The organism is Variovorax sp. 05L425, assembly GCF_056397705.1.
In genome coordinates this window covers 113,143-166,624 of the sequence record NZ_JBFTNY010000002.1, presented here as the reverse complement: position 1 = coordinate 166,624, position 53,482 = coordinate 113,143, and the positions used below count along the sequence as shown (strand labels likewise).

The 53,482-nt window shown below is 63.7% G+C and carries 60 protein-coding genes, 1 tRNA gene, 1 pseudogene and 1 riboswitch (2 of these 63 running past the window's edge); of the genes and pseudogenes, 28 read left to right on the top strand and 34 right to left on the bottom strand.

Going from position 1 to position 53,482, the window contains the following annotated elements; translation table 11 throughout:
* The 3 genes from AC1DN9_RS02935 to AC1DN9_RS02925 all read right to left on the bottom strand — a co-directional run.
* On the bottom strand, positions 1-879 hold the 5' portion of the coding sequence (locus AC1DN9_RS02935) for a PhoH family protein (RefSeq protein ID WP_478097123.1). Its footprint begins 864 nt before the window's first position; the window shows 879 of its 1,743 coding nt (coding positions 1-879); its start codon is at positions 877-879; its stop codon lies off the left edge, out of view.
* A gap of 191 nt (positions 880-1,070) precedes the next feature.
* Positions 1,071-1,547: a peroxiredoxin gene (locus tag AC1DN9_RS02930; RefSeq protein WP_021006537.1), complete on the bottom strand. Its 477-nt coding sequence runs from the start codon at positions 1,545-1,547 to the stop codon at positions 1,071-1,073.
* Between the two features lie 129 nt (positions 1,548-1,676).
* Positions 1,677-2,063 carry an Mth938-like domain-containing protein gene (locus AC1DN9_RS02925; RefSeq protein WP_478097121.1) on the bottom strand — a complete coding sequence of 129 codons (387 nt, stop codon included), beginning with the start codon at positions 2,061-2,063 and terminating at the stop codon, positions 1,677-1,679.
* A gap of 66 nt (positions 2,064-2,129) precedes the next feature.
* Between AC1DN9_RS02925 and AC1DN9_RS02920 the strand changes: the two genes are divergently transcribed.
* Genes AC1DN9_RS02920 through moaD form a run of 6 tightly spaced genes read left to right on the top strand, consistent with a single transcriptional unit; the run spans position 2,130 to position 8,195 of the window.
* Positions 2,130-3,353, top strand: a complete 1,224-nt coding sequence (locus AC1DN9_RS02920; protein ID WP_478097119.1) for a pyridoxal phosphate-dependent aminotransferase — start codon at positions 2,130-2,132, stop codon at positions 3,351-3,353.
* 51 nt (positions 3,354-3,404) lie between these two features.
* Positions 3,405-4,727: a homoserine dehydrogenase gene (locus AC1DN9_RS02915; RefSeq protein ID WP_478097117.1), complete on the top strand. Its 1,323-nt coding sequence runs from the start codon at positions 3,405-3,407 to the stop codon at positions 4,725-4,727.
* Positions 4,727-6,142, top strand: a complete 1,416-nt coding sequence (thrC, locus tag AC1DN9_RS02910) for a threonine synthase (RefSeq protein ID WP_478097115.1) — start codon at positions 4,727-4,729, stop codon at positions 6,140-6,142. Before AC1DN9_RS02915 ends, thrC begins: the two co-directional genes overlap by 1 nt.
* A gap of 13 nt (positions 6,143-6,155) precedes the next feature.
* On the top strand, positions 6,156-6,701 hold the full coding sequence (mobB, locus tag AC1DN9_RS02905; RefSeq protein WP_478097113.1) for a molybdopterin-guanine dinucleotide biosynthesis protein B: 546 nt from the start codon (positions 6,156-6,158) through the stop codon (positions 6,699-6,701).
* The gene (locus tag AC1DN9_RS02900) at positions 6,694-7,941 is read left to right on the top strand and encodes a molybdopterin molybdotransferase MoeA (RefSeq protein ID WP_478097111.1); all 1,248 of its coding nucleotides are present in this window, start codon (positions 6,694-6,696) and stop codon (positions 7,939-7,941) included. Before mobB ends, AC1DN9_RS02900 begins: the two co-directional genes overlap by 8 nt.
* Before the next feature lie 2 nt (positions 7,942-7,943).
* A complete protein-coding gene (gene moaD, locus AC1DN9_RS02895) occupies positions 7,944-8,195 on the top strand; it encodes a molybdopterin converting factor subunit 1 (RefSeq protein ID WP_478097109.1) in 252 nt (83 codons plus the stop codon).
* Here the strand turns inward: moaD and dapA are convergent.
* A complete protein-coding gene (gene dapA, locus AC1DN9_RS02890) occupies positions 8,182-9,069 on the bottom strand; it encodes a 4-hydroxy-tetrahydrodipicolinate synthase (protein ID WP_478097107.1) in 888 nt (295 codons plus the stop codon). The genes moaD and dapA overlap by 14 nt on opposite strands.
* A 251-nt stretch (positions 9,070-9,320) precedes the next feature.
* On the opposite strand from dapA, the gene AC1DN9_RS02885 reads away from it, so the two are divergent.
* Positions 9,321-9,797 (top strand): molybdenum cofactor biosynthesis protein MoaE, encoded by a 477-nt coding sequence (locus tag AC1DN9_RS02885; protein ID WP_478097105.1) that lies wholly within the window; start codon positions 9,321-9,323, stop codon positions 9,795-9,797.
* Between the two features lie 5 nt (positions 9,798-9,802).
* Here AC1DN9_RS02885 and AC1DN9_RS02880 read toward each other — a convergent pair whose 3' ends face one another.
* The gene (locus AC1DN9_RS02880) at positions 9,803-10,795 is read right to left on the bottom strand and encodes a Bug family tripartite tricarboxylate transporter substrate binding protein (protein ID WP_478097103.1); all 993 of its coding nucleotides are present in this window, start codon (positions 10,793-10,795) and stop codon (positions 9,803-9,805) included.
* A 91-nt stretch (positions 10,796-10,886) separates the two neighbouring features.
* Here AC1DN9_RS02880 and clpB point away from each other — a divergent pair, with 91 nt between their 5' ends.
* From clpB to arfB, 3 genes are read left to right on the top strand one after another with little or no spacing between them, the layout of a single operon-like run.
* Positions 10,887-13,508, top strand: a complete 2,622-nt coding sequence (clpB, locus tag AC1DN9_RS02875) for an ATP-dependent chaperone ClpB (protein WP_478097101.1) — start codon at positions 10,887-10,889, stop codon at positions 13,506-13,508.
* A gap of 5 nt (positions 13,509-13,513) precedes the next feature.
* Complete coding sequence (locus AC1DN9_RS02870; protein ID WP_478097099.1) at positions 13,514-13,843, top strand: hypothetical protein; 330 nt, start codon at positions 13,514-13,516, stop codon at positions 13,841-13,843.
* 8 nt (positions 13,844-13,851) lie between these two features.
* Positions 13,852-14,259 carry an alternative ribosome rescue aminoacyl-tRNA hydrolase ArfB gene (gene arfB / locus AC1DN9_RS02865; RefSeq protein ID WP_478097528.1) on the top strand — a complete coding sequence of 136 codons (408 nt, stop codon included), beginning with the start codon at positions 13,852-13,854 and terminating at the stop codon, positions 14,257-14,259.
* Here arfB and AC1DN9_RS02860 read toward each other — a convergent pair.
* A complete protein-coding gene (locus tag AC1DN9_RS02860; RefSeq protein ID WP_478097097.1) occupies positions 14,228-15,949 on the bottom strand; it encodes a SulP family inorganic anion transporter in 1,722 nt (573 codons plus the stop codon). The two genes, arfB and AC1DN9_RS02860, sit on opposite strands and share 32 nt — an antisense overlap.
* Positions 15,950-16,022: 73 nt before the next feature.
* Positions 16,023-16,901, bottom strand: coding sequence for an AraC family transcriptional regulator (locus AC1DN9_RS02855; protein WP_478097095.1), 879 nt, complete (start codon positions 16,899-16,901; stop codon positions 16,023-16,025).
* Positions 16,902-16,990: 89 nt separating this feature from the next.
* On the opposite strand from AC1DN9_RS02855, the gene AC1DN9_RS02850 reads away from it, so the two are divergent.
* Entirely contained in the window at positions 16,991-18,232 is a 1,242-nt protein-coding gene (locus AC1DN9_RS02850; protein ID WP_478097093.1) for an MFS transporter, read from the top strand.
* A gap of 33 nt (positions 18,233-18,265) precedes the next feature.
* Here AC1DN9_RS02850 and arsC read toward each other — a convergent pair.
* The 3 genes and pseudogenes from arsC to AC1DN9_RS02835 all read right to left on the bottom strand — a co-directional run.
* Positions 18,266-18,631 (bottom strand): annotated as a pseudogene (arsC, locus tag AC1DN9_RS02845) (arsenate reductase (glutaredoxin)); the annotation flags it as partial.
* A 34-nt stretch (positions 18,632-18,665) separates the two neighbouring features.
* Entirely contained in the window at positions 18,666-19,178 is a 513-nt protein-coding gene (locus AC1DN9_RS02840) for a 6,7-dimethyl-8-ribityllumazine synthase (RefSeq protein ID WP_478097091.1), read from the bottom strand.
* A gap of 86 nt (positions 19,179-19,264) precedes the next feature.
* Positions 19,265-19,422, bottom strand: a riboswitch (FMN riboswitch).
* 57 nt (positions 19,423-19,479) lie between these two features.
* The gene (locus tag AC1DN9_RS02835; protein ID WP_478097089.1) at positions 19,480-20,610 is read right to left on the bottom strand and encodes a DNA glycosylase AlkZ-like family protein; all 1,131 of its coding nucleotides are present in this window, start codon (positions 20,608-20,610) and stop codon (positions 19,480-19,482) included.
* Positions 20,611-20,725: 115 nt separating this feature from the next.
* On the opposite strand from AC1DN9_RS02835, the gene AC1DN9_RS02830 reads away from it, so the two are divergent.
* Positions 20,726-21,193, top strand: a complete 468-nt coding sequence (locus tag AC1DN9_RS02830; RefSeq protein ID WP_478097087.1) for a C40 family peptidase — start codon at positions 20,726-20,728, stop codon at positions 21,191-21,193.
* A gap of 18 nt (positions 21,194-21,211) precedes the next feature.
* Here the strand turns inward: AC1DN9_RS02830 and AC1DN9_RS02825 are convergent, their stop codons facing one another.
* The 8 genes from AC1DN9_RS02825 to AC1DN9_RS02790 form a co-directional block, all read right to left on the bottom strand.
* Positions 21,212-22,090, bottom strand: a complete 879-nt coding sequence (locus AC1DN9_RS02825; protein ID WP_478097085.1) for a sugar phosphate isomerase/epimerase family protein — start codon at positions 22,088-22,090, stop codon at positions 21,212-21,214.
* 6 nt (positions 22,091-22,096) lie between these two features.
* Entirely contained in the window at positions 22,097-23,284 is a 1,188-nt protein-coding gene (locus tag AC1DN9_RS02820; protein ID WP_478097083.1) for a dihydrodipicolinate synthase family protein, read from the bottom strand.
* Between the two features lie 8 nt (positions 23,285-23,292).
* On the bottom strand, positions 23,293-24,456 hold the full coding sequence (locus AC1DN9_RS02815; protein ID WP_478097081.1) for a Gfo/Idh/MocA family protein: 1,164 nt from the start codon (positions 24,454-24,456) through the stop codon (positions 23,293-23,295).
* A gap of 38 nt (positions 24,457-24,494) precedes the next feature.
* Positions 24,495-25,934: an enolase C-terminal domain-like protein gene (locus AC1DN9_RS02810; protein WP_478097079.1), complete on the bottom strand. Its 1,440-nt coding sequence runs from the start codon at positions 25,932-25,934 to the stop codon at positions 24,495-24,497.
* A 9-nt stretch (positions 25,935-25,943) separates the two neighbouring features.
* Entirely contained in the window at positions 25,944-26,726 is a 783-nt protein-coding gene (locus AC1DN9_RS02805) for an ABC transporter ATP-binding protein (RefSeq protein WP_478097077.1), read from the bottom strand.
* Positions 26,727-26,791: 65 nt separating this feature from the next.
* The gene (locus AC1DN9_RS02800) at positions 26,792-27,793 is read right to left on the bottom strand and encodes an ABC transporter substrate-binding protein (protein ID WP_478097075.1); all 1,002 of its coding nucleotides are present in this window, start codon (positions 27,791-27,793) and stop codon (positions 26,792-26,794) included.
* A 34-nt stretch (positions 27,794-27,827) separates the two neighbouring features.
* A complete protein-coding gene (locus AC1DN9_RS02795) occupies positions 27,828-28,601 on the bottom strand; it encodes an ABC transporter permease (RefSeq protein ID WP_478097073.1) in 774 nt (257 codons plus the stop codon).
* A 139-nt stretch (positions 28,602-28,740) separates the two neighbouring features.
* Complete coding sequence (locus tag AC1DN9_RS02790; protein WP_478097071.1) at positions 28,741-29,394, bottom strand: TetR/AcrR family transcriptional regulator; 654 nt, start codon at positions 29,392-29,394, stop codon at positions 28,741-28,743.
* Positions 29,395-29,490: 96 nt separating this feature from the next.
* Here AC1DN9_RS02790 and AC1DN9_RS02785 point away from each other — a divergent pair, with 96 nt between their 5' ends.
* The gene (locus AC1DN9_RS02785) at positions 29,491-31,209 is read left to right on the top strand and encodes a thiamine pyrophosphate-binding protein (protein WP_478097069.1); all 1,719 of its coding nucleotides are present in this window, start codon (positions 29,491-29,493) and stop codon (positions 31,207-31,209) included.
* Between the two features lie 79 nt (positions 31,210-31,288).
* Here AC1DN9_RS02785 and AC1DN9_RS02780 read toward each other — a convergent pair whose 3' ends face one another.
* On the bottom strand, positions 31,289-31,708 hold the full coding sequence (locus AC1DN9_RS02780; protein WP_478097067.1) for an SWIB/MDM2 domain-containing protein: 420 nt from the start codon (positions 31,706-31,708) through the stop codon (positions 31,289-31,291).
* Positions 31,709-31,743: 35 nt separating this feature from the next.
* Here AC1DN9_RS02780 and AC1DN9_RS02775 point away from each other — a divergent pair, with 35 nt between their 5' ends.
* The gene (locus AC1DN9_RS02775) at positions 31,744-31,872 is read left to right on the top strand and encodes a hypothetical protein (RefSeq protein WP_478097066.1); all 129 of its coding nucleotides are present in this window, start codon (positions 31,744-31,746) and stop codon (positions 31,870-31,872) included.
* A 19-nt stretch (positions 31,873-31,891) separates the two neighbouring features.
* On the opposite strand, the gene AC1DN9_RS02770 is transcribed toward AC1DN9_RS02775, so the two are convergent.
* On the bottom strand, positions 31,892-32,818 hold the full coding sequence (locus AC1DN9_RS02770) for a DMT family transporter (RefSeq protein WP_478097064.1): 927 nt from the start codon (positions 32,816-32,818) through the stop codon (positions 31,892-31,894).
* Positions 32,819-32,849: 31 nt separating this feature from the next.
* On the opposite strand from AC1DN9_RS02770, the gene AC1DN9_RS02765 reads away from it, so the two are divergent.
* Together AC1DN9_RS02765 and aceA are read left to right on the top strand one after the other, a co-directional pair.
* Positions 32,850-33,245, top strand: coding sequence for a gamma-glutamylcyclotransferase family protein (locus AC1DN9_RS02765; protein WP_478097062.1), 396 nt, complete (start codon positions 32,850-32,852; stop codon positions 33,243-33,245).
* A 244-nt stretch (positions 33,246-33,489) separates the two neighbouring features.
* Complete coding sequence (aceA, locus tag AC1DN9_RS02760; RefSeq protein WP_478097061.1) at positions 33,490-34,821, top strand: isocitrate lyase; 1,332 nt, start codon at positions 33,490-33,492, stop codon at positions 34,819-34,821.
* 68 nt (positions 34,822-34,889) lie between these two features.
* Here the strand turns inward: aceA and AC1DN9_RS02755 are convergent, their stop codons facing one another.
* Positions 34,890-35,852, bottom strand: coding sequence for a GlxA family transcriptional regulator (locus AC1DN9_RS02755; protein WP_478097059.1), 963 nt, complete (start codon positions 35,850-35,852; stop codon positions 34,890-34,892).
* A gap of 116 nt (positions 35,853-35,968) precedes the next feature.
* Here AC1DN9_RS02755 and AC1DN9_RS02750 point away from each other — a divergent pair, with 116 nt between their 5' ends.
* The 11 genes from AC1DN9_RS02750 (at position 35,969) to AC1DN9_RS02700 (ending at position 44,807) form a co-directional block, all read left to right on the top strand.
* Entirely contained in the window at positions 35,969-36,280 is a 312-nt protein-coding gene (locus AC1DN9_RS02750; RefSeq protein ID WP_478097057.1) for a putative quinol monooxygenase, read from the top strand.
* A gap of 213 nt (positions 36,281-36,493) precedes the next feature.
* Positions 36,494-38,401: a threonine--tRNA ligase gene (gene thrS, locus AC1DN9_RS02745; RefSeq protein WP_478097055.1), complete on the top strand. Its 1,908-nt coding sequence runs from the start codon at positions 36,494-36,496 to the stop codon at positions 38,399-38,401.
* Positions 38,402-38,497: 96 nt separating this feature from the next.
* The gene (gene infC / locus AC1DN9_RS02740) at positions 38,498-39,109 is read left to right on the top strand and encodes a translation initiation factor IF-3 (protein ID WP_478097526.1); all 612 of its coding nucleotides are present in this window, start codon (positions 38,498-38,500) and stop codon (positions 39,107-39,109) included.
* Positions 39,110-39,263: 154 nt separating this feature from the next.
* Entirely contained in the window at positions 39,264-39,467 is a 204-nt protein-coding gene (gene rpmI, locus AC1DN9_RS02735) for a 50S ribosomal protein L35 (protein ID WP_028253491.1), read from the top strand.
* 24 nt (positions 39,468-39,491) lie between these two features.
* The gene (gene rplT / locus AC1DN9_RS02730) at positions 39,492-39,851 is read left to right on the top strand and encodes a 50S ribosomal protein L20 (RefSeq protein ID WP_028253492.1); all 360 of its coding nucleotides are present in this window, start codon (positions 39,492-39,494) and stop codon (positions 39,849-39,851) included.
* A 130-nt stretch (positions 39,852-39,981) separates the two neighbouring features.
* On the top strand, positions 39,982-41,058 hold the full coding sequence (pheS, locus tag AC1DN9_RS02725) for a phenylalanine--tRNA ligase subunit alpha (RefSeq protein ID WP_478097052.1): 1,077 nt from the start codon (positions 39,982-39,984) through the stop codon (positions 41,056-41,058).
* A gap of 19 nt (positions 41,059-41,077) precedes the next feature.
* Positions 41,078-43,513 (top strand): phenylalanine--tRNA ligase subunit beta, encoded by a 2,436-nt coding sequence (gene pheT, locus AC1DN9_RS02720; RefSeq protein WP_478097050.1) that lies wholly within the window; start codon positions 41,078-41,080, stop codon positions 43,511-43,513.
* On the top strand, positions 43,510-43,881 hold the full coding sequence (locus AC1DN9_RS02715; protein WP_478097048.1) for an integration host factor subunit alpha: 372 nt from the start codon (positions 43,510-43,512) through the stop codon (positions 43,879-43,881). Before pheT ends, AC1DN9_RS02715 begins: the two co-directional genes overlap by 4 nt.
* Positions 43,882-43,946: 65 nt before the next feature.
* Positions 43,947-44,420: a MerR family transcriptional regulator gene (locus tag AC1DN9_RS02710; protein ID WP_478097524.1), complete on the top strand. Its 474-nt coding sequence runs from the start codon at positions 43,947-43,949 to the stop codon at positions 44,418-44,420.
* Positions 44,421-44,446: 26 nt separating this feature from the next.
* Positions 44,447-44,523: transfer RNA gene (locus AC1DN9_RS02705), tRNA-Pro, on the top strand.
* A gap of 98 nt (positions 44,524-44,621) precedes the next feature.
* On the top strand, positions 44,622-44,807 hold the full coding sequence (locus AC1DN9_RS02700) for a hypothetical protein (RefSeq protein WP_478097046.1): 186 nt from the start codon (positions 44,622-44,624) through the stop codon (positions 44,805-44,807).
* Positions 44,808-44,842: 35 nt separating this feature from the next.
* Here AC1DN9_RS02700 and AC1DN9_RS02695 read toward each other — a convergent pair whose 3' ends face one another.
* The 11 genes from AC1DN9_RS02695 to AC1DN9_RS02645 form a co-directional block, all read right to left on the bottom strand.
* Complete coding sequence (locus AC1DN9_RS02695; protein WP_478097045.1) at positions 44,843-45,202, bottom strand: hypothetical protein; 360 nt, start codon at positions 45,200-45,202, stop codon at positions 44,843-44,845.
* 839 nt (positions 45,203-46,041) lie between these two features.
* Entirely contained in the window at positions 46,042-46,314 is a 273-nt protein-coding gene (locus AC1DN9_RS02690; RefSeq protein ID WP_478097043.1) for a helix-turn-helix transcriptional regulator, read from the bottom strand.
* A 62-nt stretch (positions 46,315-46,376) separates the two neighbouring features.
* A complete protein-coding gene (locus AC1DN9_RS02685) occupies positions 46,377-49,430 on the bottom strand; it encodes a tape measure protein (protein WP_478097042.1) in 3,054 nt (1,017 codons plus the stop codon).
* A gap of 4 nt (positions 49,431-49,434) precedes the next feature.
* Positions 49,435-49,632, bottom strand: coding sequence for a hypothetical protein (locus tag AC1DN9_RS02680; RefSeq protein WP_478097040.1), 198 nt, complete (start codon positions 49,630-49,632; stop codon positions 49,435-49,437).
* Positions 49,625-49,828, bottom strand: coding sequence for a hypothetical protein (locus AC1DN9_RS02675; protein ID WP_478097038.1), 204 nt, complete (start codon positions 49,826-49,828; stop codon positions 49,625-49,627). Before AC1DN9_RS02675 ends, AC1DN9_RS02680 begins: the two co-directional genes overlap by 8 nt.
* A 133-nt stretch (positions 49,829-49,961) precedes the next feature.
* On the bottom strand, positions 49,962-50,210 hold the full coding sequence (locus AC1DN9_RS02670; protein WP_478097036.1) for a hypothetical protein: 249 nt from the start codon (positions 50,208-50,210) through the stop codon (positions 49,962-49,964).
* Positions 50,203-50,769: a hypothetical protein gene (locus tag AC1DN9_RS02665; RefSeq protein ID WP_478097034.1), complete on the bottom strand. Its 567-nt coding sequence runs from the start codon at positions 50,767-50,769 to the stop codon at positions 50,203-50,205. The genes AC1DN9_RS02670 and AC1DN9_RS02665 overlap by 8 nt, the downstream gene beginning before the upstream one ends.
* Entirely contained in the window at positions 50,766-51,023 is a 258-nt protein-coding gene (locus tag AC1DN9_RS02660) for a hypothetical protein (protein ID WP_478097032.1), read from the bottom strand. The genes AC1DN9_RS02665 and AC1DN9_RS02660 overlap by 4 nt, the downstream gene beginning before the upstream one ends.
* A complete protein-coding gene (locus AC1DN9_RS02655) occupies positions 51,020-51,808 on the bottom strand; it encodes a head maturation protease, ClpP-related (protein ID WP_478097030.1) in 789 nt (262 codons plus the stop codon). Before AC1DN9_RS02655 ends, AC1DN9_RS02660 begins: the two co-directional genes overlap by 4 nt.
* Positions 51,805-51,942 (bottom strand): hypothetical protein, encoded by a 138-nt coding sequence (locus AC1DN9_RS02650; RefSeq protein WP_478097028.1) that lies wholly within the window; start codon positions 51,940-51,942, stop codon positions 51,805-51,807. The genes AC1DN9_RS02655 and AC1DN9_RS02650 overlap by 4 nt, the downstream gene beginning before the upstream one ends.
* 7 nt (positions 51,943-51,949) lie before the next feature.
* Positions 51,950-52,183 (bottom strand): hypothetical protein, encoded by a 234-nt coding sequence (locus AC1DN9_RS02645; RefSeq protein ID WP_478097026.1) that lies wholly within the window; start codon positions 52,181-52,183, stop codon positions 51,950-51,952.
* Between the two features lie 129 nt (positions 52,184-52,312).
* Here AC1DN9_RS02645 and AC1DN9_RS02640 point away from each other — a divergent pair, with 129 nt between their 5' ends.
* Positions 52,313-52,603, top strand: a complete 291-nt coding sequence (locus tag AC1DN9_RS02640; RefSeq protein WP_478097024.1) for a hypothetical protein — start codon at positions 52,313-52,315, stop codon at positions 52,601-52,603.
* 304 nt (positions 52,604-52,907) lie between these two features.
* On the opposite strand, the gene AC1DN9_RS02635 is transcribed toward AC1DN9_RS02640, so the two are convergent.
* Positions 52,908-53,246 (bottom strand): hypothetical protein, encoded by a 339-nt coding sequence (locus tag AC1DN9_RS02635; protein WP_478097022.1) that lies wholly within the window; start codon positions 53,244-53,246, stop codon positions 52,908-52,910.
* Between the two features lie 155 nt (positions 53,247-53,401).
* Positions 53,402-53,482, bottom strand: the 3' portion of a protein-coding gene (locus AC1DN9_RS02630) for a primase-helicase family protein (RefSeq protein ID WP_478097020.1). Its footprint extends 2,463 nt past the window's final position; 81 of the gene's 2,544 nt are visible here — the last part of the coding sequence; the start codon falls outside the window, past its right edge — the gene reads right to left on this strand; its stop codon occupies positions 53,402-53,404.

The following is a 53,482-nucleotide window of genomic DNA, read 5'->3' as shown; positions in this document are numbered from 1 at the left end:
AGTCCAGAAGTCCGCCGGCAACGCGAGCGACCCGGAATACAGGAGGTCTCCATCTTCCAGGGTCTTGTCGTTTTGGTAGTCGTCGGCGGCGAGGCCGAGCGCGCGTGCCTTGACGCGCATGTTGATGTCCTTCGACACCAGCACTACTTCCTGCTTCGGGCGGCCCGGCGCATCCTTGACGTAGAGGTCGCGCAGCGCCTGGACCACACCCAGAATCTGGTTGTCCGCCTTGCCCTGCGGCAGGCTGGTCGGCAAGGAATAGTCCAGCGGGGCCGTCTGGAAGAACAGCTTGCCGCCGGCCTCGCGGTGACCGGTGGTGTCGAGCTTCAACCCCTTGCCGATGTCGGCGCCTTGCGCGGCGGCCAGTGCATCGAGGGTACGGCTGGTCTGGCGGCCGTTCCGTGCGACTTCCGTTGTCCCTTTTTTATGGCCGTCGAGTTCTTCCAGGACGATCATCGGCAGGAAGATGTCGTGCTCCTCGAAGCGGAAGAGGCACATCGGGTCGTGCAGCAGCACATTGGTATCCAGAACGAAAAGCTTGGCGGGGCCATTCGCCTTGCTGCGTTTGGAGCGAGTGTGGCCTTGCTGCTCCGGGACGAGCGCGCTTGCGCGTGGCTCTATGCGACGAGGCGGCGCTTCTTGCGGTACAGGTGCAGGCGTCTTCGCCCTGGGCAGCGGCGGTGCTTCAATGGCGCCTCCGCCTTCGGCGGCGTGCCGGTCGAACAGTTCAAGTGGCCGAGGCCCGTTCGTTCCGGCTTCTTCCGACCTGCGATCAGAGGAGCGACGGCCACTCCTTCCGTGCGAGGAGCGGGCCGGTGCATCGTGTGCGTCCGGCGAAAGCAATGCGGCGCGTTTTGTAGGGGCGGGGGGCAGAGGCATGGGGCGGTTTGCTCGCAAAAGTGGAGGGGCCAGAAAGCGAAAAAGCCGCCTGAAGACCTGGGCGGCTTTGTTCGGTGGATGCGGTCGCGGAGCTCAACGGCATGGGGCCATTATGCACATCGCGTGTGTCGCCTCCTGTGTTCGTTGCGCGCCGCCAACGCGACTGCGCAAAACCTCACACACTTTGCAGATCAGGCTGCTTTCTTGAGCGCCTTGACAGCTTTGAGCACGTCGTCAACGTGGCCTGGGACCTTGAGCCCGCGCCATTCCGCCTTCAGCACACCATCGGCGCCGATGAGAAAGGTGCTGCGCTCGATGCCCTTGACTTTCTTGCCGTACATGATCTTGTTCTTGACCACGCCGAACATGTGACACATCTTTTCTTCGGTGTCTGCGATCAGTTCGAAGGGAAGTTCGAGCTTGGCCTTGAATTCGTCGTGCGACTTCATGTTGTCGCGCGACACGCCGAACACCGTAGCGCCGGCTTTTTCGAAATCCTTGTATCGGTCCCTGAACTGCATGGCTTCGGTGGTGCAGCCTGGCGTGTTGTCCTTGGGATAAAAGTACATGACCAGAACGTGGCCGAGATGAGAGGTGTTCGAGACCTTCAGGCCGCCGGTGGCATTGGCGTCGAATTCGGGGATGGGTTTGTTGACAACGATCGCCATGAAACTTGTTTTCTCCGTTTGATTCCATGCCCGCCCACATCGGATGCGTCGGGTTCATGGAGGATTGGTCGTTGCTAACTGAGGGCTGGCCGCCGGTTTGCAACCCGCGATTTTACCTCGAAAAGCCTCCTACTGCCCAGCGGCAGGCCTCTCGACCAACAGGGCCGCCACGACGTGCCGTCCTTCGCTCGCGAGGATGTTGTAGGTGCGGCAGGCTGCGGGCGTATCCATGGTTTCTACGCCGGTGCGCTGCGCCATGAGCGGTTGAAGCCAGGCGGCCTGCGGAAAACGGATGCGCCCACCGCTGCCGAAGATGATCAATTCGGCACCCAGGGAGGCCAACTGGGCGAAGTGTTCTGGGCCCAGTTGATCGAAACGGCTGCAATCCCATTCGAAACGCTCGCCGCGAGAGCCAACGACGACGCTCGATTCAACCCGTTCGTTGTTGATGGCCACCCAGCCCGGGCCGTGTGCAGTGAGTGTCTGGACGTCGGATTTGTCGGGCTGGAGCTTCATCTGGAGGGGCGGGGAACTGTGGTCAAATTATAGGTTTTCCCCTGCGCTGACCCCCTTGGAGGGACTTTGAAACCGCTGAAGAAATCGGCCAAGCTGGCCAATGTGCTCTACGACATCCGCGGTCCGATCATGGACGCCGCCAAGCAGATGGAGGAAGAGGGCCAGAAGATCATCAAGCTCAACATCGGCAACCTCGCCGTGTTCGGCTTCGATGCGCCTGAAGAGGTCCAGCAGGACATGATCCGCAACCTGCCGGCCTCGGCCGGCTATTCGGATAGCAAGGGTATTTTTGCGGCACGCAAGGCCGTGATGCACGAGACGCAGAAGCAGGGCATCGCGGGCGTGACGCTGGACGATATCTATCTCGGCAACGGTGCCAGCGAACTGATTGCCATGGCCACCAACGCGCTGCTCAACGACGGTGACGAGTTGCTGCTGCCGACGCCGGACTACCCCCTCTGGACCGCCGTCGCCAGCCTGTCGGGCGGCAAGCCGGTGCACTACCTCTGCGACGAGGACAACGGCTGGATGCCGAGCCTCGACGACATTCGCTCCAAGATCACTTCCCGCACCAAGGGGATCGTGGTCATCAACCCGAACAACCCGACCGGCGCGCTGTATTCCACCGACTTGCTCAAGGGCATCGTTGCCATTGCGCGCGAGCACGGGCTCGTGATCTTCGCCGACGAGGTTTACGACAAGGTGCTGTACGACGGCGTCAAGCACACCGCCATCGCGAGCCTGTCGACGGACGTGCTCACGCTCACTTTCAATTCGCTGTCCAAGAGCTACCGGTCGTGCGGCTATCGGTCAGGCTGGGTCGTGGTGTCAGGCGACAAGAAGTTGGCGCGCGACTATATCGAGGGGCTGAACATGCTCTCGAACATGCGCCTGTGCGCCAACGTGCCGGGCCAGTGGGCGATCCAGACGGCGCTGGGCGGCTATCAGAGCATCAACGACCTTGTGGGCGCCGGTGGCCGGCTGCGTCGTCAGCGGGATCTGGCTTACGAGTTGATCACGGCGATTCCGGGCGTGACTTGCGTCAAGCCTAGCGCAGCGCTCTACATGTTCCCGAAGCTCGATCCGAAGGTTTACCCGATCGAGGATGACCGCCAGTTCTTCCTCGACTTGCTGAAGGAAACCAAGGTGATGCTCGTGCAGGGCACCGGCTTCAACTGGCCGACACCGGACCACTTCCGTATCGTGTTCCTGCCTCACGAAGAAGACCTGCGCGAAGCTGTCGGGCGTATCGCCGGTTTCCTCGAGCGCTATCGAACCCGGCTCGCCTGAGCGTCCGAGCGCCAGGTCTTTCCGAACATCCTTGCTTTCCAAGACGAACCCATGAAACCCATTCAAGTTGGCCTGCTCGGCATCGGCACGGTCGGTAGCGGCACCTTCAACGTGCTCCAGCGCAACCAGGAAGAGATCAAGCGTCGCGCGGGCCGTGGCATCGAGATCACGATGGTTGCGGACCTCGACACGGTGCGCGCCAAGGCCGTGGTCGGCGACAGCGTGAAAGTGGTCGGCGACGCACGTGAGGTGATCGCCAACCCCGATATCGACATCGTGATCGAACTGATCGGCGGCTACGGCATCGCCAAACAACTGGTGCTCGAGGCGATCGCTGCCGGCAAGCACGTGGTGACGGCCAACAAGGCCCTGCTTGCGGTGCACGGCACCGAAATCTTCGCGGCCGCGCACGACAAGGGTGTGATGGTGGCGTTCGAAGCCGCCGTGGCGGGCGGAATCCCGATCATCAAGGCGCTGCGTGAAGGCCTTACGGCCAACAGCATCCAGTGGATCGCCGGGATCATCAACGGCACCACCAATTTCATCCTGTCGGAGATGCGTGACAAGGGTCTGGACTTCGCCACCGTGCTGAAGGAAGCGCAACGCCTGGGCTATGCCGAAGCCGATCCGACCTTCGACATCGAGGGCGTCGACGCCGCGCACAAGGTCACGCTGATGAGCGCCATCGCTTTCGGCATCCCGGTGCAGTTCGACAAGGCCCACGTCGAGGGCATCACGAAGTTGGCTGCACAGGACATCAAGTATGCCGAGCAACTTGGTTACCGCATCAAGCTGCTGGGCGTGACCAAACGCGTGGCGCAGGGCATCGAGTTGCGCGTGCATCCAGCACTGGTGCCGTCCAAACGATTGCTTGCCAACGTCGAGGGGGCCATGAACGCGGTGGTGGTCAACGGCGACGCCGTCGGCACCACGCTCTACTACGGCAAGGGCGCAGGCAGCGAGCCGACCGCCAGCGCAGTGATCGCCGACCTCGTCGATATCGCGCGACTGCACACGGCCGACGCGGCGCATCGTGTTCCTCACCTTGCCTTCCATCCGGATGCGATGAGCGACCTGAAGGTCCTGCCGATGTCCGAGGTGGTGACCAGCTACTACCTGCGCCTGCGCGTCGCCGACGAGGCCGGCGTGCTGGCAAAAGTGACCGGTTTGCTGGCCAATGCCGGCATCAGCATCGACGCAGTGCTGCAGCGCGAAGCGGACGAAGTGGGCGGCGAAGGTTCGACGCAGACCGACCTGATCATCCTGACGCACGACACCCGCGAAGGCACGCTCGACGCCGCGCTGGTCGAGTTGCAGGCCCTGCCGACCGTGCTGGCGCCGATCGTTCGGCTTCGCAAGGAAGAGCTGTCCTGATGCGCTACCTTTCCACGCGCGGCCACCCCGACCGCCGCCGCTTCTGCGAAATCCTCCTGGAAGGCCTCGCGCCCGACGGCGGTTTGTACCTGCCCGAGCAATACCCCGCAGTCGACGCCGCCTTGCTCGCCAAATGGCGGGGACTGAGCTATGCCGAACTCGCCTTCGAGATCCTCTCGCTCTACATCGACGACATCCCGTCGCCCGATCTGAAAGCCATCTGCGCCAAGACCTATACCGCCGAGGTGTTCGGTACCGCGGAGATCGTGCCGCTGCGCGAACTGGAAGACGGCGTCTACCTCGAAGCGCTGTCCAACGGCCCGACGCTGGCCTTCAAGGACATGGCGATGCAACTGCTCGGCAACTTGTTCGAGTACGAACTGGCCCGTCGCGGTGAAGAGCTGAACATCCTCGGCGCGACGAGCGGAGACACCGGCAGCGCTGCCGAATACGCGATGCGTGGGAAGAAGGGCGTGCGCGTCTTCATGACCTCGCCCGACGGCCGCATGAGTCCTTTCCAGCAGGCGCAGATGTTCAGCCTGCAGGACGCGAACATCCACAACCTCGCGATCACAGGCGTTTTCGACGATTGCCAGGACATCGTCAAGGCTGTGTCGAACGACTTGGCCTTCAAGCGCAAGTACAAGATCGGCACTGTCAATTCGATCAACTGGGCGCGGCTGCTGGCGCAGGTTGTCTACTACTTTGCCGGCTATTTCCAGGCCACGGGCAGCAACGACAAGCAGGTGAGCTTCACGGTGCCCTCGGGCAACTTCGGCAATGTCTGCGCCGGTCACGTGGCTCGCATGATGGGGCTGCCGATTCGCACCCTCGTGGTTGCGACCAACGAGAACGACGTGCTCGACGAGTTCTTCCGTACCGGCGTCTACCGTGTGCGCTCGGCGGCCGACACACACGAGACGTCGAGTCCATCGATGGATATTTCCAAGGCCAGCAATTTCGAGCGTTTCATGTTCGATCTCGTGGGGCGCGATGCGGTCAAAGCGCGTGGCCTGTTCGAAGGCGAACTTGGCCGTGCCGGCCGCTTCGACCTGAGCGGGGACCCGGACTTTGCACAGGCTGCGACGCGCTTCGGCTTTGCCAGCAGCCGCAGCACGCACGCGGACCGGCTTGCGACCATCCGTGATACCGACAAGCGCTTCGCCACGCTGATCGACACGCACACGGCCGACGGCCTGAAGGCCGCGCGCGAACATCTCACACCGGGCGTGCCGATGATCGTCCTTGAGACCGCACTGCCGATCAAGTTCGCCGAGACCATCGTCGAGGCGCTGGGCCACGAGCCCGAGCGGCCGGCGCGCTTCCAGGGGATCGAGGCACTTCCCAAACGGGTCGTCAAGCTGCCGGCCAATGTCGAAGCAGTCAAGACCTATATCGCCACACACTGCGACTGACGCCGCAGGACGCATGAAAGTCATCGGCTTCGCGGGCTTCTCGGGAGCGGGAAAGACGACGCTGGTCGAGCAACTCATCCCTGCGCTCAAGCGCAAAGGTCAGCGCGTTTCGGTGGTCAAGCATGCCCACCACAAGTTCGACATCGACCATCCCGGCAAGGACACGTACCGCCATCGCGAAGCGGGCGCCTTCGAGGTCGTGGTCGCATCGGACAAGCGGCTCGCGCTCATTCGCGAGTTCGAGCAGCCGACCCAGCTCGACGTGCATGACCTGATCGCTGAACTCGACGGGCGTGTCGACTGGGTGCTGGTCGAAGGCTTCAAGCACAGCGATCTGCTCAAGATCGAGGTGTGGCGAGAACCGGCGGAAGGCGAGGAGCCGCGACCGGCGCGCTATACCGAAGATCGCTTTATTGTCGGCATCGCGACCGACACGCCGGACAGGCTGCCCCAGCACACTGAATTGCCGATCTTTGACCTCGACGACATCGATGGCATCTGCGCGTGGCTGCTGCTGCATACCGATCGTTTCGACTACAAGGTGAATCACCATGGCTGAGACTTCCTCGCGCCCCCCCCTGATGGCCCTCGACGAGGCGCTGGCTCGCCTGCTGGCTGCGGCTTCGCCGTTGCTCGGCGCAGAGAGTGTTTCGACCTTCGATGCCGACGGCCGCGTGCTGGCGCAAGACGTCACGTCGGGCCTCACAGTGCCGCCTCGCGACAACAGCTCGATGGATGGCTACGCGGTTCGCGCGGGTGATTGCGCCGCGGCTGGCGCCGTCATGCGAGTGGCCCAGCGCATTCCGGCCGGGACCGTCGGCACGCCTCTCGAGGCCGGCACTGCCGCACGTATCTTCACGGGCGCACAGATCCCCGAAGGGGCCGATGCAGTAGTGATGCAGGAAGACACGAGCGCGTTGCCCGAAGAGGGCGGTCTTGGCAGCGTGCGGATAGACATCGTGCCGACCGCCGGGCAGTGGATCCGCCGTGCCGGCGAAGACGTTGCCGCCGGCGACGTGGTGCTGTCGAAAGGCGAACGGCTCACGCCCGCAGGGCTAGGCTTGGCCGCGAGTGTGGGCCTGGCCAAGCTTCTGGTTTCGAGGCGGCCGCGTGTTGCCCTGCTGTCGACCGGCGACGAACTCGTCATGCCGGGCGAGGTTGCACCCGGAGCGATGAAAGCGGGTTCCATCTACAACTCCAACCGTTTCTTCATGCGGGCGCTGCTGAAGCGATTTGGCTGCGAGGTCAACGATCTCGGCATCGTGCCGGATCGCCGCGAAGCGACCATCGAGGCGCTGCGCGAGGCGGCGCTCCACAACGACCTGATCATCACCACCGGCGGTGTCTCCGTCGGCGAGGAAGACCACATCAAGGCGGCAGTGCAGCATCTGGGGCAACTGGAACTCTGGTCGCTGTCGATGAAGCCCGGCAAACCCTTCGCCTACGGGCGAATCGGCAATGCCCACCTCACCGGCCTGCCAGGCAATCCGGTGTCGAGTTTCCTGACTTTCCTGCTGCTGGTGCGACCGTTCCTGCTCACCCTCCAGGGTGCGAAACGCGTGGCGGTCGAGCCTGTCGCGATGCGCGCTGATTTCGACTGGCCGCGCGCCGACCGGAGGCGCGAATTCCTGCGTGCGCGGCGCAACGCAGCGGGCGGCCTTGACGTCTTCTCGAACCAGAGTTCCGGTGTGTTGACCTCGACCGTCTGGGGTGATGGCGTGATTGATACGCCCGCCAGCCAGCCATTCAAAGCGGGAGACACGGTGCAGTTCATTCCCTTCGCGTCGCTGCTCGCCTGAACATGAAGGTCAACGTTCGCTACTTCGCCTCGGTGCGCGAGGCGCTCGGAACCGGCGCCGAGTCCATCGAAACCGACGCGCGGGACCTCGGCGCGCTGCGCAATGAACTCATCGCGCGCGGCGAACCGCACGCCAGCGTTCTCGCGCGAGGCCGGGTCGTGCGGATGGCGCTCGACCAGATCATGAGCGGTGAGAGTGCCCCGCTGCGCGACGGCAGCGAGGTCGCCTTCTTCCCGCCCGTCACTGGCGGCTGATCGAGGCCTGGATCTCCAGCAGGCGTTCGCGCAAGTCGGCGGGCGCGCGCGTCATCGGCGAACGCAACTCGTCGAGCAGCAAGCCCTCGTGAGCCAGAACGGCCTTCAGCGGCCCCGGGTTTGCATCCGCGAAAAGTGATTCGATGAGCGGCAGCAGTGGGTTCCACATCTGCCGCGCTTGTGTCAGCTTCCCCTCGCGAAGCATGCGAATCACGTTGACGAAGCGCTCAGTCTGCAGGTGGGCGCTGGCGGCAATCGCACCCGCACCGCCTTCGGCGACGGTGCTGAAGATCTGGCCATCCTCCCCTGCGAGAAGCTGGAGCCGACCGTCTGCGATCAGGGCTCGGGTCTTCGCCGCGTCGCCACCGCAGTCCTTGATCGCCCGGATGCGTGGATGCGCCGCAAGCGTCAGGAGCGTCTCGCGCGTGATCGAAATCCCGGTGCGGTAAGGGATGTCGTAGATCAGGATGGGTGCCGCGCTGGCGTCCGAGATGGCACGGAACCAATCCAGCAGGCCAGCCTGCGAGGGCCGGATGTAGCTCGGCGCCGGCACAAGCACGCCGGCGATTTCTTGCTCGCCCAGTCGTCGCACCCACGCCAGTGTCTTGTCGAGGTGGTAGCCCGAAATACCCATGATCCGCGGCGTGGCGGGCGCGGCGCGGGCGACGGTCGCCAGAACTTCCAGTTGCTCGCTCTCGTCGAGCGAGGCCGCTTCGCCCGTCGAGCCGCAGACCACGAAGCCCGCAATGCCAGTGGGCGCAAGCCGCTCGACCAGGCGCTTCAGCGCGATATGGTCCACCGCACCGTCACGGAATGGCGTGACCAGCGGAATCCAGAGTCCGGAGAAATCGGGGGAGGGTGATGTGTCTTGCACGCAAGTTTCCTTTCGGGAGTCGACCGATGGAAGAAACCACCGTCGGATGCGCGCACACAACCAGCTTCGGCCCGGGCCTTGCAGTTCCGTCGCTCATCCGACGACGGAACCGAAGCTCCGGTCAGACGAGCTTGGGTTTTTTGGCTTTGCCTTGCAGGCGCGTGCAAGCCTGTTCTTCGCGAGAAGAAGGGAAGCGTTGCAGGGTGCTGGAAGGCATCGCGCTAGTCTATCGCAGTGCCACAATCCACGACATGGCTGCCGCACGCGTTTCGATTCAAGTGGAAAACTTCGACCTTCAAAGGGAGATCGCCATGCTGCGCGGCGGCGATGCACGCGTCGGCGCGGTTTGCAGCTTCATCGGCACGGTACGCGACCGGAATGACGGCAGCGCGGTCGCTTCGATGGAACTCGAGCACTATCCCGGCATGACCGAGAAGGCGATCGAAGCCATGATCGACGAGGCCCATCGGCGCTTCGACATCCTCGGCGCGCGGGTGGTCCATCGCGTCGGGCTGCTGCAGCCGCAGGACCAGATCATGATGGTGGCGGTGATTTCCGCGCATCGCGGCCAGAGCTTCCAGGCCTGCGAGTTCCTCATGGACTATCTCAAGACCCAGGCGCCGTTCTGGAAGAAGGAGCAGACGCCCGAAGGCGCCCGCTGGGTCGATGCCAGGGTCGACGACGATGCGGCGCTGGCGCGCTGGGGCATCGTCGTCAACAACGCCTGATCGGCTTACTGCGGCGTGAAGCCGCTTTCCTTGATGATCTGCGCCCAGGTCTGCGTGTAGCTCCGCACGCGGCCGGCGAACTGGCCCTGCAGCATGAAGCCTACAGTGAGGCCCATGGCTGTGAGTCGGTCGCGCACATCAGGCATCGCGAGCACCTTGGCCAGCGCATTGTTGAAGCGGTCGATGACTGGCTGCGGCGTGCCGACCGGTGCAAAGATGCCGTAGTAGGGCAGGTCTTCCAGGCCAGCAAGCCCGAGTTCGGCGAAAGTGGGCACCTGCGGCAGGACGGCTTGGCGCTTGTCGCCGATCACGGCCACGACGCGGATCTTCCCGGCCTTCTGGTTTTCGATGAAGTCGGGGATGGAACCGATGCCGGCCGCGATCTGGTTGCCCAGCATGTCGGACATCATCGGCGCGCTGCCGCGATAGGGCGCGGCCTGCAGGTCGAGCTTGTACTTGGCGCCGACCAGCTTGACCAGGAATTCGGGGATCGATGCCGGCGCCGGCACGCCGATCGTGTCCTTGCCGCCGCGTTGATTCCTGACCCAGGCCACATATTCGTTCATCGACTTGGCCGGCGTTCCTCCCGAAACGGCCAGCGCATTGGCGAAAGTCGCAAAACCGGAGACGGGCACGAAGTCGTGTGCTGGGTCGAAGCCCGGGTTCTTCACCACCTGCGGCAGGATCGAGATCGTATGGTCGTGTGTCAGGAAGAGCGTGTGGCCGTCCGCTGGCGAACCCTTGAGCACCTGTGCCGCGATCTGCCCGCCGGCGCCGGCGCGGTTGTCCACCACGATCGACGTGCCCAGTTCGTCCTTGAGCTTGTCCGCCAGCATGCGCGCAATGACGTCGGTGCCGCCGCCCGCCGGAAAACCGACCAGCAGGCGTATCGGCGTTGAGGACATCTGCGCGGACGCCATGCCGCCGGCGGCCAGCAGGCCTGCCGCGAAAACGCCGAGCATCAGGCGCCTGGCGCCACCCCATGTTGACTTGAACATCTATCGACTCCAAAGATTGCTGGTGTAAAAAAATCCGGGCGGTCTTGATATCGCCTCGGAACAGCCCTATTTTGAATGCAGGAATCAAGCCATGCGTCAAGACAAACTCACCACCAAATTCCAGGAAGCCCTCGCCGACGCTCAGTCGCTCGCATTGGGTAACGACAACGCCTATATAGAACCCGTCCATTTGCTGGTCGCCATGCTGCGCCAGGACGATGGTCCGCGCGCGTTGCTGGAGCGAGCCGGCGCCAACGTGCCCGGATTGCTTCGCGCCGCCGAAGCGGCCATCAAGAAGCTGCCGCAGGTACAGGGCCATGACCAGGTGCAGGTCGGCCCCGAACTTGGCAAGCTGCTGCAGGCGACCGAGAAGGAGTCGATCAAGCGCAATGACCAGTTCATTGCCAGCGAACTCTTTCTGCTCGCCGTGGCGGACAGCAAGGCCGACATCGGCAATCTCGCGCGAAGCCACGGCGTGACGCGCAAGTCGCTGGAGGCCGCCATCGACGCAGTTCGCGGCGGGCAGGGCGTGAACAGCGCCGATGCCGAAGGCCAGCGCGAAGCGCTCAAGAAATACTGCCTCGACCTCACCGAGCGCGCGCGCCTCGGCAAGCTCGACCCTGTCATCGGCCGCGACGAAGAGATTCGCCGCGCCATTCAGGTGCTTCAGCGCCGCACCAAGAACAACCCCGTGCTGATCGGCGAGCCGGGCGTCGGCAAGACGGCGATCGTCGAAGGCCTTGCGCAGCGCATCGTGGCCGGCGAGGTGCCCGATTCGCTCAAGGGCAAGCGCGTGCTGTCGCTCGACATGGCGGCTTTGCTCGCGGGCGCCAAGTTCCGTGGCGAGTTCGAAGAGCGTCTGAAGACCGTGCTCAATGAACTCGCCAAGGACGAAGGCCAGACCATCGTCTTCATCGACGAGCTCCACACCATGGTCGGCGCGGGCAAGGCCGAAGGCGCGATGGATGCCGGCAACATGCTCAAGCCCGCGCTTGCACGGGGTGAACTGCATTGCGTCGGTGCGACCACGCTCGACGAATACCGCAAGTACATCGAGAAGGACGCCGCGCTGGAGCGCCGCTTCCAGAAGATCCTCGTGGGCGAACCGAGTGTGGAGGCGACGGTCGCGATCTTGCGCGGCCTGAAGGAAAAGTACGAGGTCCACCACGGTGTCGACATCACCGACCCGGCGATCGTCGCCGCGGCCGAGTTGTCTGACCGCTACGTCACCGACCGCTTCCTGCCCGACAAGGCGATCGATCTGATCGACGAGGCGGCAGCCAAGATCAAGATCGAGATGGATTCCAAGCCCGAGGTCATGGACCGGCTCGACAGGCGCCTGATCCAACTGCAGATCGAACGCGAAGCCGTGCGTCGCGAGAAGGACGAAGCCTCGCAGAAGCGCTTCGCGCTGATCGAGGAGGACATCGCCCGTCTGCAGAAGGAAATCGCCGACCTCGACGAGATCTGGCAGGCCGAGAAGGCGCAGGCCCAAGGCAGCGCGCAGATCCGCGAAGAGATCGACAAGATCAAGTTCCAGATCGCCGAATTCACGAGCAAGGGTGACTTCAACAAGGTGGCCGAGCTTCAGTACGGCAAGCTGCCGGGGCTGGAGAAACGCCTGAAGGAAGCGCAGGAGACCGAAGCCGACAAGGGCAAGTCCAGCGCGCCGAAGTTGCTGCGCACGCAGGTCGGTGCGGAGGAAATCGCCGAAGTCGTGGCGCGCGCCACGGGCATTCCGGTGTCCAAGCTGATGCAGGGCGAGCGCGACAAGCTGCTCATGATGGAAGACAAGCTGCACGAGCGCGTGGTCGGCCAAGACGAGGCCATCGGTGCGGTTGCCAATGCAATCCGCCGCTCGCGCTCCGGTCTGTCGGACCCGAACCGTCCCACCGGCTCCTTTCTGTTCCTCGGCCCGACGGGCGTGGGCAAGACCGAGCTGTGCAAGGCCTTGGCTGGCTTCTTGTTTGACAGCGAGGATCACCTGATCCGCGTCGACATGAGCGAGTTCATGGAGAAGCATTCGGTCGCGCGCCTGATCGGCGCGCCGCCCGGCTACGTGGGCTATGAAGAGGGCGGCCACCTGACCGAAGCCGTGCGCCGCAAGCCCTACAGCGTGCTGCTGCTCGACGAGGTGGAGAAGGCACATCCCGATGTCTTCAACATCCTGCTGCAAGTGCTCGACGACGGCCGGCTCACGGACGGCCAGGGCCGCACCGTGAACTTCAAGAACACGGTGATCGTCATGACCAGCAACATCGGCTCGCCGATCATCCAGTCGATGGTGGGTCGGCCGTCCGAGGAGATCAAGGACGCTGTCTGGGACGAGTTGAAGAACTACTTCAGGCCTGAGTTCCTGAACCGCATCGACGAGACGGTGGTGTTCCATGCGCTCGACGCGAAGAACATCGAGGCCATCGCCGCGATCCAGCTGAAGGTGTTGCAGGAGCGCTTGGCGAAGATGGATCTGGGGCTGGAGGTGTCGCCGGCTGCATTGGCTGAAATCGCGAAGGTCGGTTTCGACCCGGTGTTCGGTGCGCGGCCGCTCAAGCGGGCAATCCAGCAGCGCATCGAGAATCCGTTGTCGAAGCTGCTGCTCGACGGCACCTTCGGGCCGAAGGACACGATCGTCGTGACCACCGATCCGATCCGCGCCCCCGGCCAGTTCAGCTTCGGCACGGCCGGGGAACCAAGGGCCGAGGCCGTGGCCTAAGAGCGATGGTCAATTTTCTCGTCCGCCTGATTCTGTTCTTGTTCGGCCTCGTGTTCGCGGTCAGCCTGGCCGTTGCCGTGCTCTTGCTGGCGATGGTCTGGGGTCTGCGTTACGCCTGGGCTCGGCTCACCGGGAAGCCGGTGACGCCCTGGGTCATGCGCTTCGACCCGCGCGGCGGTTTCGACCGCTTCCGCGCGGCGGGGCGCCCGCATGAGCCGACGGCGGCCGATGTCGCGGGCGCGCGAGCGCGAGGGCAAGCGACCGACAGTCCGGTGCGCCTGGTTGAGCCTGGCAGTGTGACCGACGTGCCGGTCAAGCCTGCGCGCGGCGAGTGACCGTCTCCATGCTGCGGGCCTCGGTCCTGGTCGAACCCGCAGAGGTCGAGTTCAGCGCCATTCGCGCGCAAGGCGCCGGCGGCCAGAACGTCAACAAGGTGTCCAGCGCGGTGCATCTGCGCTATGACATCCCCGCCAGTTCGCTTCCCGAAGACGTCAAGGTGCGACTGCTCGCATCGCGCGACAGCCGCATCACGAGCGAGGGCGTTCTCGTGCTCAAGGCGCAGCGGCATCGAAGCCAGGACATGAATCGCGCCGATGCGCTTGCGCGTCTGCAGGAACTGGTCGATGGCTTTGCAACGCCGCCACGCGTGCGGCGCGCCACGAAGCCGACCTATGGCTCGCGCCAGCGGCGGCTCGAAGGCAAGAGCCAGCGCTCGGCGATCAAGAGCCTGCGTGGGCCAGTGAAGGATTGAGGTCGATCTGCGGTTCGGCCATCGCAACGTTGCGCTCGATGGCCGCCAGCGCTTCGCCATCGGTCCGGTAACTGAAGAGCATGGGACCCGGCGCGAGCAACCCGGCCCGTTCGAGCACCTGTTGCGCAGGCAGCTTGAGCCCCGAGACGTGCAGCCGCACCCCCTGCGATTCGAGCAGCCGGCGGATGCTCCCGAAGACCTCTGCGCCCGTGATGTCCACGCGGTTGATCGGGTATGCGAACAGGCAGACGTCGGTCAGACCTGGCCGCTCGGCCAGCGCCACGGTGACCGCGCGTTCGAGCGTGCTCGCCGACGCGAAGTCCAGTTCGGCATCCATGCGCAGCGCATAAAGATTGGGCGCGAGCAGCGGCAAATGCCACAGATGCCGGTCGCGCAAGCTGCCGTCGGGATGCAACCCCACCTCGATGATCCGCGGATGGAGATGGCGGTACATGTAGTGCGCCAGCGCCGCGAGAAGGCCGCCGAGCACACCCCAGTAGATCGACGGCGCCGTTGCAATCGTGAGCGCGAAGGTCGCCAGCGCGATCGCCGCTTCGATGCGCGAGATTCGCCATAGTGCGACGAACGCCGAAGGGCGCAATAGCCCAAGGGTCGCCGTTGCCACGATGGAAGCCAGCACCGCCTGCGGCACGTGATAGAGCAGCGGCATGGCCCACAGCAAGGCGGCCGCAACCACCGCCACGCTGAACAACGTCGACCACTGCGTCTTGGCGCCGGCGTAGAGCGTGATGGCCGATCGAGAAAAAGATGAACTGGTGGGGAATGCCCCGGTGAGCCCCGATGCAATCTTGCCGAGACCCTGGCCGATCAGATCCTGGTTTTCGTTCCACAGCTTGCCGGCGCGGGCGTTGTCGACCTTGGCGCTCGATGCCGTCTCCAGGAAGCTTACGAGCGTGATGAGGAACGCGGGCAACAGCAGGTTGCCCAGGTCGTTCATCGACAGTCCGCCAGGCCAGTAGAAGGATGGCAGCCCCGAGGGCAGCTTGCCGATGACGGCGCCACCGCGCAGCGCATAGTCGACGGCCGCGCTGATGGCCGCCGCCGCCGCGACGAGGGCCATGGTGGTCGGAAAGCGCGGCGCCGTGCGCTTGCCCAGCCACAGCGCTGCCATGCCGCCGAGGCCGAACGCGATGGCAATGAAATCCGGCGGCGGTCCATGCAGCAGTTGCGCGTAGGAGCGCCCCGTGAAGCCCAGCAGCGCCGGCAGCTGCGACAGCGTGATGAGCACTGCCGCACCTTGCGTGAAGCCCATCAGCACGGGCGAATTGACCATGCGCAGCAGCCAGCCGAATCGCGCTCCTCCCAACACCACTTGCATCACCCCGGACAGCAGCGTCAGCCAGACGGCGAAGGCCACCCATTCGCTGCTACCCGGAATCGCCAGCGGCGCGAGCGATGCGCCGACCAAGAGGCTCGTCAGCGCCGTGGGCCCCACGGACAGTCGAGCCGACGAACTGAAAAGGACGGCGATCAACGCGGGCAGGAGCGCGGCATAAACGCCGGTGACCAGCGGCATGCCCGCCAGCGCGGCGTAAGCCACACCCTGCGGGATGACCATGAGCGCGACCGTGACGCCGGCAGCGGCTTCATTCACGAGCAGGGCGCGGTCAGGGCGCGGCCATGCCAGAAAAGGAAGCCAGCGCGCGAGCTGGTCGCGGTTCACGGCCATGGCTTCAAGACGCAAGGGGTTGGAAAGTGCACCTGTCGATGATACGTACCAAGGGAAGGCGGACTTTGTGGGGCTACGGCCGTCGCTTGTGCTGGAACGCCGTGGGTGACTGGCCGGTGGCCGCCTTGAACATCGCGCAGAAGGCGCTATCGGTGGCATAGCCGCTGGCGGATGCAACCTGGCTCACCGCCATGCCGCGTGCCAGCAGCGGCAGCGCATGCGCGAGCACCGCCTGCTGGCGCCACTGCTGCCAGCTCATGCCGAGCTGGTCGCGAAACAGCCGCGCCACCGTCCGTTCGCTGGCGCCAATAGCGTCGGCGCGCTCGGCGAGGGTGGCGCGGTTGGCGGGATTGCGCAGGAGGGCCTCGCACAACTGGCGCAGGCGCTTGTCGGCGGGCAGCGGCACATCGATGCGGATTTGCGTCGCGCGTTCGAGTTCGTCCACGAGCAGCGGAGCGATCCATCGCTCGCGTTGCGCAGCATGCGGGTCGGCCGGCGGCAGCCCATCAGGCGTGGTGTCGAGGGCCAGCATCAGCGCACGCAGCAACGGGCTGATTTCGAGCACTTCGCATTTCTCCCATACCGGGCCCAGCCAGCTGTGGAGGTACACCGTACGCAGTTCGGCGTCCTCGATCAGCGTGATGCTGTGCGACATGTCGGCCGGTACCCAGAGCGCCCGGGACGGCGGCACGATGTAGCTTCCGTCTTCAGTGCTCAGGCGGATTACGCCGCGGGTCGAGAAAGTCAGTTGCGGCCAGGGATGCCTGTGTAGCTCGACCAGCGTGTCTGCCTTCAGGAAATGTTCCTTGGCGCGCAACGGGCGCAGCGCGTCCGGTGCATAGAGATGGGGCGTGAGCGGGCCTACGCTGACGGAGGGCGCTGTGCCGGGCGGGGGCGTGCGCCTGGACGGCGTGTCAACGGGCGCCTGGGCCTGGGCGGCGGTAGACGGCATAGTTTCGACAAATGTTGTCTCTGTATCGCCATTCTGCCGCGTCGAGCCGGCTTAGGATCGGTGCCCAACCCAGATTCTTGTTGCAATCCATGTCTTCCTCCAACGCGACTGCCGCCGCCACACCCTCGCTGGGTTCGGACGCCAAGTTGATCGGCCTCGTCGGCCTCGCGCATGCCGTCAGCCATTTCAGCCAACTCATCCTGCCGCCGCTGTTCCCGTGGCTCAAAGACGCGTTCAACGTGAGCTACACCGAACTCGGTGCCGTGCTGACGGTGTTCTTCGTCGTCTCGTGCATGGTGCAGGCAGCGTCGGGTTTCATCGTCGACAAACTGGGTCCTCGCCCGGTGCTGTTCGTGGGGCTTGGCATGCTGAGCCTGGCCGCTTTTGGCTACGCCACGGCGCAAAGCTATTGGATGCTGCTGCTCTGCGCGGTGGCAGCGGGGGTGGGCAACGGCGTGTTCCATCCGGTCGACTACACGCTCTTCAATCGCAAGGTGGCGCCCACGCGCCTGGGTCACGCCTATAGCGTGCATGGCATCACCGGCAGCCTGGGCTGGGCGCTGGCACCGGCCTTTGTGGTGCCGCTGGCCATGGCCTTCTCGTGGCGCGTGGCGCTGGCTTCGGCCGGTGCGTTGGCTGTCGTGGTGCTGCTCATCCTGTGGGCCAACCGCAGCGTGCTGACTCTCGACGTGAAGGCTGTGCACAAGGCGACCGGGTCCGACGCGGCCGGCAGCGAGTTTGCTTTCCTCAAGATCCCAGCCGTATGGATGTGCTTCGGGTTTTTCTTTTTCTACGCGATGGCCTTGAGCGTCGTGCAGACCTTCGCGCCGGCAGCGGCCGGGCGGCTGCATGCGGTTCCCGTGACGCTGATCGCGATCTGCCTGACGGTCTACATGGTCGCGAGTGCGGCAGGCATGGTGGTCGGTGGTTTCCTGGCGTCGGACCCGTCGCGTTGCGAGCGCATCGTGGGCGCGGGCTTCGGCGTCGCGGCAGCCATCGCGCTCGTGCTGGCGTTCGCCGACTTCGCGCCTTTCCTGGTGCCGGTGATGTTCGGCGCCATGGGATTCGCTGCGGGCATCGCCGGGCCCTCTCGCGACCTGCTGGTCAAGCGCTCGACGCCGGCCAACGCGTCCGGGCGTGTCTACGGCGTGGTTTATGCCGGACTCGACATTGGACAGGCTTTCGCGCCGCTGATCTTCGGTCGGCTGATGGACCACGGCCAGTACGCAAGCGTGATCATCGGCCTCGCGATGGTGCAGGGCGTGCTGATCGTGAGCGCATTCAATGTGCGTCGCGTGCGACGCGAGGCGCTCGTCCCCGCGTCCGCCTGAACCACGCCGGCAGCCGCGGACCGCGTACTACTTCTTCGGCAGGATGTCGAGCACCAGGTCCGCGGGACGGCACAGCCGCGTGCCGAGCGGCGTGGCGACGATGGGCCGGTTCATCAGGATCGGATGTTCGACGATGAAGTCGAGCAGTTGGTCGTCAGTCCATTTCGGGTCGCCCAGCCCGAGATCTTCGTAGGGCGTTCCCTTCTGCCGCAGGACATCGCGGACCGGAATCCCCATGGCTTTCACGAGCGCGCGCAGCTTGGCCTTGGTCGGCGGCGTCTTGAGGTACTCGATCACCTCGGGCTCGATACCGTGTTCGCGAATCAGCGCAAGCGTATTGCGCGAAGTCCCGCAGGCGGGGTTATGAAAAATGGTGACGGAGGACGGATTGGATTGCATCGATCCATTGTCCTCCGTTGGCGCCCTGGCGAGTTCAGGCGGCGATCAGCGCGTGCACGCGGCGCAGGCCTTCGATGGTCTTGACGCACGCTTCGGCCGCCTCCGTGCCCTTGACCGCGAAATGGCGATGGAAGTACTTGCGGTGTTCCACATGCTCGTGGAAGTGATGCGGCGTGAGCACGGCCGACAGGATCGGCACGTTGGTTTCCAGTTGCACCGTCATCAGCGAGTTCACCACCGTGCTGGCGACGAACTCGTGCCGGTAGATGCCGCCGTCGACGACGAGCGCACAGCCGACGATCGCGGCATAGCGGCCGGAGGTCGCGAGTCGTTTGGCGTGCAAGGGGATCTCGAATGCGCCGGGCACATCGAACACGTCAATGGTGTCGAGCGGCACGCCTTGACGCTTCATTTCGGCGAGGAAAGCGTCGCGCGCCTGGTGGACGATGTCCGAATGCCATTGCGCCTGCACGAATGCGATGCGCTGGCCGCGCGGTTCGTCCGAGGCCTGGACGGCGGAGAGGGGAAGGTCGTTGATCTGACTCATGGTTTGCCTTTGAAGGGTTTCCTGAATCAGGGCGCACGAACCCGAAACCGAGGCACGCGCACGAATGCAGCGGCCCGGCAACGGGGTCGCGCTCTCTTTCATCCGGACTGTGACCGTCGGCCCCGGGATCTCACCGGGTCTGCTGACCCCGCTGCGCATGGCGCGCCGCGGGCGCTCGCGGGCTTGTGCGGCTTTTGCCGCCATCACCGCCGGTGGGGAATTCCACCCCGCCCTGAGAACGCTTGCTCCGGCTTTGGGCCGGAGCAGCACGGATTCTAGGCAAGACGCGGCGGTCGCGCTGTCACGCAAGCGGCAAGACCTTTGAGGCGGGGACGGGATCGGGCCGTCGGGCCAGGAACAGTGTGAGGCGCTCCAACTCGTCGTCGAGTGCCGCTCGAAATGCGGGCTCGGTCGGCTTCCTGCCGGCATAGCCGAATGTCGGCTCGATTTGTCCTTCGCGGACCGAGACGTTGGCCCATCCGATCACTCGATCGCGTTGCAGCAGCGGTAGCGCGTAGTAACCGAACTTCCTTTTCGGCGCCGGCGTGTAGGCCTCGAACTTGTACGGCCAGTTCCATAGCAATTCGAAGCGCAAGCGGTCCCACACCACGGGATCGAAAGGCGCAAGCAGGCGGAGCGTTTCGTCGGGCACGTGGCGTCGCGAGTTCGGGTTCTCGTCGGCAGGCCAGTACCAGGTGATGCCGTCGATGCAGCAACTCGCAAGCCGGTCGCGCGCCAGGCGCAAGGCCGCCTGCGTCTGTATCGAGAGATGTGGTGCGCCGTATCCCAGCAGACGCACGAGATAAGTCAGGCTCGCCCCCGGCAGGGGCGCGTACTTGCGCACGACCAAATCGACCAGTGCAGCCGCGCGTTGGGTGCGGCCGTCGGGGCTGTCATCGGTGGGCGGGTGCGTCACCGCCTCGTAGATTCGCGTGCCGCCCTCGCGCCGCTTCACGCGCAGCATGCCGCGGTAGTGCATGTCGTCGAGCAGGTGCGTGGTTGCATTGCTCGAGCCGCCCCAGTAGTTCGTCACGCGCCCGTGGGCAAAGCGCTGCTCCACCAGTCGCGGATGCACGGGTCCGTTCTCGCGAACGAAGGCGAGCACATCTGCGGCCCTGCGGCGCGTCTCCGCGTCCCATTCACGACGAGCTTCGCGCGGGTGCATCAGCACCAGGTGTTCCCGCGGCAGGAAACCGTAGTTGACGAGGCAATCCTCCTCGATCGGCAGCCGCGCATAGCGCTGCTCCAGATCGCCGGCGCGATAGTCCGCGACGCGGTGCCGCAGCGTCAGGTCTTGCGCGCGTGCCGGTGCCCGGATCGGGTCGGCCTGTACGAAGCCCAGGCGCCGGATCGCGCCTGGCAGCGTGGTCGGCTTGAAGAGGGTGCGCGCCACGGCATAGCGTCGCAATGCGTCGAGACTCGGTTCTGGCATGTGCCGAATTGCAGCACAAGCGGCAGAAAGTCGTATGGCGACTCCACGGCAGGCGATGCCTATGGCATGCTCGCGGCCGATGTCTCATACCCCTAATGCCATGGCGCGTTCCCGCATGCTGTTTCGGCTCTTGTCGATGGGGGCCATCCTCTTGGTGCTGGGTTGCGCGAGCCCGCCGGGGAGGTTGCCGGGCGGCGGCCCCGCCTTGTTGACCGCCGATCAATCGAACGACGTCGCCGTACATGCGCTGGGCTTGGTCGGTACGCCGTATCGCTATGGCGGAAATACGCCAGAGGGCGGTTTCGATTGCAGCGGGCTCATCGGCTATGTCTATCGAAAGAGCGTGGGGCAGGCGACGCCGCGGACGGTGGCGCGGATGGCCAGCTTCGGCCGCCCAGTGGCCATGCCTGACTTGCGCTCGGGCGATCTGGTTCTCTTCGGCGCATCCACGCCGTCGCACGCGGGCATCTACGTCGGAGAGGGCCGTTTCGTGCATGCGCCTTCGACGGGAGGGGAAGTGAGGCTCGATCGTCTGGACGGCGTCTACTGGTCGCGCCAGCCGGTGCAGGCGCGCCGACTCTGAGGCAACGGCGCGATCCGCTCAGACTGCGCTGCGATGCCGCTGGATGCAGGTATCCAGCGTTTCATCGCCGGAGCGTTGCCACCAGTCGAGCGTCGAGAAGATCTCGACTTCGCTGAATCCCTCAAAGCCGGCAGCCTCGACCCAACCCCGAACCTTCCGCAGTTCGACCACGCCGTCGCCCATCATCCCGCGATCCGACAGCAGATCACGCGTCGGCGTGAGCCAGTCGCATACGTGGTAGGCCAGCAGGCGTTGCTTGCCTGCGCGCGCGATTTGCTGTTGGAGCTTGGGGTCCCACCACACGTGATAGATGTCCACCGCCACGCCGAGCATTCCTGAGCGCGCCGCGTCGAGCTCATCGCAGAGATCGAGCGCGTGCTCCAGCGTGTTGATGCAGGCGCGGTCGGCGGCCTGCATTGGGTGCAGGGGCTCTATGGCGAGCGGCATGCCGACCTGGCGCGCGTATTCGAGCGAGGCGGCGATGCCGTCGCGCACTTCGCTGCGCGCTCGACCGATGTCCTTGTAGAGTGCCTTGCCCTCGAGCGCACCCGGGAGGCCGCCGACGACCAGTACGAGGCAGGGGGCGCCGAGCGTCTTCGCCTCGTCGATGGCGCGCCGGTTGTCGTCGAGTGCGGCTTGGCGTCCCGCCGCGTCGGGCGCCGGAAAGAAGCCGCCGCGGCAGTAGCCCGAAAGCCCGATGCCGTTCGCCTTGAGCCGCTTCGCGATCTTGTCGAGCCCGACGGCCGCGACCTGATCGCGCCAGGGGCTGATGGCGCGGATGCCGCGAGCGGCGCACTGGTCGATGATCCGGTCCAGCGGAATTTCGGCGCCGTGCTGCTTGCGGATGGTCGCCGTGTTGATCGACAGCCAGTCGTGGTTCTTCGAAAAATCGCGCATCGCTGTTCAGCCTTCGACACCGTGCAGGGCCAGCAGTGTCTTCATGCGCCGAACCGCCAGTTCCGGCTGCTCCAGCAGATTCGCCGCGTCGGCCAGCCGGAAGAGTTCAGCGAGATGCGGCAGGGAGCGCGTGCTCTGCTGTCCGCCGACCATCGTGAAATGGCTCTGATGGCCATTGAGCCATGCCATGAAGACCACGCCGGTCTTGTAGAAGCGCGTCGGCGCCGCAAAGATGTGACGCGACAGCGGCACGGTCGGTCCGAGGATCGAATGGAACTTCTCGACGTTGCCGAGCGCGAGTTCGCCGAGCGCGGCGCTGGCGGCCGGCGCGATCGCGTCGAAGATGCCGAGCAGCGCATCGCTCTTGCCGTGTGTCGGTTCGCTACCGTGTCCGTCGCCCGCGATCAGCTCGGCGTAGTTGAAGTCGTCGCCGGTGTACATGCGAACGCCCGGCGGCAGGCGGCGGCGCATCGCGATTTCCTTGTCCTTGTCGAGCAGGGAGATCTTGATGCCATCGACCTTGTCCGGATGCGCCGCAATGATGCCGAGCGCCGTGTCCATCGCGCGGTCGATGTCCGCCGTGCCCCAGTAGCCGGTGAGCGCCGGGTCGAACATGTCGCCGAGCCAATGCAGCACGACGGGTTGCCTGGCCTGGCTGAGGATGCGGTCGTAGACGCGCTCGTAGTCTGACGGCCCTTTTGCGGCGCGGGCGAGCGCACGGCTCGCCATCACGATCAGCTTGCCGCCGAGTGCCTCGATGGCGGCCATCTGCTCCTCGTAGCCGCGGATGACGTCGTCAGTGGTCTTGACCTTGTCGATGTCCAGGTGATCGGTGCCGCAGCCGGAAGCGATCAGCGCGCCCGGCACGTGCTTCGCGGCTTCGAGCGAGCGACGGATCAGTTCGAGCGATGTCGGCCAATCCAGACCCATGCCCCGCTGTGCGGTGTCCATCGCTTCGGCCACGCCGAGACCCAGCGCCCAAAGGCGGCGGCGGTAGTCGATGGTGGCATCCCAGTCGACTGCGCATTGCAGCCACGGGTCGATGGATGCCTTGGGATCGGCCACGACGTGCGCAGCCGAATAGGCGATGCGATCGAACGTGACGCCCGCCGACGGCTTGACGGGCGTGCTTCCGCGCAGCGCGTAGGGCGCGAGCGAGCCGCTCGCCGTGGGGAGGGTGAGTGCGAGGGCCATGGCAAGACTCAGATCTTGAGCTCAGGCACGTCGACCCAGCGGCGGTCTTTCCAGCTTTCGAGCGCGGCCTCGACAAGCTGCACACCCTTGGCGCCTTCCGGCAGCGTCCACTTGTAGGGCGCGTTTTCCACGACATGGCGGATGAAGTGTTCCCACTGGATCTTGAAGCCGTTGTCGTAGACCTGCGAATCCGGAATCTCCTGCCATTGGTCGAAGAAGTTCATGGCCTGCTTCTCGTCCGGGTTCCAGACGGGGCGCGGCGTCGCAACGCGCGATTGTGCGCGGCACGACGACAGGCCCGCGACAGCCGAGCCGTCGGTGCCATCCACATGGAAGGTGACAAGATCGTCGCGCCGCACGCGCGTGACCCAGCTCATGTTGATCTGGGCGATCACCGGTTCGCTGTTGTGGCCCTTGAGCTGGCAGGTCGCGTAGGCCGCATCGTCGGCGGTGGCCTCGTAGGGCTTGCCCTCTTCGTCCCAGCGCTTCGGGATGTGGGTGGTGCCGAGGCAGGACACGGACTTGACTTCGCCGAACAGGTTGTCCAGCACATAACGCCAGTGGCACATCATGTCCAGGATCATCCCGCCGCCATCTTCCTTGCGGTAGTTCCACGACGGGCGCTGGATGGGTTGCAAGTCGCCTTCGAACACCCAGTAGCCGAATTCGAGCCGCACCGAGAGCATGCGGCCGAAGAAGCCTGCGCGGCGCAGCATGTCGAGCTTGCGCAAGCCGGGCAGGAAGAGCTTGTCTTGCACCGCGCCGTGCTTGAGGCCGGAACCTTCGGCAAGGCGGGCGATTTCGACGGCTTCGTTCAGGTTGGTCGCGATCGGCTTTTCGCAATAGACGTGCTTGCCGGCACGGATGGCCTTGGCCAACAGGGCGGGGCGCATCTGCGTGGTGCCTGCGTCGAAGAAGATGGTGTCGTCCTTGTTCTCCAGCGCGCGGTCAAGGTCGGTGCCCCAGCGCGCGATGCCGTAGGCCTTGGCCAGTGCTTCGATCTTCTCGGCGTTGCGTCCGATGAGGATCGGGTCGGGCATGACCTTGTCGCCGTTGGACAGCGTCACGCCGCCTTGTGCCCGGATGGCGACGATGGAGCGGATCAGGTGCTGGTTCGTGCCCATGCGCCCCGTGACGCCGTGCATGATGATTCCGAGTCGTTGTGTTGTCATGGTGTTCTCCGCTGTAAGTGAGTGGCGAGCGCGGGCGTCTAGACGAATGTGGACGCTTGCGAGAGGGGTTGCAGGCTGGCGAAATCGGGTGCAGCCATGTGGGCGAAGCCGGGCTGCGCCAGTGAACCGATCGCGATCCGGCCATCGCGGATGGCCAGTCGAGGCCTGCCGGCGGTGGTTTCGTAGAGGTCGCCGTGCGCGGCGGCGAAAGCGGCCTGCTCAACTGCTGGCGCACTTCCAAAGCCGTCGACGTAGTGGTGGCCGTTTCGTTCACAGTGCTGCAGGCCGAGCAGCGAAGCGAGCACCAGGTCCTGCTGCACCGCCAGTCCGGCTTGGCAGGTCAGGTCCTCGGCGGACATGAAATAGCGTCCGACAGCATTGATGGAATTCCATCGGTCGCAACGTGCGCGATTGATGACTGCCTTGTAGAAGCCTTTGCAGGCCTTGCTCGACACACCGCGCCATCCGTGCGCACGGCCGGTGGGGAATGCGTCGAGCGTCCCATCCGCTTCGTCGAGCAGGAGCGGCGCAGGTGTCCGCAATTCGCGCAGCGCCGGGTCCATGCTGCCGTCGCGCGGCAGGGGTTGTTCCAGATAGAGCAGCGCTTCGGGTCTGGCGGCAAGCCGCGGCAACAGACGCAGGCCATCGCAGAGTGCGCGCAGTGCGTGCGCATCGGCGTATTGCTCGTTGCCATCAAGGGTGAAACGATGGCTAGGCGCGATGGTGTCGAGTGCCGCAAGCACGGCGTCGAGCCGCTGGAGATCTGCGTCGGGATTGCCGCCCAGCTTGATCTTGAAGTAGCGATGGCCATAGCGCCGCACCACGGCCGGCAGGCTGACGGGCAGACCCGCCGCGTCCTCCGCATTGCCTTCGAGGACATCGAGCATGCCGATGGTATGGCGTGCCTGCAGATGGTCTGCAGGCGCGCGATTCGCGAGCCAGCCGTTCCAGTCCCAGCCGCGGAGGTCATCCATCAGCGGCGTGTCGGCGATGCCGACCATGTTGCGCTGCATCGCGGTGTAGACCGACACCTGCGTCGCGCGACATAGCGCGTCGAGGACTGCACGGTCCATCACGGCTTGGCCGAAGGCGGTCGAGAGTGCCGTATGACCCAACGCCGCGCCGCGTGCCATCAAGGATTCATAGTGCCGAGCGAAAAGCGCGAATGCAGGAGCTGCCTCGGCTGCCGTGTAGGCATCGGCGGTGGCTTCCAGTGCCTGCCGAAGGTGAAGGACGTTGTCCGCCTGGGTCTGGTCCGGCCGTTTGTCGAACCAGCGCGGCACCATCAGCTCTGCCGCAGAGCCCTCGGTCGTGCCGTGCGCGCCGCAGTCGACTGTGGCGCGCACAAACACCTGCGGACAACGCGTGAGTGTCACCGCGCCAAACTTGAACGGCAGCCGAAGCGTCATCGGCCGAACCCCAAATTCAACGGCCAGCACGCGCACGGGCGGCGAGGAGGAGAGGGTCGCGGCAGGCACGGCGAAGGCTCAGTGCGCGTCCAGGTGGCCTTGCGCGAAGAAATGCGCGCGCAAGGTGCGGGCGTAGGCGGCAAAGCGCTCGGTGCCCATCACGTCCAACGGGCGTGGGCGCGGCAGGTCGATGTCGTAGATCGCGGCAATCGAGCCAGGACGCTCGGTCATCACGATCACGCGGTCAGAGAGAAAGATCGCTTCGGGGATGCTGTGCGTGATCAGCAGCACCGTCTTCTTCGAGGCGGACCAGATGCGCTGGAGTTCGAGATTCATCTTCTCGCGCGTCATCGCGTCGAGCGCACCAAAGGGCTCGTCCATCAGCAGCACGGAGGGATCGTGCAGCAGTGCGCGGCAGATCGATGCGCGCTGCTGCATGCCGCCGGAGAGCTGCCAGGGGTACTTGTTCTCGAATCCGGTGAGCCCGGCCATCTTCATTAGTTCACGCGCGCGCTCGCGTGCCGCGGCCTTCGGCAGATGCCGGATCTCCGCCTGCAGGAGGATGTTGTCTTCGACGCTGCGCCACGCCAGAAGCACCGCGCTCTGGAAGACGATGCCCACGTCCTTCTGCGGCCCCTTGATCGGGCGGCCTGCGAGCGAGAGCGTCCCACCGCTGATCGGCAGCAGCCCTGCCACCATCTTCAGCAGCGTGCTCTTGCCGCAGCCGGACGGCCCGACCACGGAGACGAACTCCCCTTCGCGAATCGAGAAGTCCAGAGGCTTCAGCGATTCGACCGGGCCGTCCTTGCTTTGGTAGATCTTCGAGACGCCGCGCGCTTCGATCAGAACATCAGGAGTCATGAATCTTGGAAAAGGCAGAGTAAGTGCGCAGCCTGGGAGTGAACCTGCTTTTTGGGGTGAACTGGCTACGGCAGGAAGTCGAGCGTCACATAGTCTTCGGGCTTGCCGCGCGTGGCTGCATCCATGCCGCCGTACTGCACGAGCAGGTCGAGCGAGTCGTTGACGTTCTTCATTGCGACCCGGTAGGGGCGCTGGTTCGCCGTGTCCTTGGTGTGATAAAGCGCGACGCTCTGCTTCATGCCGATGATGAGCGTGTCGCGCACGCCGGCCTTCGGGTTGGCCTTGAGCATGGCGTCGACGGCTGCGGCGGGATCTTTCTCGGCGTCTTCGGCAGCGCGCGTGGAGGCACGCATGAAGCGCTTCACGAGGTCGGGGTTCTCGGTCAGCAGGTTCTTGTTGACGATGATCCCGGAACTGATCTGGTTGACACCCGAATCGGCGAACCGGATCGGCGTGACGGGCTTGCCGGTGGCATCCTGGAGCTTGATGGCCTGGTCCATCACGTAACCGAGCAGCAAGTCGGCCTGGCCGGTGGTCACGGCGTTGAGCTTGGTCTGCGCATCACCCGACACGATCTTGACCTGGTCCGGCTGGATGTTGTTGACCTTCAGGAAGAGGGGCCACATCTGCGACATCGAGTCGCCCGGCGTGGTGGCGACGGTCTTGCCGATGATGTCCTTCGGCGTCTTGATGTTCTTCTCGGAGAAGCCCATGACCGACATCGGGCTGACTTGGAACAGCACGCCGGTCGACTTCAGCGGCGCGCCTTTGGCGGCGGCCTTGATCATCGTCGTGACGTCGATGTAGCCGAAGGTCGCGGACTTGGCGGCCACGGCCTGCGCGGTGACGGCCGAACCGCGGCCTTCCTGGATGTCCAGGTCGATGCCTTCTTCCGCGTAGTAGCCGCGCTCCTTGCCGAGGAAGAACGGCGCGTGCTCGCTGTAGAGATACCAGTTGAGCATCAGCGTGACCTTGTCCTGCGGCTTGTTCTGCGCATGCGCAGGGGTCAAGGCGAGGACCAGCGCCGCGGTGGCGCCGGCGACGAGGGAGGTGAGCATCTTCTTCATGGTTGTCTCCTGGGAAGAGTGGTTGCAATGGAACTCACTGGGCGTGGCGCTGCGAGGCATGCCACGGAATCATCAGCCGCTCGACCAGATCGACGGCCACGAAAAGAATCACGCCGATGCTCGACAACACGACCAGCGCGGCGAACATCAACGGCAGGTCGAAGTTGCCGTTGGCAACCTGCAGCACATAGCCGATGCCCGAGTTGGAGCCGACGAATTCGCCGACCACCGCGCCGACGACGGCGAGCGTGACCGACACCTTGAGGCCGCTGAAGATCGCGGGCATCGCCTGCGGCAGGCTGATCTTGAAGAAAGTCTGCAGGCGGGACGCACCCATGGAGCGGGCCAGGTCCAGCATGTCGGGTTCGACCGACTTGAAACCCATCACGGTCGATACCACCACCGGGAAGAAGCCCAGCAGAAAGGCCGAGATGACCTTCGGGAAGATGCCGAAGCCGAACCACACGACGAACAGCGGCGCGATCGCGACCTTCGGAATGCTCTGCGAGAACACCAGCAACGGGTAGACGTAGGACTCCACCAGCCGCGAGTAGGCGATCACCATCGCGATCGGGATGCCGATCACGATCGTCAAGGCAAAGCCGCCGAGCGTGGCGAGCGTGGTCTTCCAGCTTTCGGCAATGAGGCGCGGCCACTCGGCGATCAATTGCTGCACGACCTGAATCGGCGGAGGGATCAGGTAGGCCGGGACCTTGAAGAGGCGGATCGCGAGGTCCCATAGCACCAGCAGCATCAGGATGAGCAGAAAGGGCCGAAGCGCAGGTGAGAGGAGAAGGTTGCGAAGCATCGACAAGGATGTGTGTTGAGCCGTGGAGCCTGTGGCACTGGCGGCCGAGCCGCGCTTTCAATTCACCGATAAGTGAATTAACAATTCTAGGAAGCCACTTGCGACGGCGCAACGAGCGCGTGCCTAGGAGATACCCGTATCAGCGCAGAACGTAGCCGAGCACCAGATCGGTCATGTGCGAAAGGCGTTGCGCCATCGCTTTGGGGGCGCGCAGATTGCGGCCGAAGACGGCCGACAGCGTGTCGTTGTTCGACAGGTAGAAGTAGCAGAGCGAGGCGATAGAGATGTAGAGCTGCACCGGATCGACCCCCGCCCGGAACAGGTTGTCGCGCTTGCCGCGTTCCAGCACGTTGTCGAGCAGTTGGACGAGCGGCGAGTTCATCTCCTGGATGCGGTCGGAGCGCTTGAGATGCTCGGCGCGATGGAGGTTTTCGCTGTTGAGCAGCGTAATGAACTCCGGATGCTCCAGGTAGTAGTGCCAGGTGAACGAGATCAACCGACGGATCGCCTCGACCGGTTCGATCTCGTCGAGGTGCAAGCGCTGTTCGGCCTGACGGATGTCGGCGTAGGTGCCTTCGAGCACGGCCAGGAAGAGGTCGTCCTTGCTGCCGAAGTAGTAGTAGATCAGCCGCTTGTTCAGGCCTGCGCGCTCGGCAATGCTGTCCATGCGCGCACCGGTGAGGCCGTGTTGGGCGAATTCGTCGCGAGCCGATGCAAGGATGGCCTGCTGCGATCGGTCGGCGTCGCGTGAACGTGGCTCATGGGGCGCGTGGTGTCTGGCTTTCGGGCGCATGCGACGAATTTAACCAATTGGGGAATTAAGGCAAGCCGGCGCGTTGCGCGCGGATAATTCGCGCAACCTTGTTGCAGCAAAAGAGGCGTGTCGCAAATGAGCTCATCACAACCCGCGGGCCACCTGATTGTCGAGTGCCTCGTCGAGCAGGGGGTCGAACTGGCCTTTGGCGTTCCTGGAGAAAGCTTCCTGGCCGTGCTTGACGGCTTTCATGCTTACGGCGAGCGCATTCGATTCATCGTGAATCGTCAGGAAGGCGGCGCGGCCTTCATGGCGGAGGCGCACGGCAAGCTCACCGGAAGGCCGGGCGTGTGTTTCGTCACGCGCGGGCCGGGAGCGACCAACGCATCGATCGGCGTGCACAACGCGTTCCAGGACTCGACACCGATGGTGCTCTTCGTCGGCGACGTTGGCAGCGATTTCCGCGATCGTGAGGCGTTCCAGGAGGTCGACTACGGTAGCTTCTTCGGGCCCAGCACCAAGGGTTTCGCCAAGCGCGTGGAGCGGATCGACGATGCCGAACGCATTCCCGAATACGTGGCACGGGCCTTCGCGACAGCGATGAACGGGCGTCCCGGCCCGGTCGTGGTCGTGTTGCCTGAGGACATGTTGCGCAAAACCACTGCCGCGCGACCCCTGCGGCGCGTGGAGGCGGTGGAGCCCTGGAGCGACCCTGGAGCCTTGCGGACTCTGCGCGAGTTGCTGTTGAAGTCCCAGCGCCCGCTTGTGATCGCCGGAGGCGGCGGCTGGACAACGCAGGCCGCCCAGGCGCTGCAGCGCTTCGCGGAGAACTGGAGACTGCCCGTCGCCAACGCGTTCCGCTTCCAGGACACTTTTGACAACCACCATCCGCTGTATGCGGGCGACGTGGGCATCGCGATCAACCACAAGCTCGCCGATCGGGTCCGGCAAAGCGATCTCATCCTCGCGATAGGTCCGCGACTCGGCGAGATGACGACCAGCGGCTACACGCTGCTCGAAGCGCCGAAGCCGAAGCAAACCCTGGTGCACATTCACGCCAGCGCGGAAGAGCTCAATCGCGTCTATCAGGCCGACCTGGCGATCAACGCCGGCATGAGTTCGGCCGCACGCAGCCTGGAAGTGTTGAACGCTCCGACCGAACTGCCTTGGGAGGCCTGGACCGTTGCAGCGCATGCCGACTACATCGCGAACCTGGAGCCGCAGCCGCTCGCGGGCCTGCCGGCCGACTCGCCGCGCGGTGCCGTCGACATGGTGACCGTCGTCAGGCTGCTCCAGAAGCACTTGCCGCCGGACACCGCGATCACCAACGGCGCGGGCAACTTCGCGAGCTGGGTGCATCGCTACTTCCGCTATCACGGGCTCGCAAAGGGCGCCAAGACGCAGCTGGCGCCCACCAGCGGGGCGATGGGCTACGGCGTGCCCGCCGGCATTGCTGCGAACCTCGCGACGGGCCGCGTTGCTTTCACGATCGCCGGCGACGGCGATTTCCTCATGACCGGGCAGGAGCTCGCCACGGCTTCGCAGCACGGTGCCAAGAGCATCATCGTTCTGCTCAACAACGGCATGTTCGGCACGATCCGCATGCACCAGGAGCGCGAATATCCCGCCAAGGTGAGCGGCACCGAATTGCGCAACCCGGACTTCTGCGCGCTGGCCAAAGCCTACGGCTACGCGGCGGAACGCGTGACGGAAACTGCGCAGTTCGAGGGTGCGTTGATGCGCGCGTTGGCGGCCGATACGGGCACGCTGATCGAGATCCCGCTGGATCCTGAGGTGATCACCACGCGTGGCACGTTGAGTGCGATCAGAAAGGCCGCGCAGGCCAGGGGGTGAGTCCCTCCGCGTACACGAAAAAAAAGCCGGCGGATGCCGGCTTTTTTATTCAAGCGCGCGAGGCGCCCGAGAAGCTTCTTTACTTGACGTGCTTGCCGATCAACGCAGCCAGTTCGAACATCGAAACTTGCGACTTGCCGAAGATTTCCTTCAGCTTTGCGTCGGCGTTGATGTTGCGCTTGTTGGCCTTGTCTTGAAGGTTGTTCTTCTTGATGTAGTCCCACAGCTTGCTCACGACAGCGGTGCGCGGCAGAGGCGTCGAGCCGACCACGGCGGCGAGCGCCGGGCTGGGGGTCAGTGCCTTCATGAACGCAGCGTTGGGAGTGCGCTTCTTCGCGGGAGCCTTCTTTGCAGCAGCCTTCTTGGCCGGAGCCGCCTTCTTGGCGGGTGCTGCCTTCTTCGCAGGAGCAGCCTTCTTTGCCGGTGCGGCTGCCTTCTTTGCAGGAGCAGCCTTCTTTGCCGGCGCTTTCTTGGCCGGAGCCTTCTTTGCAGTTGCCATGGTTGATTTCCTTTTTTGGTTGGACACTTTCACCAATGAAAAGCGGTGTCTCCATCGGCATTGCGGATGCTAAAGGAGAAGAAACGCGTTTCCAAGGGAAAAAGGGGTTTTTTCATTGGGAGTTGTTGTTTTTTCAGAGGGAGAAGCGCAGTGGTTTCCCCTAGGAGGTGCCAACAGATGCTTTCAGGCGCGACGCGATGGCCAAGTCGCGAGCACCACGCCGAGCAGTGCAAGCGCGAATGCGACGACTTGCGGCATCGACAGATCCTCTCCGAGTACGACCACGCCGACGACCGCCGCGCTCACCGGAAGCATCACGGTGAAGACGCCTGCCTGCGACGCGGGGACGCCTTTGAGGCCCGTCATCCAGAGCCAAACGGTCCAGATGCTCGCCGCGAGTGCATAGACGATCAGCAGGCCCCAGATGCCAAAGGAGACTGCGCCGAAGTCGAAGTGCAGCGCGAACCAGATCCCGAACGGCGTCGAGAGTGCAAATCCCCAGAGGTTGATCAGCGACGAAATCCGCTTGGGCCCGAGGCGACCCGTCAGCGATTTGCCGATCACTGCATAGGAGGCCTCGCACACCACCGCAGAGAAGACGAGCAAATTGCCAAGCCACCGCATGCTGGCAGGCGACGCGTTGGTCGCATGCGCCGTGGCCTGCGCTGGCGCGAGCGCAAGCAGTCCGATGCCGAAGGCCGCGCATGCGATCGCCAGTCCGATCCGCACGGTGATGCGTTCGCGCAGAAACATCCAACTGCCGATCGCGACCACGGCCGGAATCGAAGCCATGATGACGCCGGCCGACACCGCGCTCGTCAGGCTGACACCGAAGAGCATGCAGATCGAGAACATGAAGTTGCCCAGGAACGACTCGAGGAAGACCAGTCCGCGCGTATGCCGCGTCATGGGCGGCTCGTCCGAAGGCCGCCGGAGCCAGTGAGGCATGGCAAGCGCCGCGATGCCGAAGCGCATCCATGCGAGCAGCAGCACAGGAAATGCAGTGACCAGCGGTTTCGAGAGGGCGACGTAGCTGCCTACGAGCGACATGCTCAAGGCCAGGCAGCCGTAGGCAACAAGACGGCGAGGTGCCGGGAGTGCGGTGTTCAATAGACTGGAGGGCGTAGAGAGGATTGATTCGATGATGCCGCATTCCGCCACGAGTTCTCGCTACGTGTTCGTCTACGGCACGCTCCGGGCCGGAGGCCGCAATGACATCGCACGCTTCACGCCGGCGCCCGAGCGAGTGGCGGATGCGCGAATCGCGGGCACGCTGTATGACCTCGGTGCCTATCCCGGTGCAGTGCTGGGCGGGGATGGGAGGGTGAAGGGGGAGATTTATCGGATCACGGCCGCCCTCGAAGCTCAATTGGATGTGCTCGAGGAGGTGCGGTCGGACGACACGGGCGAGTACGTCAGGCGCGAAGTCCTCGTCGAGGCAGGTGGACGCCAACTGCCTTGCCTCGTCTATGAGATCCATCCCAAGCGCATTGCGGGGAGGTCAGTGATTGCGAGCGGGGATTGGTTCGGGCGTTGATCGCTTTCGATGTTTTCATGCGCGAAAAATCGATTGCGCATGGTGGAATGACCAAGTGTTGCGCTGCAATATTTTTTCTCAATACAAGAAAAATAATTTCGCATTGAGAAAAAAATCTGTAAGTCATTGATTTTGCTGGATCAAATATATGTCTTCTATAAGACATAAGAGTGGAGACCTTGACGTACAGTGGGTCCCAACGGCAGCGAAAGCGCCCCCCTCTTAATCAACCCTCGGAGTGACCATGCCACAGACCCTTACCGAACAACTCAGCCGCGAACAGCAAATTGCCGCCCTCGAAAAAGACTGGGCGACCAACCCCCGCTGGAAGGGCGTCAAGCGCGGTTACAGCGCAGCAGACGTGGTGCGCCTGCGCGGCTCGCTGCCGATCGAACACACGCTGGCTCGCCGCGGTGCCGAGAAGCTGTGGGAGAAGATCAACGGCGGCGCCAAGAAAGGCTACGTGAACGCCTTCGGCGCCATCTCCGCCGGCCAGGCCATGCAGCAGGCAAAGGCCGGCCTCGAGGCCGTCTATCTGTCGGGCTGGCAAGTCGCCGCCGATGGCAACACCTCGGAAACCATGTATCCGGACCAGTCGCTCTATGCGTACGACTCGGTGCCGACCATGGTGCGCCGGATCAACAACACCTTCAAGCGCGCCGACGAGATCCAATGGTCGCGTGGCGTCAATCCCGGCGACAAGGAGTTCATCGACTACTTCCTGCCGATCGTGGCTGACGCGGAAGCCGGCTTCGGCGGCGTGCTCAACGCTTTCGAACTGATGAAGAACATGGTCGCAGCGGGCGCCGCCGGCGTCCACTTCGAAGACCAGCTCGCCGCAGTGAAGAAGTGCGGCCACATGGGCGGCAAGGTGCTGGTTCCGACCCAGGAAGCTTGCGAGAAGCTGATCTCGGCGCGTTTCGCTGCCGACGTGATGGGCGTTTCGACCATCGTGCTGGCCCGTACGGACGCCGAAGCAGCCAACCTGATCACGTCCGATCACGACGCCAACGACAAGCCCTTCCTCACCGGCGAGCGCACCCAGGAAGGTTTCTATCGCGTGAAGAATGGCCTCGAGCAAGCCATCAGCCGTGGCGTCGCCTACGCGCCCTATGCCGACCTCGTGTGGTGCGAGACCGGTACGCCTGACCTCGGTTTTGCACGCGAGTTCGCCCAGGCCGTGCATGCCGCGAGCCCCGGCAAGCTGCTGTCGTACAACTGCTCGCCTTCCTTCAACTGGAGGAAGAACCTCGACGACAAGACCATCGCCGCGTTCCAGGACGAACTCTCGGCGCTGGGGTACAAGTACCAGTTCATCACGCTCGCTGGCATCCACATCAACTGGTACAACACCTTCAAGTTCGCGCATGCCTATGCGAACGGCGAAGGCATGAAGCACTACGTCGAAATGGTCCAGGAGCCGGAATTCGCGGCGCGCGAGCAGGGCTATACCTTCGTCTCGCACCAGCAGGAAGTCGGCGCGGGCTACTTCGACGACGTGACGACCGTGATCCAGGGCGGCTCTTCCAGCGTGAAGGCGCTGACCGGTTCGACCGAAGAAGAGCAGTTCCACTGATCTGAATCGACCCCAAGCAAGTCCCCGCGTGAGCGATCCGCGGGGATTTTTTTCGTCTGCATGTGCCGTTACTCGATCGTGCGAAGGTCGCGCACGCCGCGGCCGAGACGTTGGCGTAGCAGCGCGCGCAGCGTCACGCCTTCGGCGTATCCCACCAGGGTCGCGATCTGTTCGAGGCTCTTGTCGCTCGTCTTCAGCAGGTGCACGGCGCGCTCGACGCGCAGATCCTGGAAGTAGGAAAGCGGCGATTTGCCGAGCACCTGCCGCATCCGGCGCGCCAGAGTGCGCTTGCTCGTTCCGGCGGCGGAGGCTGCGTCGTCGAGCGAAAACCCATCAGCGAGACGCCCGCGCGCCCAGCGCTCGAAGCGTTCGACGGTCGGGTCCGAATGACTCAGGTGGTCCGTGATGACGTAGGCCGATTGTGAAGGGCGGGAGTCGACGATGAGGTATTTCGCGACCATTGCGGCAAGTTCAGGACTCGCCTGGCGCACGAGAAACAGCGCCATGTCTACATGGCTCAACGCGGCTCCGGCGGTCACGAAGGCGCCGGAACTCACGAGCATGTGCGATTCGTCGAGCCGCACCGTCGGGTAGCGCTGGCGGAACAACGACGACAGCCACCAGGTGGTCGTTGCTCGCTGGTGATCGAGAAGGCCGGATTCGGCCAGGACAAAGGTGCCGATGCACGCGGCCGCGAATCGTGTTCCACGCTCGAATTTTTTGCGCAAGATGGCTGCAGCATCCGCGATGTCTCGGCGGCGCAGCGCGACCTGGAGACCTTCTGCCATCTTCTCGCCGATGGCGGGAATGACGAACCAGTCCGGATCACCGCACTCGGCGAGCGACTTGACCGGTACGCGCAGTCCTTGGGATGTATGTACGCTCTTCCGCATACCGACGACCGAGACGTCGAAGCGCGCTTCGCCGATTCCCAACATCCCGGCCAGTTCGTTGGCAGTGGTAAAGACATCCAGCACCGTGGCAAGGCCCGTGTCGAACGCGCCATCCAGGGCGAGCACATGAATCTTCATGGCAATAACAATATCAAAGATGTCAAAAATGCCAATAGGGCAGATCCGCCGAGAGGCCTAGAGTGCTCGTCGGTCGGCGCAATCTCGCGCAGCCGTATTCACTGGAGTCCCACATCATGATCAAGTACGCACTGTTCGCCCGTCTCGAAGCCAAGCCGGGCAAGGAGGCCGAAGTCCAGCAGTTCCTCGAGGCCGGACTGGCGATGGCTCGCGATGAGAAGACGACGCCGATCTGGTTCGCTCTGCGACTTTCCCCCACGACCTTCGGCATCTTCGACGCATTCGAAGACGAGGCCGGCCGGCAGGCGCATCTCAGCGGACCGATCGCGAAGGCGCTCATGGCGAAGGCGCCGGACCTCTTCGCCAAGGCTCCGTCCATCGAGTCGATCGACGTACTCGGGCTCAAGAACGCGGCCCCCGCATCCTGAGTTGCCGAGGATAGAATCACCAGCTTCGTCCAGCACCAACAAGAGCGAGAAAGGCATTTTGGTTATGACACCGCGAACTACGCCGCAAGGAATCAGCGGCCTTTTCCTTCAGGGAAGAGGCCGGTAGGCCGCGCATGCCGGAAATCTCCGGCACATCAACCAAGCCAAGCGCGGTCCAGGACCGCGCTTTTTGTTTTTCGCCGAGGTTTTTTCATGATCCAGATCACGCTCCCCGACAACTCGCGCCGCGAGTTCCCTGGCCCGGTTTCGGTGGCCGACGTCGCCAAATCCATCGGTCCCGGGCTTGCGAAGATGACCCTCGCCGGCAAGGTCGACGGCCGTCTGGTCGATGCGAGCGACGTGATCGACCATGACGCAAAGTTGCAGATCATCACGCCGAAAGACGAAGAAGGACTGGAGATCATCCGGCACTCGACGGCCCACCTCGTCGGCCATGCAGTGAAGCAGCTCTATCCGACGGCGAAGATGGTGATTGGCCCGGTCATCGATGAGGGCTTCTATTACGACATCTCCTACGAGCGCCCCTTCACGCCGGAAGACATGGAAGCGATCGAGGCGCGCATGCGGCAACTGATCGCGCAGGACTACGACGTGATCAAGAAGATGACGCCGCGCGATGAAGTCATCTCGGTGTTCAAGTCCCGCGGTGAGGACTACAAGCTGCGGCTGGTGGAAGACATGCCTGACGAGAAGGCGATGGGCTTGTACTACCACCAGGAGTACGTCGACATGTGCCGCGGCCCGCACGTGCCCAACACGCGATTCCTCAAGGTCTTCAAGCTGACGAAGCTCGCCGGTGCCTATTGGCGCGGCGATGCGAAGAACGAGCAACTGCAGCGCATCTACGGGACAGCTTGGGCCGACAAGAAGCAACTCGACGACTACATCCGCCGCATCGAGGAAGCCGAGAAACGCGACCATCGCCGCCTCGGAAAGGAGCTCGACCTGTTCCACATCGATGAGGCGGCGCCAGGGGTGGTGTTCTGGCATCCGAAGGGCTGGGCCATTTGGCAGCAAGTCGAGCAGTACATGCGCCGGGTGTACCGCGACACGGGCTACCAGGAGGTCAAGGGACCGCAAATCCTGGACAAGAGCCTGTGGGAGAAAACGGGCCACTGGCAGAACTACCGCGAAAACATGTTCACGACGGAATCGGAGAAGCGCGAGTACGCGCTCAAGCCGATGAACTGCCCCGGTCATGTGCTCATCTTCAAGTCTGACCTGCGGAGCTACCGCGATCTGCCGCTGCGCTACGGCGAGTTCGGTCAATGCCATCGCAACGAGCCGAGCGGTGCGTTGCACGGCATCATGCGTGTACGCGGGTTCACGCAGGACGATGGTCACGTCTTCTGCACGGAGGACCAGATCCTCGAGGAGTGCGTCGCGTATACGGCGCAACTGCAGAAGGTCTATGCGGACTTCGGCTTCACGGACATTCTCTACAAGGTCGCGACGCGGCCCGACAACCGCGTCGGTTCGGACGAGTTATGGGACAAGGCAGAGTTTGCAGTCATGGAAGCGCTGCGTCGCTCAGGCGTGGACTTCGTCATTTCGCCTGGCGAAGGTGCGTTCTACGGGCCGAAGATCGAGTACACGCTCAAGGACGCCATCGGGCGGCAATGGCAGTGCGGAACGATGCAGGTCGACTTCAACACGGCCGAGCGCCTCGGCGGGGAGTATGTGACGGAGACGAGTGAGCGGGCCTATCCGGTGATGCTTCATCGCGCGATCGTCGGGAGCCTGGAGCGTTTCATTGGCATGCTGATCGAACACCATGCGGGCGCATTGCCAGCCTGGCTCGCACCGGTACAGGTCGCAGTCCTCAATATCAGCGAGGGACAAGCGGAGTACGCGTCTCAAGTTGCGAAAACGCTGCTAGATCAAGGGCTTAGAGTTTCGCTTGATCTGCACAACGAGAAGATTACGTATAAAATACGGAAGCATTCGTTGCAAAAGCTCCCATACATCCTGGTCGTAGGCGACAAGGAGAAGGAAGCAGGAGCCGTCGCAGTGCGCGCCCGAGGTAATCTTGATCTCGGTGCCATGTCGGTAGAGGCGTTCTCCCAAAAGATCGCTCACGACATCCAACACAAGCTTTGAATTGGAAAGAGTTCAAAGGCTGATTTTTTCGATCAGGCTGCTTGTGGGCGTGAACTCTACGGCAATCGCTACATTCTGTAGCAATTTGTTTAAAGGATTCTGACCATCGCTACTGCATTTCGCGACCGCCGCCACCGCGAGGAACGCCAACACCGCCTGAACCGGGAAATCATGGCCCCGGAAGTCCGCCTGATCGGGCCCGACAACGAGCAATTGGGTGTCGTGAGTCTTGCCGAGGCGTTGCGCCTTGCCGGCGAGCAGGATGTGGATTTGGTGGAAGTCGTCGCAGCGGCCAATCCGCCGGTTTGCCGTCTGATCGAGTACGGCAAGTTCAAATACCACGAGCAGAAGAAGGCGGCCGAAGCGAAATCGAAGCAGAAGGTCATCGAGGTCAAGGAAATCAAATTCCGCCCGGGAACCGACGACGGCGACTACAACATCAAGATGCGCAACATCCGTCGCTTCCTGGAAGACGGTGACAAGTGCAAGATCACGCTTCGCTTCCGCGGTCGGGAAATCACGCACCAGGAACTTGGCTTGGCGCTGTTGCAGCGCATTCGCGATGAGCTTGGCGATCTGATCCTCGTCGAGCAGTTCCCGAAGTTGGAAGGCCGGCAGATGATCATGATGATCGCCCCGGGCCGCAAGAAGGCGGGCGGAGCGGCAAAGCCTGCGACAGAGCCGACGACGGCACCTGCCGCAGCATAGGCTTCACTGCGAGTCGCAAGAAGTTTTTGAAGGGATTTCGTCTTTGCCAGCACCTTGAGGGTACAGGCGAGGCGGGACGTAGAAGTGTCTCGGGGCCAACAAGCCCGCGGAGTATCCGCGGCGCCTCACGAGCACAAACAAAAGGAGCATTTACATGCCCAAAATGAAGACCAAGAGCAGCGCGAAAAAGCGCTTCCGCGTTCGTCCAGGTGGCACCGTCAAGCGCGGTCAAGCCTTCAAGCGTCACATCCTGACGAAGAAGACCACCAAGAACAAGCGTCACCTGCGTGGTGCAACGGCAGTGCATGAGACCAACATGGTTTCAATGGCCGCTATGTTGCCCGGCAGCGGCATCTAACCCAGACGAACAAGGAGTACACACATGCCTCGCGTCAAACGTGGTGTAACGGCTCGCGCCCGCCACAAGAAGGTTCTCGCACTCGCCAAGGGTTTCCGTGGTCGCCGCGGCAATGTCTTCCGCATCGCCAAGCAGGCGGTGATGAAGGCTGGCCAATATGCCTACCGTGACCGTCGGACCAAGAAGCGCGTGTTCCGCCAACTGTGGATTGCGCGTATCAACGCCGCTTCGCGTGAACTGGGCCTCACTTACAGCCAGTTCGCCAACGGCATCCGCAAGGCCGGTATCGAAATCGACCGCAAGGTCCTCGCCGATATCGCCGTGCACGACAAGGCCGCTTTTGCCGGCATCGTGGAGCAGGTCAAGGCCAAGCTGGCAGCTTGATTCCGCACAGCAGGTCACCGTCCATGATGGCGGCCTGCGCCCACGGCATAAGGGCTGGCGCTTGAAAGGGCACCAGCCCTTTTTTCGTCGTTCCCCGGCCTGTTTCTCTTTCACCCTCCAAGAATTCCTCATGAACGAGTTGGACTCCCTGGTCGACACCGCACGCGCAACCTTTGCCGAAGCGACGGCTCCGGCCGAACTGGAGAACGCCAAGGCGCAATTTCTCGGCAAAGCTGGCCGCATCACCGAGCTGATGAAAGGAATGGCTGCGTTGAGCGTTGACGAGAAGAAATCTCGTGGTGCTGCGATCAACGTCGCCAAACAGGCCATCGAGGCTGCTCTGGCTGAGCGTCGTCAGCAACTCGCCGACGAGGAACTCGCATTGCAACTCCGCGCCGAAGCGCTTGACGTGACCTTGCCTGGTCGCAAGCGCGTCTCAGGCGGTCTGCATCCCGTCAGTCGAACCATGGAGCGCATCGAAGCGATCTTCTCGAGCATGGGCTTCGACGTCGCTGACGGCCCTGAAATCGAAAGCGATTGGCACAGTTTCACTTCGCTGAACAACCCGCCGAACCATCCGGCCCGTTCGATGCAGGACACGTTTTATGTCGACATCAACGGTGAGGACGGAATCCCCTACAACCTGCGTCCGCACACGAGCCCGATGCAGGTCCGCTACGCGCATCAGCACATCAAGAAATACGCTGCGCAGTTCGAGGCTGCAGCGGCGGACGCCACCGGCTCGATCAAGGCACCCGAAATTCGCGTGATTGCGCCCGGACGCACCTATCGCGTCGACAGCGACGCGACGCACTCACCCATGTTCCACCAGTGCGAGGGCCTGTGGCTCGGTGAGAACGTGAGCTTCAAGGATCTCAAGGTCGTATTCACGGATTTCTGCCGCACCTTCTTCGAGAGCGACGATCTGGTGCTGCGTTTCCGGCCCAGCTTCTTTCCATTCACCGAGCCCAGTGCCGAGATCGATATCCAGTTCCAGAGCGGTCCGCTCGCCGGCCGGTGGCTCGAAGTCGCAGGGTCGGGGCAAGTGCATCCGAACGTCGTTCGCAACATGGGTCTGGACCCCGAGCGCTACATCGGTTTCGCCTTCGGGATGGGGCCCGATCGACTGACGATGCTGCGATACGGCGTCAACGACCTGCGCCATTTCTTCGACGGCGACCTGCGCTTCTTGCGCCAATTCCAGTAAACAGAACGAGAACGACGAGATGCAATTTCCCGAGTCCTGGTTGCGCGAGTTCTGCAACCCGCCGCTCAGTAGCGCCGAACTGGCCGAGACGCTCACGATGGGCGGCTTCGAGGTTGAAGAACGTCGGCCCGCCGCGCCGCCTTTCACCAAGGTCGTTGTCGGCGAGATCAAGGAAGCGGTTCAGCACCCGAACGCCGACCGGCTGCGCGTTTGCCAGGTCGATGCCGGGCAGGGTGCCCTGCTGAACATTGTTTGCGGCGCACCCAACGCCCGCGTCGGCATCAAGGTGCCATTGGCGCTGGTCGGGGCCGAGCTCCCGCCGGGCGAAGATGGAAAGCCTTTTCTCATCAAGCTCGGCCAGCTGCGCGGCGTCGAGAGCCAGGGCATGCTGTGCTCGGCCCGCGAATTGAAGCTCAACGAAGACCACGGCGGCCTGCTTGAATTGGCGGCGGATGCCCCGGTGGGCACCGACGTGCGCGAGGTCTTGAAGCTTGACGATGCGTTGCTCACGCTCAAGTTGACGCCAAATCTTGCGCATGGCCTCAGCGTCTACGGCATTGCGCGCGAACTGGCTGCCTTGACGGGTGCACCGCTCAAGACGCCGATGATCGCACCTGCGGCAGCAACCGTCTCCGACAAGCTCGCCGTCAAGATCGAGGCGCCCGAACTGTGCGGCCGTTTCTCCGGTCGCGTCGTCCGCGGCGTCGATACCAAGGTCACCACTCCCGCATGGATGGTCGACCGGCTGGCCCGTTGCGGGCAGCGCAGCGTCTCGCCGCTGGTCGACATTTCGAACTACGTGATGTTCGAGTACGGGCAGCCGACCCACATCTTCGACCTGGACAAGATTCACGGCGGACTGACCGTGCGCTGGGGCAAGCCGGGCGAGCAACTGAAGTTGCTCAACGGAAATACCGTCACAGTCGACGAGAAAGTCGGCGTCATCGCCGACGAGCGCGAGGTCGAGTCGCTCGCCGGCATCATGGGCGGTGATGCGACGGCCGTATCGGACGATACGCGCAACATCTATCTCGAAGCCGCCTTCTGGTGGCCTGAGAGCATTCAGGGGCGTTCGCGTAGGTTCAATTTCTCGACCGACGCGGGTCATCGTTTCGAGCGGGGCGTGGACCCGAGCCGCACGGTGCAGATCATCGAACGGATCACGCAGTTGGTCACCGACATCTGCGGCGGCGAAGCCGGTCCGATCGATGACCAGATCTTGCGTCTGCCGGAAGCCAAGCCTGTGACCCTGCGCACAGCGCGCGCGGCGCGGGTGATCGGCATGCCGCTCACGCAAGCGCAATGCGCGGGTGCCTTGCGCCGCCTTGCTCTGCCAATGGAGGAAGGTGACGGCACATTGATCGTCACGCCGCCGCCGCACCGTTTCGATCTGCTGATTGAGGAAGACTTGATCGAAGAGGTCGCTCGCCTCATCGGCTACAACAACCTTCCCACAACGCCGCCGCTGGCACCGATCACCGCCCGCGCACGGCCCGAGGCACAGCGCAGCGGTTCCGCCGTGCGGCAGCGTCTGGCCGCATTGGGCTATCAGGAGACGATCAACTTCAGTTTCGTCGAAGCCCATTGGGAACAAGACCTTGCGGGCAACGCCAACCCGATCAAACTTCTGAATCCGATTGCCAGTCAGATGAGCGTCATGCGTTCTTCGCTGATCGGTTCACTGCTGCAGGTTCTGAAGTTCAACCTCGACCGCAAGGCGCCGCGGGCGCGCGTTTTCGAGTTGGGCCGTGTCTTCATGCGCGACGATGCCGTCTCCACGACCGACAGCACCGTCAAGGGTATCCGGCAGCCGATGCGCGTGGCGGGCTTGGCCTGGGGCGATGCTGAAGATGCACGTTGGGAGGGCAAGGCGCATCGTTCCGATTTCTTTGACATCAAGGGCGACGTCGAAGCGCTGCTGGCGCCGCGCGTCGCGACGTTCGAGCCCGCCGAGCATCCCGCGCTGCATCCGGGGCGTGCCGCGCGCGTGCTGCTGGATGGCCATTCCGTCGGAGTGATCGGAGAACTGCATCCACGTTGGCGTCAGAAGTGGGACTTTGCGCATGCGCCGGTGCTGTTTGAACTCGATCTCGATTCCGTCACCGCGCGACCGGTGCCTGAGGCGCAGCCGGTGGCCAAGCACCAGGTCGTCGAACGCGATATCGCGGTCGTGGTCTCCGAGGCGGTCACCCACGGTGCGCTGATGAGCGCGATCCGGGTCGCATCGGATCCCGGTCTTTTGCGTGAACTCACGCTCTTCGATATCTACCGCCCGACCATCGCGCGCGACGGGTCCGTCGCCGCCGGTGGACTTGCGCAAGGTGAGAAGAGCATGGCGGTTCGACTCAGCTTCAACAGCGATGCCGCGACGTTGACCGACGAGCAGGTCGAAGCGGCGGTACGCGCGATCGTCGATCAACTCGGCGCCCGGCTCGGCGCGCGCCTGCGGGTATGAACGCCATGGAATTCACGCTCGAAGCCCTTGAAACTCCGGCGCTCACCAAGGCGCATCTGGCGGATCTGTTGTTCGAGCAGATCGGCTTGAACAAGCGCGAGTCCAAGGACATGGTCGAGGCCTTCTTCGACCTGATTGCCAACAGCCTCATCGAAGGCACGGACGTCAAGATCTCGGGCTTCGGCAATTTCCAGATCCGCGTCAAGGCGCCACGGCCGGGGCGCAATCCGCGCACTGGAGAGGCCATTCCAATCGGTGAGCGCAGGGTGGCGACTTTTCATGCGAGCGCCAAGCTGAAGGAACAAATCCACGGAAGCATCGCCGAAGACGCGGCGCAAGAAGTCGAATGGAGCCTTGGCTCCGAATAAGGGCTTGGCGCTGCGTGTGCAGGTGGAGTAACCTCTGAGGTTTCGCTCGCACCGTCTTGATTTCAATGGAGAAAACCCTCCCACCGATTCCCGTCAAACGCTACTTCACGATCGGTGAGGTGGGGGAGTTGTGCGGCGTCAAGCCGCACGTGCTGCGCTATTGGGAGCAGGAGTTCACGCAACTGCGTCCCATGAAGCGACGCGGCAATCGACGCTATTACCAGCACCACGAAGTGCTGATGATTCGCCGTATTCGCGACCTGTTGTATGACCAGGGCTTCACCATCAGTGGCGCCCGCAACAAGCTGCAGGAGATGGTCCAGTCTGACCGCGAGCGCCGCAAGGCCGGTGATGTGCCGCTCGAGGGCATGGAAGCGATCGAGATCGATCAAGAAGAGTTCGATGCAGCGGTGCAGGGGGACGTGGATGTTCCGCCCCCGCTGTCGCAGTTGCCGGCCCGCACGGTCGATCTGTCGCAGCTGCTGCACCTTCGGCGCGAACTGAACGAAATTCGCGAGCTGCTGACCACAAGTCATTGAATTCAGGCCGCTATAATCGAAAGCTTCGGTGTGTGGCGCAGCCTGGTAGCGCACTTGCATGGGGTGCAAGGGGTCGAAGGTTCGAATCCTTTCACACCGACCAGTATTGACAGGGGTTAGCAGGTAAGTATCTGCTAACCCCTTTGTCATTTCAGGGCTCGGCGTCCTAGTGGCGTCCTAAAACGCAAGACGGAAGAAAACATGCTCGGTGAATTGACTGCGGCCTTCGGTAGCGCGAAGGCCCTCGCGGACCTTGTCGTGGCGGGCAAAGGGCTGATCGATCAGGCGAAGTTCACTTCGGCTCTCTTCGATCTCAACGACTGTCCGAACAAGCACCCGCAACTGGTCTTTTACGACTACATGCCCCTTATTGGCACTGTTGTCTAGGGGGCGGCCGCGAGGTTAACAACCCGGTCACGCTATCAGCCACGGCGGCCTCCGAGTCGTGCCATGAGACGCTGCGTTTCCTGCAGCGCCGAATGTGCAGAGTCATCCGACAGGTCCAACGCGTCCAGCGTGCTGAGAATGGATGCTGTCAGCGCCGCGCGCCGGACGTTCACGATCGCATCATCCACATCCCCCGACGCGTAGCCGTACTCCGCGGCCTCCCGATCGATGCAGCGGCGCAGGAGGTCGAGCGAGGGCGCCAGATCACAGGCTCCGGGGAGGCTCGCGAAAGACGTTGCGGTCAACACTGCCAGGCCGGCTAGGTCGGTGAGGGTGCCCCCATGTCCGAGGTTGTGGCTGAGGCGAAGGCGCTTGGATTCGTCGGGAAACTGCATTTCGGATTCGTTTCATTTCGTGTTTTGGAACACTCAATGTAACTAGGCCGACTGGCAACCAGCATCCTGCACATGTGATTTCGTCCAGGAGTGTGACTTAATACCGCTTTGTTGCCTTGCGCAATTGCTAAATCTGTGCTTAGCGTTTGCGAAATTTGTCAGAGCGGCGTGCAATCCTGCGCGATCCCTTTTGCATCGTGTTGCAAAATGCGGCTCAACGATGAGGGTTATATGAAATCGCTAAGCGCTTGGTACGAGGGGATGACCAAAGGTCAGAAGTTTTTTGTCTACGCAATCTCCATCGCGCTGAGCGTGGTCTACGGGGTGGGGCTGATTCCGTTGGCAGTCCTCATCTACCTCCACTTGGGCGATAGAGGTCGCGCTTAGAACGGCTCCGGCAACACCGGACCAAGCCAAGCCACAGCCGCATCTTCAGGCGCCATCTCTCGCAACCGCTCGTCGCGCCACAAGTCCGCAGCAACCTCGTCCAGTTGCTCGGGGTCAACAGTGCGCCACTGTCTCTGCAGCCGGTGGGCACAAACGGCAATCCAAATTTCGCGGTCCATGAGGGATACTGTAGTTTTATCCAGTATTCCATGCAAGCCGTTGTTTACCGCTGTCGCCGAGAGGGTGTTCGTCTGTCCGCGGTCGCCATCCAAGCCGAGCCGGCGCGCGGCGAGCTACAGGTTCACCGGCGCGGCTTCAACAATCGAATGGCTGCGCGGCGTCGAGTGCCTCTCGCCGGGCGGCGCGAAGGGTAGTGGGCCGACGTACCCCAGACGTGGTGGTGCGTGATGGGGAGGCCGCCGACGCGGCGAGGCACGTTCGCGCCGTGAACATCAGTCTGCTGGTTTTCCTGCACGTCCGTACCCGCTGTTTCGCGGCGGCAAGATGTCCGACACCGGCCGCGCACGGCCCCATGTGTCGAGATCGTCAACCAGCCACGCCACGCGGCCCATGCTGAGTTTGCGGGGCCTTGGAGCCTCGCCGCGCGCGACTAGGTTGTCCAGCGTGGTCGTAGAGATTGCCAGGTAGGCCGCCGCGTCTGCTCGCGCCAAAAACAAGGGCCGAATCTGAACGATCGGAGGCGCGGTCGTGTTGGTCTTCGTCATTCGAAAAGCATATCGGGCGGGGGCTGGATTTCACCAAAACCCCTGATGTTTCGCGAGAAACCTTAGCTCACCATCTTCGCTTGCCCCAGTTGTGCCAGGAGCGATGCGAGCGCCGATGCGTCGGACGCACTGGCGGCGTTGATCGAACCGCTTTGCCCGTTCGGCAGAGTGATATTCACGGTGTGGGTGGTGCTGGCAGTGGTCGATGCGGCTTTCGCCGCGGCGTCCTCTCGCTTCGCCTTGTCCAGCGCGTTGGTGGTCGCCGTGACCATTGCGGACGCGTCGCTTAGCGCCCTGACCGACACCGACCCTGCGCTCAGTTTCTCCATCGCGTCGAGCGTCTGCTTGGCGTTCTTGGCCTGCTGCAACGCTTCCTGCAGGTAGTCCAGGTCCGATGCACCGAAGCTCTGCAGGCCACGCTGCAGCACGTCCATTGCCTTGTCAATCGGCAACACGTTCGTGCCTTTGGTCAGGTCAAGCCCCTCGTTGATGGTCGAGTGCACATCCTGATCCGGGCCGACGATGCCGAGGCTGTCCGCGTTGTTGCGGTAGCTGCCGTCCGCGTTGCGGCCGCCGAGCGACTTGTCGCTGTTGCCCTTGCTCGTGCTGCCGTTGCCGTTGTTGCCCTGCGGTTGAAGCGGCGCACTCTTCGGTTGCGTGTCCTGCGCGACGATCTGCTGCGTTCGGAGTATCTCCCGCTGCAGAGAGATTTCAGAGGATTCAACGCCCTTGTTCGCCGCGGTCACTGCCGCAGCGTACTTTTCGAAGGCCGTAATCTTGTCGTCAAGTGCAACCTGCGTGCTCTGCGCAATTGCCTTCCATGAATCTTCGTAGCGCTGTGCCGTCTCTTGCAATTCGGCGGCGCTCTTCAGCCCGAAGTTGTGCAGGGCCTCGTCCAGCGTGTTGACGCCAGGTAGCAGGCTGTCGATTTTCTCGCGTGCCTTTTCCAGTCCGTCCGCGACTTGCTCACCGGACAGCCGGCCGGCGGCGCCGAGTGCTTCATATCGCTCGATGACGGCCTGTAGCGCTTTCTCGGTGCCGGCCGCCTCGGTGGCCTTGTCGAGCGCCTTCGCGAGCGCCACGCCGGTCTCCGGGCCCTTGGCGTTGAGCCGGTCGAAGGTTGCCGCCAGTGCGTCGACGTCGTTGATCGCACTGGCCATCGCGGCGCCAAACCCGGTCTTCAATTCCTGCGCGCTCAAACCCGCACGGCGCAGTGACTCGTCGCCTATTGCGTCGATCGCAGCGGCCAGGCGGCGCGCGCCGATCTCGCTACCGTCGAACGCTGCCGCGGCCTCGGTCCTGAACTTGCCGAGGTCCTCGGTCTTCAGCGCAGACGAGAGCGCATCGCGCATCTGGTCGCCAGTGATCTTGCTGCGCACGGCCAGCGCGTCGAGTGCTGCAACTGCGGCGTTGATGCCTTGCACGTTGGACAGGTCGAGCGCCTTCGCGACCTTGCCGAGCGCATCGGCCGTTGTCTCACCGGCCAAGCGCGCTTTCTCGAACGTACCCACAAGCGCCGTCGCCTCCACGCCGAGTCCGAGGGCCTTGTCCGCGGCAATCTGAGCCTTCTGAGCAATCGCAGCATTTGCTTCGGCCAGGGCGCGTGCCGCGGCCTCCTGCGCACGCATGCGGCCTTCGGCGTCGCGCATCACGTCGCCCCATTTGGACCACTTGCCGAACTGCTCGCCAATCGCCGTGCCGATGTCCTTGATGTTGACCGCGACGGCCACCAGTCCGCCGAGTTTGAGCGTGCCGATGAGGCTGGCCAGGCGTCCGACGCCGGCCGCTGTGCCGCCGGCTGCAGTGTTGGCAGCGGTCTGCGCGGCGGTAAATGCTGCCGTCTCGACAGCGGCCGCCTTCGCAGCGACCCCGATGCCGGTGAACGTCTGCGCGAGTCGGATCGCCTGAAACGCTACCGCAGCCTTGCCAACGTCGTAGAGCACGGTCGCGACTGTGTCGAGGTTCTTCGCCAGGCTGTTGATGACACCGGCAATCGTGGCGCTCGCGCCGTGCGCCTTGTCGACTTCGCCCACGTACTGCGTCCAGGCGCTCGACAGGTTCGTGATCGCCCGGCCGATCGTCTGCGGCATCTGATCAAACTCGGCGCGCAGTGCAGAGCCTTGACCCTGCAGAGCGCTGATGACTTGCGTTGCCGTCAGGCTGCCGGCCTCGCCGAGCTTGCGGAGTTCGCCAGTCGTGACGCCGAGCCCATCCGCCAGGGCTTTCGCAAGCCGCGGTGTCTGTTCGAGGACCGAATTCAACTCGTCCCCGCGCAGGGTGCCGGACTGCATGCCCTGCACCAGTTGGACGATTGCGGCGCTTGCGCTGTCCGCGCTGACGCCCGACAACTGCACGGCTTGCGTGATGGTCTCCGTGAGAGCGAGCGCCTGCTGATTGCTGATGCCGATCTGCTTACCGGCTGCGGCGAGCTTGTTAAATAGGTCGCCGACGATGTCGAGCGACGTGCCGGTGCGCTGAGCGACATCGAACACACCCTGTAGCGTCGTCTTGAACGCGTCGCCGTCGCCGGTCGTGAGCTTGATCCGAGCGGAGAGGTTCGCATACGCATCCGCGGTCTTGGCGACGTCGCCGATGAGGCCACCGAGCAATTGCCCGCCGATCGCCGCGCCGGCCAGTTGCTGAATGGTGCGCAGTTGCTGACCGATACCCGCCAGGTCGCCGCTGACCGTGCGCGCGGTCTCGCCCATCTTCTTCTGTTCGGCCGAGGTGGCGCGAATCTGGTCCGCAAGTTCCTTTTCGTAGGCCGCGGACTTCTGGACCGCGGCATTCGCGGTTGCAAGGGCGGCGTTCTTGTCGCGCACTGCGTTCCGCGCATCCAGGATGGCGAGTTGCTCGGCCTTGACGGTCGCCTTATAGGCGTCGGTCGTCTTGTCGGCGTCGCTGGTGGTGAGACGGAGTCGAGCTAGCGCCTCGGTCTTGTCGGCGAGTGCGCGTTTTTCGGTGGCAGCGTCGACAGCAGCGGCTTCAGCTGCCTTGCCGAGTTGCTTCGTCGTCGCGATTGTCTTTTCCAGTTCGGCTGTAAGGGCCGAGAGTTCGGAGGCGTCGGTCTCGACGCTGAGCTTCATCTTGACGTCGCGGCTGTTGCTGGATGCCATGTGGCTATCTCTTTCGTTGTTCGGTTAGTTCGGCGGGGCGCTGTAGGTCGCGCAACACCTCGGCCAGCACGCCAGGCAGTACCTTGCGTAGTGCGCGCTCGACAGCGTCATCCAGATGGTCCAGGAGCGCGTCAGGCACGGCCTGCTCGATCGCGGTATTCACTGCGCGCCGCAGGTCGCGTGCGAGTTGGGGGTCATTCATTGCGGGGCACCGGCTGTGTCTCGACGTACGGGCGCAGGTCTTCCGCGTTGACGTGCGCGAGTGCCGCGACTCGGACGTCTACACCGGGTCCGTACACGCGCCATGCGGTGCCGCCGACTGGCTCGACGCGCAGGCCGGCTGCTTTGATGGCAGCGCGCACGCGTTGTTCGCGCCGACTGCGTTCGGGCCTTGTCATGCGGTTGGCAGTCCGAACACAAACAGCCGCATCGGCCTGCCGGGTGTGCACCAAGCGGCTGCCGCGGCGAGGCGTCGGGCATTTGTCGAGCGCGCCAGCAGCGCGGCGGCCAGGCGGGGGCAGGTGACTTCGATCATTTGAGGCACCCCGCGACGATGCGCCGCTGATAAGCCAGGCCGGCGGCGCGCTGCACGATGAGTCGGTGCAGACGCTCGCGCTCATCGGCGTCGGTCTCTCTGTAGCGGCGTTGCACGAGTTCGGCGTGTCGCAGCACCATGCGGTCGAGCCTTTGCTGTGCTGTCTCGTGATGCTGTGCAGGTGCCGGCCGCACGGGCGGCAGATACTCGTCCGGTTCGTCGTACTCAAGGTCGAGACTAGACATCATCGCCCTCGATAAGGACGGCGAATTGGGGGCGCTGTCCGGGGCGTGGGTCCCACTCACCGCCCGCCGCCTCGATCTGGCGAATGATCAACTCTTCGTCGCGTTCGAGCACTTCGAGATCGCGGTTCAGTTCGGCGGTGCGCTGCGCGCGGGTCTCGGCGTCGAGCGCGTCGGGCATGTCTTGCAGCGCCGGCGCAAACTTTGCGAGCACCACGTCCACCCCGACCGCATACACGATCAACGCGGTCGCGCGTTCGGCTCGGCTGATCATTGAGTCTTGAATAACCGAGAGAGCCGCGGCTAGGCGGTCGCTGCGATCGGGGATCGACTTGTGCGACCCTGCATATTCGATGGGCTCGCTCAGCGGCGCAAACATGCCCCCCTGTGCCACTTGAGTGACGCCATCTGCGAACAGTCCGGCGCCCTTGTCGGCGAGCGCCTCAAGCTGTTCGCGAACATCCGCAGTGAGTTCGGCGTGCGACGGGCCCGTCACGTCGGGTGCCGACAGTTGTGCAATGACGTCGGCAATCTTGGCGCGTGTAGTGTCAAGCTTCTTCATACGGTCACTCCGTGCTTCTTGGCGAACGTGCGCAGGGTGGCACAGTAGGCCGACCAGATGTTTGCGCGGGGTGCGAGGGCATTGCTGGCGGCGCGCAGTCGGGCGGCGCGCGCGCTCAGAGCCGCGTCATCAGGCTGTGCACGTGACTCGACCGCGGCGGCTTCCGCCTGCTCGCGAGCGTGTGCTGCGGCCGCGGCTACTGCGGCGCCGCGGTCGAGCCGGTTGTGCAGACGTTCGAGGTTGATGGTGGTCATTTGGCTTTTCCTTGGTTGCGATGACGGTTCCACATGTCTGTGGTGCTGACAGGTTCACTGGCGACGTGCGGCAACAGTGCGGCGCGGACGCGTGGGAGCGGCAGCGATGCCGAGATGAATCGCGCGGCAAGATGCGGCTGCCCGGCGATCTGGCACAGCGCCTCCACCTCGGCTGCATAGCCCGGCGCTTTGCCTTGCAGGGCGCGGATGATTCGCGCCGGGAGCTTGGCGGCAGTCATGTCGAACGAAGCCTTTGCCTCGATTCCGGGCGTCACCTTCGTGGCGAACCCTTTCGCGAGCGCCTCGTCCGCTGTGAGCCAGGTCTCATCGGCGAGCAGTGCCGTCATTGCGGCTTCCGACATACCTGTGCGGCGCATATAGATCGCGGTGAGTTCGGCGCCAATCTTGTCGAGCACGTTGGCTGTCTCGCGCAGTCGCTCGGCGTTGCCGTAGACCGCAGTGATGGGGTTGTGCACCATCATGAAAGTGCCGCTCGGCATTTCGATCGTGTCGCCGGCCATCGCAACGAGAGAGGCAGCGCTTGCGGCGACACCCATTACTCGCACGTTGATGGTCTTGCCGGAGAGCTTCAGCATGTTGTAAATCGCGATGCCGGCGAACACGTCGCCGCCGGGTGAGTTGATCTCCAGGCTGATCGCCGAGCCGCTGACCGCGCCGAGTTGGTTTCGGAAGTCCGCGGCTTCGGTGCCGCTTGCGCCGATCTCGTCAAAGATGGCCAGCGTGGCGCCGCTGGAGATCGCCTCAAACCGGAAGAATGGCTTCACGAGATGCTCCGCAGGATCAGGCCGAGCGGCGTGCCGGCGGGGGCGGCGACTGCCTCAAAGCTCCGTAGACCGGGGGCGCGGCTGAGCACGAGAGGATTGCTGTAGTCGAGTTCGTAAATCTGGTGGGAATTCATGGTGTGGTCACTCGCTGAAAAGGTCGGCGGGGGTTTTGGGCGCAGGCTTGCCCGCGATGAATGCGTCGAGATAGGCGCGATGCACATAGGTCTCGTCGCCGAGTTCAACGAGCCACATGCCGCCCATCTGCCCTGCGGCAACTGCGGTTTTGAATCGCTTGATTCCGACGCCTAGACGCGCGGCGGCCTCGCTCGCGACGATGAGCGCCGGGATGCTGGTGTGTGCGTTTTGAGTTGACATGCCGTCATGGTCCGGCAAGGTGCCGCTAGACCGACTGCGGCACTTTTTCGCCTTGACGGATTCGCTAGCCTGTCGACGGCGCGGCTAGCCGGCGCTGACGCCCGCTCAGCTGTGCTCGTTCAATGAGTGTTGAGCTTGTTCGTAGGTGGCCCGCATGCCTTCCGAGATTGCGGCGAGATGCTGGTCCACTACCTCGTCAACGCGTTGACACCACTGCGGCTCCAGGCCGCAGCGTTCGAGGTGGTCGCCAATGCTTCGCAGTCCGTTCGCAAGCATTGCCAGTTGAGTCGCTGCGACATCGCGCACCATTGCGCGCGAGACGTACTCGCCGGCCTCGATTTTCAACTTGAGCGCGCGCTGATCGGCCTTGATTTTTTCGTGTCGCGCTCGTTGCGTCGCAAACTCTGCATTCGCGCTTGACGATGGTGTGTCTGCGACTGTCGGCGCGAGTGTCGACGGCGCCGCGGTCTTGCGAGGGCGGCCTGCACCGGGGCGACGGCCGCCGCGTCCGGGTTTGGTTGGGATTTCGGCGATTGTCATAGTCAATTCCTATTTGATTGTTGATATTCATAGAAAACTAGGCTGCATCCTTGCGCGCATCGACCCTCTCTGTCCCCGCACGAGCGATCGGACCCCCTAGGGTCCCCGGCGTCGCGAAAAGTCCGCCAGAGCACCCCGGGCCGCGGGGCGCGTGGGCACGTCAGGCGCGGTCGTGGCGCGACGATCACGCTGCGGGTGGGGGCGAGGGCGCGTGAGTGGCTGTGAGCGCCTCCACGGCCGCGAGCCACAGACGCGCGTCGGATGCGTCGCCGACATAGGCAGCGCGCCCCCAGTGGCCCGGCCAGCCGATCTCTGTCAGCGTGGCGAGGTCGAGTGGTGGTGGTGTGGTGCCCACACGTTCGCGCAGGTTGTGCAGCAGTGCAGACATCCATGTGTCCGGCAACGCGAACGCGGGGAGGTAGCGGCTTGCCATGCGTGCAGCCGCGGGGGTGAGGCGCTTCGCGTCGTCGCGCAGTGCGGTGAGTGCCAAGTGTGGGTGCGGTGTCTGTGTTGGTTCGGTCATCGATGTGTGCTCAGTGTTTGTTGTGTGCCGCGGGGGTTGACCGGGTTACGGGTTACAGGAGTTACGCCCGCCCCCCTATAGCCCAAACTCCTAAGTCAGAATTTCTTTTTGGGTCCTATTAGAGAGGGCGTAACTCCTGTAACCCGTAACCGGCGCTACCTCGAAAAAATGTCATCCGCCAAGCAGACGTCCTCGATCTGTGGGCGTGCGCGTTGTGCCTCAGCGCTCAATTCACC

What these genes read in the sequence shown, in the direction of transcription:
- AC1DN9_RS02930 (WP_021006537.1), bottom strand. Translation starts at nt 1,547, where the DNA reads ATGGCGATCGTTGTCAACAAACCCATCCCCGAATTCGACGCCAATGCC.
- AC1DN9_RS02925 (WP_478097121.1), bottom strand. Translation starts at nt 2,063, where the DNA reads ATGAAGCTCCAGCCCGACAAATCCGACGTCCAGACACTCACTGCACAC.
- AC1DN9_RS02915 (WP_478097117.1), top strand. Translation starts at nt 3,405, where the DNA reads ATGAAACCCATTCAAGTTGGCCTGCTCGGCATCGGCACGGTCGGTAGC.
- thrC (WP_478097115.1), top strand. Translation starts at nt 4,727, where the DNA reads ATGCGCTACCTTTCCACGCGCGGCCACCCCGACCGCCGCCGCTTCTGC.
- mobB (WP_478097113.1), top strand. Translation starts at nt 6,156, where the DNA reads ATGAAAGTCATCGGCTTCGCGGGCTTCTCGGGAGCGGGAAAGACGACG.
- AC1DN9_RS02900 (WP_478097111.1), top strand. Translation starts at nt 6,694, where the DNA reads ATGGCTGAGACTTCCTCGCGCCCCCCCCTGATGGCCCTCGACGAGGCG.
- moaD (WP_478097109.1), top strand. Translation starts at nt 7,944, where the DNA reads ATGAAGGTCAACGTTCGCTACTTCGCCTCGGTGCGCGAGGCGCTCGGA.
- AC1DN9_RS02885 (WP_478097105.1), top strand. Translation starts at nt 9,321, where the DNA reads ATGGCTGCCGCACGCGTTTCGATTCAAGTGGAAAACTTCGACCTTCAA.
- AC1DN9_RS02880 (WP_478097103.1), bottom strand. Translation starts at nt 10,795, where the DNA reads ATGTTCAAGTCAACATGGGGTGGCGCCAGGCGCCTGATGCTCGGCGTT.
- clpB (WP_478097101.1), top strand. Translation starts at nt 10,887, where the DNA reads ATGCGTCAAGACAAACTCACCACCAAATTCCAGGAAGCCCTCGCCGAC.
- AC1DN9_RS02870 (WP_478097099.1), top strand. Translation starts at nt 13,514, where the DNA reads ATGGTCAATTTTCTCGTCCGCCTGATTCTGTTCTTGTTCGGCCTCGTG.
- arfB (WP_478097528.1), top strand. Translation starts at nt 13,852, where the DNA reads ATGCTGCGGGCCTCGGTCCTGGTCGAACCCGCAGAGGTCGAGTTCAGC.
- AC1DN9_RS02860 (WP_478097097.1), bottom strand. Translation starts at nt 15,949, where the DNA reads ATGGCCGTGAACCGCGACCAGCTCGCGCGCTGGCTTCCTTTTCTGGCA.
- AC1DN9_RS02855 (WP_478097095.1), bottom strand. Translation starts at nt 16,901, where the DNA reads ATGCCGTCTACCGCCGCCCAGGCCCAGGCGCCCGTTGACACGCCGTCC.
- AC1DN9_RS02850 (WP_478097093.1), top strand. Translation starts at nt 16,991, where the DNA reads ATGTCTTCCTCCAACGCGACTGCCGCCGCCACACCCTCGCTGGGTTCG.
- AC1DN9_RS02840 (WP_478097091.1), bottom strand. Translation starts at nt 19,178, where the DNA reads ATGAGTCAGATCAACGACCTTCCCCTCTCCGCCGTCCAGGCCTCGGAC.
- AC1DN9_RS02835 (WP_478097089.1), bottom strand. Translation starts at nt 20,610, where the DNA reads ATGCCAGAACCGAGTCTCGACGCATTGCGACGCTATGCCGTGGCGCGC.
- AC1DN9_RS02830 (WP_478097087.1), top strand. Translation starts at nt 20,726, where the DNA reads ATGCTGTTTCGGCTCTTGTCGATGGGGGCCATCCTCTTGGTGCTGGGT.
- AC1DN9_RS02825 (WP_478097085.1), bottom strand. Translation starts at nt 22,090, where the DNA reads ATGCGCGATTTTTCGAAGAACCACGACTGGCTGTCGATCAACACGGCG.
- AC1DN9_RS02820 (WP_478097083.1), bottom strand. Translation starts at nt 23,284, where the DNA reads ATGGCCCTCGCACTCACCCTCCCCACGGCGAGCGGCTCGCTCGCGCCC.
- AC1DN9_RS02815 (WP_478097081.1), bottom strand. Translation starts at nt 24,456, where the DNA reads ATGACAACACAACGACTCGGAATCATCATGCACGGCGTCACGGGGCGC.
- AC1DN9_RS02805 (WP_478097077.1), bottom strand. Translation starts at nt 26,726, where the DNA reads ATGACTCCTGATGTTCTGATCGAAGCGCGCGGCGTCTCGAAGATCTAC.
- AC1DN9_RS02800 (WP_478097075.1), bottom strand. Translation starts at nt 27,793, where the DNA reads ATGAAGAAGATGCTCACCTCCCTCGTCGCCGGCGCCACCGCGGCGCTG.
- AC1DN9_RS02795 (WP_478097073.1), bottom strand. Translation starts at nt 28,601, where the DNA reads ATGCTTCGCAACCTTCTCCTCTCACCTGCGCTTCGGCCCTTTCTGCTC.
- AC1DN9_RS02790 (WP_478097071.1), bottom strand. Translation starts at nt 29,394, where the DNA reads ATGCGCCCGAAAGCCAGACACCACGCGCCCCATGAGCCACGTTCACGC.
- AC1DN9_RS02785 (WP_478097069.1), top strand. Translation starts at nt 29,491, where the DNA reads ATGAGCTCATCACAACCCGCGGGCCACCTGATTGTCGAGTGCCTCGTC.
- AC1DN9_RS02780 (WP_478097067.1), bottom strand. Translation starts at nt 31,708, where the DNA reads ATGGCAACTGCAAAGAAGGCTCCGGCCAAGAAAGCGCCGGCAAAGAAG.
- AC1DN9_RS02775 (WP_478097066.1), top strand. Translation starts at nt 31,744, where the DNA reads ATGAAAAGCGGTGTCTCCATCGGCATTGCGGATGCTAAAGGAGAAGAA.
- AC1DN9_RS02765 (WP_478097062.1), top strand. Translation starts at nt 32,850, where the DNA reads ATGATGCCGCATTCCGCCACGAGTTCTCGCTACGTGTTCGTCTACGGC.
- aceA (WP_478097061.1), top strand. Translation starts at nt 33,490, where the DNA reads ATGCCACAGACCCTTACCGAACAACTCAGCCGCGAACAGCAAATTGCC.
- AC1DN9_RS02755 (WP_478097059.1), bottom strand. Translation starts at nt 35,852, where the DNA reads ATGAAGATTCATGTGCTCGCCCTGGATGGCGCGTTCGACACGGGCCTT.
- AC1DN9_RS02750 (WP_478097057.1), top strand. Translation starts at nt 35,969, where the DNA reads ATGATCAAGTACGCACTGTTCGCCCGTCTCGAAGCCAAGCCGGGCAAG.
- thrS (WP_478097055.1), top strand. Translation starts at nt 36,494, where the DNA reads ATGATCCAGATCACGCTCCCCGACAACTCGCGCCGCGAGTTCCCTGGC.
- rpmI (WP_028253491.1), top strand. Translation starts at nt 39,264, where the DNA reads ATGCCCAAAATGAAGACCAAGAGCAGCGCGAAAAAGCGCTTCCGCGTT.
- rplT (WP_028253492.1), top strand. Translation starts at nt 39,492, where the DNA reads ATGCCTCGCGTCAAACGTGGTGTAACGGCTCGCGCCCGCCACAAGAAG.
- pheS (WP_478097052.1), top strand. Translation starts at nt 39,982, where the DNA reads ATGAACGAGTTGGACTCCCTGGTCGACACCGCACGCGCAACCTTTGCC.
- pheT (WP_478097050.1), top strand. Translation starts at nt 41,078, where the DNA reads ATGCAATTTCCCGAGTCCTGGTTGCGCGAGTTCTGCAACCCGCCGCTC.
- AC1DN9_RS02715 (WP_478097048.1), top strand. Translation starts at nt 43,510, where the DNA reads ATGAACGCCATGGAATTCACGCTCGAAGCCCTTGAAACTCCGGCGCTC.
- AC1DN9_RS02710 (WP_478097524.1), top strand. Translation starts at nt 43,947, where the DNA reads ATGGAGAAAACCCTCCCACCGATTCCCGTCAAACGCTACTTCACGATC.
- AC1DN9_RS02700 (WP_478097046.1), top strand. Translation starts at nt 44,622, where the DNA reads ATGCTCGGTGAATTGACTGCGGCCTTCGGTAGCGCGAAGGCCCTCGCG.
- AC1DN9_RS02695 (WP_478097045.1), bottom strand. Translation starts at nt 45,202, where the DNA reads ATGCAGTTTCCCGACGAATCCAAGCGCCTTCGCCTCAGCCACAACCTC.
- AC1DN9_RS02690 (WP_478097043.1), bottom strand. Translation starts at nt 46,314, where the DNA reads ATGACGAAGACCAACACGACCGCGCCTCCGATCGTTCAGATTCGGCCC.
- AC1DN9_RS02685 (WP_478097042.1), bottom strand. Translation starts at nt 49,430, where the DNA reads ATGGCATCCAGCAACAGCCGCGACGTCAAGATGAAGCTCAGCGTCGAG.
- AC1DN9_RS02680 (WP_478097040.1), bottom strand. Translation starts at nt 49,632, where the DNA reads ATGAATGACCCCCAACTCGCACGCGACCTGCGGCGCGCAGTGAATACC.
- AC1DN9_RS02675 (WP_478097038.1), bottom strand. Translation starts at nt 49,828, where the DNA reads ATGACAAGGCCCGAACGCAGTCGGCGCGAACAACGCGTGCGCGCTGCC.
- AC1DN9_RS02670 (WP_478097036.1), bottom strand. Translation starts at nt 50,210, where the DNA reads ATGTCTAGTCTCGACCTTGAGTACGACGAACCGGACGAGTATCTGCCG.
- AC1DN9_RS02665 (WP_478097034.1), bottom strand. Translation starts at nt 50,769, where the DNA reads ATGAAGAAGCTTGACACTACACGCGCCAAGATTGCCGACGTCATTGCA.
- AC1DN9_RS02660 (WP_478097032.1), bottom strand. Translation starts at nt 51,023, where the DNA reads ATGACCACCATCAACCTCGAACGTCTGCACAACCGGCTCGACCGCGGC.
- AC1DN9_RS02650 (WP_478097028.1), bottom strand. Translation starts at nt 51,942, where the DNA reads ATGAATTCCCACCAGATTTACGAACTCGACTACAGCAATCCTCTCGTG.
- AC1DN9_RS02645 (WP_478097026.1), bottom strand. Translation starts at nt 52,183, where the DNA reads ATGTCAACTCAAAACGCACACACCAGCATCCCGGCGCTCATCGTCGCG.
- AC1DN9_RS02635 (WP_478097022.1), bottom strand. Translation starts at nt 53,246, where the DNA reads ATGACCGAACCAACACAGACACCGCACCCACACTTGGCACTCACCGCA.